The organism is Pseudoalteromonas sp. Angola-30, from assembly GCF_028599215.1.
GTDB lineage: Bacteria > Pseudomonadota > Gammaproteobacteria > Enterobacterales > Alteromonadaceae > Pseudoalteromonas > Pseudoalteromonas atlantica.
Genome location: NZ_JAQREI010000001.1, coordinates 461,372 through 519,042, shown reverse-complemented (window position 1 = coordinate 519,042; position 57,671 = coordinate 461,372). Strand labels below are relative to the sequence as shown.

50 protein-coding genes (2 of these 50 running past the window's edge) are annotated in these 57,671 nt (G+C 38.3%); 25 read left to right on the top strand and 25 right to left on the bottom strand.

All coding sequences use genetic code 11. The features are described 5' to 3' along the window. Window positions 1-430 carry the final stretch of a heavy metal sensor histidine kinase gene (locus PSH54_RS02330; RefSeq protein ID WP_064387016.1) on the top strand. It extends 968 nt beyond the left edge of the window, so 430 of the gene's 1,398 nt are visible here — the last part of the coding sequence; the start codon falls outside the window, past its left edge; the stop codon is at window positions 428-430. Window positions 431-706: 276 nt separating this feature from the next. Here the strand turns inward: PSH54_RS02330 and PSH54_RS02325 are convergent, their stop codons facing one another. Genes PSH54_RS02325 through PSH54_RS02315 form a run of 3 tightly spaced genes read right to left on the bottom strand, consistent with a single transcriptional unit; the run spans window position 707 to window position 4,699 of the window. Then, entirely contained in the window at window positions 707-1,093 is a 387-nt protein-coding gene (locus PSH54_RS02325) for a diacylglycerol kinase (RefSeq protein WP_024032690.1), read from the bottom strand. Beyond that, a complete protein-coding gene (locus PSH54_RS02320; RefSeq protein ID WP_273605391.1) occupies window positions 1,083-2,735 on the bottom strand; it encodes a phosphoethanolamine transferase in 1,653 nt (550 codons plus the stop codon). The genes PSH54_RS02325 and PSH54_RS02320 overlap by 11 nt, the downstream gene beginning before the upstream one ends. A 2-nt stretch (window positions 2,736-2,737) precedes the next feature. Further along, a complete protein-coding gene (locus PSH54_RS02315; protein ID WP_273605390.1) occupies window positions 2,738-4,699 on the bottom strand; it encodes an LTA synthase family protein in 1,962 nt (653 codons plus the stop codon). A gap of 173 nt (window positions 4,700-4,872) precedes the next feature. On the opposite strand from PSH54_RS02315, the gene PSH54_RS02310 reads away from it, so the two are divergent. Both PSH54_RS02310 and PSH54_RS02305 read left to right on the top strand, forming a co-directional pair. After that, entirely contained in the window at window positions 4,873-5,547 is a 675-nt protein-coding gene (locus PSH54_RS02310) for a response regulator transcription factor (RefSeq protein WP_024032693.1), read from the top strand. Beyond that, complete coding sequence (locus tag PSH54_RS02305) at window positions 5,544-6,953, top strand: sensor histidine kinase (RefSeq protein ID WP_273605389.1); 1,410 nt, start codon at window positions 5,544-5,546, stop codon at window positions 6,951-6,953. Before PSH54_RS02310 ends, PSH54_RS02305 begins: the two co-directional genes overlap by 4 nt. Before the next feature lie 242 nt (window positions 6,954-7,195). On the opposite strand, the gene PSH54_RS02300 is transcribed toward PSH54_RS02305, so the two are convergent. Together PSH54_RS02300 and PSH54_RS02295 are read right to left on the bottom strand one after the other, a co-directional pair. Continuing rightward, window positions 7,196-7,786, bottom strand: coding sequence for a hypothetical protein (locus PSH54_RS02300; protein ID WP_273605388.1), 591 nt, complete (start codon window positions 7,784-7,786; stop codon window positions 7,196-7,198). Window positions 7,787-8,212: 426 nt separating this feature from the next. Then, a complete protein-coding gene (locus PSH54_RS02295; protein ID WP_054981787.1) occupies window positions 8,213-8,536 on the bottom strand; it encodes a hypothetical protein in 324 nt (107 codons plus the stop codon). Between the two features lie 685 nt (window positions 8,537-9,221). Between PSH54_RS02295 and PSH54_RS02290 the strand changes: the two genes are divergently transcribed. The 4 genes from PSH54_RS02290 (at window position 9,222) to PSH54_RS02275 (ending at window position 14,132) form a co-directional block, all read left to right on the top strand. Beyond that, window positions 9,222-9,833, top strand: coding sequence for a TnsA endonuclease N-terminal domain-containing protein (locus PSH54_RS02290; RefSeq protein ID WP_055253882.1), 612 nt, complete (start codon window positions 9,222-9,224; stop codon window positions 9,831-9,833). Beyond that, the gene (locus PSH54_RS02285; protein ID WP_250653990.1) at window positions 9,830-11,857 is read left to right on the top strand and encodes a transposase family protein; all 2,028 of its coding nucleotides are present in this window, start codon (window positions 9,830-9,832) and stop codon (window positions 11,855-11,857) included. The genes PSH54_RS02290 and PSH54_RS02285 overlap by 4 nt, the downstream gene beginning before the upstream one ends. Next, complete coding sequence (locus tag PSH54_RS02280) at window positions 11,851-12,801, top strand: TniB family NTP-binding protein (protein WP_337946977.1); 951 nt, start codon at window positions 11,851-11,853, stop codon at window positions 12,799-12,801. The genes PSH54_RS02285 and PSH54_RS02280 overlap by 7 nt, the downstream gene beginning before the upstream one ends. Window positions 12,802-13,241: 440 nt before the next feature. Next, a complete protein-coding gene (locus PSH54_RS02275; protein WP_250653989.1) occupies window positions 13,242-14,132 on the top strand; it encodes a hypothetical protein in 891 nt (296 codons plus the stop codon). A gap of 1,055 nt (window positions 14,133-15,187) precedes the next feature. Here the strand turns inward: PSH54_RS02275 and PSH54_RS02270 are convergent. From PSH54_RS02270 to PSH54_RS02255, 4 genes are all read right to left on the bottom strand, one after another. After that, window positions 15,188-15,814, bottom strand: coding sequence for an AbiV family abortive infection protein (locus PSH54_RS02270; RefSeq protein WP_273605386.1), 627 nt, complete (start codon window positions 15,812-15,814; stop codon window positions 15,188-15,190). Between the two features lie 27 nt (window positions 15,815-15,841). After that, window positions 15,842-16,531 (bottom strand): hypothetical protein, encoded by a 690-nt coding sequence (locus PSH54_RS02265; RefSeq protein ID WP_273605385.1) that lies wholly within the window; start codon window positions 16,529-16,531, stop codon window positions 15,842-15,844. A gap of 135 nt (window positions 16,532-16,666) precedes the next feature. Beyond that, complete coding sequence (locus PSH54_RS02260) at window positions 16,667-17,008, bottom strand: hypothetical protein (RefSeq protein ID WP_273605384.1); 342 nt, start codon at window positions 17,006-17,008, stop codon at window positions 16,667-16,669. Window positions 17,009-17,351: 343 nt separating this feature from the next. Beyond that, window positions 17,352-18,299, bottom strand: a complete 948-nt coding sequence (locus tag PSH54_RS02255; RefSeq protein WP_273605383.1) for a hypothetical protein — start codon at window positions 18,297-18,299, stop codon at window positions 17,352-17,354. A gap of 718 nt (window positions 18,300-19,017) precedes the next feature. Between PSH54_RS02255 and PSH54_RS02250 the strand changes: the two genes are divergently transcribed. The 4 genes from PSH54_RS02250 (at window position 19,018) to PSH54_RS02235 (ending at window position 23,774) form a co-directional block, all read left to right on the top strand. Further along, complete coding sequence (locus PSH54_RS02250; RefSeq protein WP_273605382.1) at window positions 19,018-20,262, top strand: hypothetical protein; 1,245 nt, start codon at window positions 19,018-19,020, stop codon at window positions 20,260-20,262. Window positions 20,263-20,756: 494 nt separating this feature from the next. Beyond that, window positions 20,757-22,487 carry an LA2681 family HEPN domain-containing protein gene (locus PSH54_RS02245; protein ID WP_273605381.1) on the top strand — a complete coding sequence of 577 codons (1,731 nt, stop codon included), beginning with the start codon at window positions 20,757-20,759 and terminating at the stop codon, window positions 22,485-22,487. Window positions 22,488-22,733: 246 nt separating this feature from the next. Further along, on the top strand, window positions 22,734-22,901 hold the full coding sequence (locus PSH54_RS02240; protein ID WP_024032678.1) for a hypothetical protein: 168 nt from the start codon (window positions 22,734-22,736) through the stop codon (window positions 22,899-22,901). Between the two features lie 42 nt (window positions 22,902-22,943). Beyond that, window positions 22,944-23,774, top strand: coding sequence for a hypothetical protein (locus PSH54_RS02235; protein WP_024032679.1), 831 nt, complete (start codon window positions 22,944-22,946; stop codon window positions 23,772-23,774). 342 nt (window positions 23,775-24,116) lie between these two features. Here the strand turns inward: PSH54_RS02235 and PSH54_RS02230 are convergent, their stop codons facing one another. Then, a complete protein-coding gene (locus tag PSH54_RS02230; protein WP_273605380.1) occupies window positions 24,117-24,338 on the bottom strand; it encodes a hypothetical protein in 222 nt (73 codons plus the stop codon). A 376-nt stretch (window positions 24,339-24,714) separates the two neighbouring features. Here PSH54_RS02230 and PSH54_RS02225 point away from each other — a divergent pair, with 376 nt between their 5' ends. Beyond that, the gene (locus PSH54_RS02225) at window positions 24,715-25,008 is read left to right on the top strand and encodes a hypothetical protein (RefSeq protein WP_273605379.1); all 294 of its coding nucleotides are present in this window, start codon (window positions 24,715-24,717) and stop codon (window positions 25,006-25,008) included. Window positions 25,009-25,198: 190 nt separating this feature from the next. On the opposite strand, the gene PSH54_RS02220 is transcribed toward PSH54_RS02225, so the two are convergent. From PSH54_RS02220 to PSH54_RS02200, 5 genes are all read right to left on the bottom strand, one after another. Beyond that, entirely contained in the window at window positions 25,199-25,864 is a 666-nt protein-coding gene (locus PSH54_RS02220) for a hypothetical protein (protein WP_273605378.1), read from the bottom strand. A gap of 232 nt (window positions 25,865-26,096) precedes the next feature. After that, window positions 26,097-26,687, bottom strand: coding sequence for a hypothetical protein (locus PSH54_RS02215; protein WP_273605377.1), 591 nt, complete (start codon window positions 26,685-26,687; stop codon window positions 26,097-26,099). Between the two features lie 77 nt (window positions 26,688-26,764). Then, window positions 26,765-27,259: a DUF6436 domain-containing protein gene (locus PSH54_RS02210; RefSeq protein WP_273605376.1), complete on the bottom strand. Its 495-nt coding sequence runs from the start codon at window positions 27,257-27,259 to the stop codon at window positions 26,765-26,767. A gap of 7 nt (window positions 27,260-27,266) precedes the next feature. Continuing rightward, complete coding sequence (locus PSH54_RS02205) at window positions 27,267-28,733, bottom strand: methyl-accepting chemotaxis protein (protein ID WP_273589410.1); 1,467 nt, start codon at window positions 28,731-28,733, stop codon at window positions 27,267-27,269. A gap of 106 nt (window positions 28,734-28,839) precedes the next feature. Then, complete coding sequence (locus PSH54_RS02200; RefSeq protein ID WP_273605375.1) at window positions 28,840-29,394, bottom strand: hydrolase; 555 nt, start codon at window positions 29,392-29,394, stop codon at window positions 28,840-28,842. A gap of 132 nt (window positions 29,395-29,526) precedes the next feature. Here PSH54_RS02200 and PSH54_RS02195 point away from each other — a divergent pair, with 132 nt between their 5' ends. Then, window positions 29,527-34,062 (top strand): EAL domain-containing protein, encoded by a 4,536-nt coding sequence (locus PSH54_RS02195; protein WP_443197760.1) that lies wholly within the window; start codon window positions 29,527-29,529, stop codon window positions 34,060-34,062. Here PSH54_RS02195 and PSH54_RS02190 read toward each other — a convergent pair. After that, window positions 34,059-34,955: a cation diffusion facilitator family transporter gene (locus PSH54_RS02190; protein WP_029774437.1), complete on the bottom strand. Its 897-nt coding sequence runs from the start codon at window positions 34,953-34,955 to the stop codon at window positions 34,059-34,061. The two genes, PSH54_RS02195 and PSH54_RS02190, sit on opposite strands and share 4 nt — an antisense overlap. A 198-nt stretch (window positions 34,956-35,153) precedes the next feature. Here PSH54_RS02190 and PSH54_RS02185 point away from each other — a divergent pair, with 198 nt between their 5' ends. Continuing rightward, on the top strand, window positions 35,154-36,596 hold the full coding sequence (locus tag PSH54_RS02185) for a sensor domain-containing diguanylate cyclase (RefSeq protein ID WP_273605373.1): 1,443 nt from the start codon (window positions 35,154-35,156) through the stop codon (window positions 36,594-36,596). Between the two features lie 9 nt (window positions 36,597-36,605). Here the strand turns inward: PSH54_RS02185 and PSH54_RS02180 are convergent, their stop codons facing one another. Further along, window positions 36,606-37,478, bottom strand: coding sequence for an SMP-30/gluconolactonase/LRE family protein (locus PSH54_RS02180; protein WP_273605372.1), 873 nt, complete (start codon window positions 37,476-37,478; stop codon window positions 36,606-36,608). 355 nt (window positions 37,479-37,833) lie between these two features. Here PSH54_RS02180 and PSH54_RS02175 point away from each other — a divergent pair, with 355 nt between their 5' ends. After that, complete coding sequence (locus PSH54_RS02175; protein WP_273605371.1) at window positions 37,834-38,670, top strand: patatin-like phospholipase family protein; 837 nt, start codon at window positions 37,834-37,836, stop codon at window positions 38,668-38,670. On the opposite strand, the gene PSH54_RS02170 is transcribed toward PSH54_RS02175, so the two are convergent. Genes PSH54_RS02170 through PSH54_RS02160 form a run of 3 tightly spaced genes read right to left on the bottom strand, consistent with a single transcriptional unit; the run spans window position 38,667 to window position 40,779 of the window. After that, window positions 38,667-38,903 carry a hypothetical protein gene (locus PSH54_RS02170; protein WP_273605370.1) on the bottom strand — a complete coding sequence of 79 codons (237 nt, stop codon included), beginning with the start codon at window positions 38,901-38,903 and terminating at the stop codon, window positions 38,667-38,669. The genes PSH54_RS02175 and PSH54_RS02170 overlap by 4 nt on opposite strands. Further along, on the bottom strand, window positions 38,900-40,495 hold the full coding sequence (locus tag PSH54_RS02165; RefSeq protein ID WP_273605369.1) for a PepSY-associated TM helix domain-containing protein: 1,596 nt from the start codon (window positions 40,493-40,495) through the stop codon (window positions 38,900-38,902). Before PSH54_RS02165 ends, PSH54_RS02170 begins: the two co-directional genes overlap by 4 nt. Then, entirely contained in the window at window positions 40,492-40,779 is a 288-nt protein-coding gene (locus PSH54_RS02160; RefSeq protein ID WP_273605368.1) for a hypothetical protein, read from the bottom strand. Before PSH54_RS02160 ends, PSH54_RS02165 begins: the two co-directional genes overlap by 4 nt. A 448-nt stretch (window positions 40,780-41,227) precedes the next feature. Between PSH54_RS02160 and PSH54_RS02155 the strand changes: the two genes are divergently transcribed. Together PSH54_RS02155 and PSH54_RS02150 are read left to right on the top strand one after the other, a co-directional pair. Further along, window positions 41,228-41,449 carry a hypothetical protein gene (locus PSH54_RS02155; protein ID WP_024032720.1) on the top strand — a complete coding sequence of 74 codons (222 nt, stop codon included), beginning with the start codon at window positions 41,228-41,230 and terminating at the stop codon, window positions 41,447-41,449. Between the two features lie 180 nt (window positions 41,450-41,629). Continuing rightward, complete coding sequence (locus PSH54_RS02150; protein ID WP_273605367.1) at window positions 41,630-43,651, top strand: hybrid sensor histidine kinase/response regulator; 2,022 nt, start codon at window positions 41,630-41,632, stop codon at window positions 43,649-43,651. Window positions 43,652-43,860: 209 nt separating this feature from the next. Here PSH54_RS02150 and ahpF read toward each other — a convergent pair whose 3' ends face one another. Both ahpF and ahpC read right to left on the bottom strand, forming a co-directional pair. Next, window positions 43,861-45,444 carry an alkyl hydroperoxide reductase subunit F gene (gene ahpF / locus PSH54_RS02145; RefSeq protein WP_273605366.1) on the bottom strand — a complete coding sequence of 528 codons (1,584 nt, stop codon included), beginning with the start codon at window positions 45,442-45,444 and terminating at the stop codon, window positions 43,861-43,863. A 156-nt stretch (window positions 45,445-45,600) separates the two neighbouring features. Next, window positions 45,601-46,170 carry an alkyl hydroperoxide reductase subunit C gene (gene ahpC / locus PSH54_RS02140; protein ID WP_004587118.1) on the bottom strand — a complete coding sequence of 190 codons (570 nt, stop codon included), beginning with the start codon at window positions 46,168-46,170 and terminating at the stop codon, window positions 45,601-45,603. A gap of 254 nt (window positions 46,171-46,424) precedes the next feature. On the opposite strand from ahpC, the gene PSH54_RS02135 reads away from it, so the two are divergent. The 3 genes from PSH54_RS02135 (at window position 46,425) to PSH54_RS02125 (ending at window position 48,138) form a co-directional block, all read left to right on the top strand. Further along, the gene (locus PSH54_RS02135) at window positions 46,425-46,844 is read left to right on the top strand and encodes a DUF3429 domain-containing protein (RefSeq protein ID WP_054981772.1); all 420 of its coding nucleotides are present in this window, start codon (window positions 46,425-46,427) and stop codon (window positions 46,842-46,844) included. A 67-nt stretch (window positions 46,845-46,911) separates the two neighbouring features. Further along, entirely contained in the window at window positions 46,912-47,310 is a 399-nt protein-coding gene (locus tag PSH54_RS02130; protein ID WP_096042842.1) for a hypothetical protein, read from the top strand. Between the two features lie 3 nt (window positions 47,311-47,313). Then, window positions 47,314-48,138 (top strand): class I SAM-dependent methyltransferase, encoded by an 825-nt coding sequence (locus tag PSH54_RS02125; protein WP_273605365.1) that lies wholly within the window; start codon window positions 47,314-47,316, stop codon window positions 48,136-48,138. Here PSH54_RS02125 and PSH54_RS02120 read toward each other — a convergent pair. Continuing rightward, entirely contained in the window at window positions 48,133-49,743 is a 1,611-nt protein-coding gene (locus tag PSH54_RS02120; RefSeq protein ID WP_273605364.1) for a GMC family oxidoreductase, read from the bottom strand. The two genes, PSH54_RS02125 and PSH54_RS02120, sit on opposite strands and share 6 nt — an antisense overlap. A gap of 176 nt (window positions 49,744-49,919) precedes the next feature. Here PSH54_RS02120 and PSH54_RS02115 point away from each other — a divergent pair, with 176 nt between their 5' ends. The 4 genes from PSH54_RS02115 to PSH54_RS02100 all read left to right on the top strand — a co-directional run bounded on the left by PSH54_RS02115 (window position 49,920) and on the right by PSH54_RS02100 (window position 54,565). Then, entirely contained in the window at window positions 49,920-50,936 is a 1,017-nt protein-coding gene (locus tag PSH54_RS02115) for an AraC family transcriptional regulator (protein ID WP_273605363.1), read from the top strand. Window positions 50,937-51,224: 288 nt separating this feature from the next. After that, window positions 51,225-52,226, top strand: coding sequence for a Gfo/Idh/MocA family protein (locus PSH54_RS02110; RefSeq protein ID WP_273605362.1), 1,002 nt, complete (start codon window positions 51,225-51,227; stop codon window positions 52,224-52,226). Between the two features lie 512 nt (window positions 52,227-52,738). Next, entirely contained in the window at window positions 52,739-53,488 is a 750-nt protein-coding gene (locus PSH54_RS02105; RefSeq protein ID WP_004587131.1) for a FadR/GntR family transcriptional regulator, read from the top strand. A gap of 219 nt (window positions 53,489-53,707) precedes the next feature. After that, window positions 53,708-54,565 (top strand): EamA family transporter, encoded by an 858-nt coding sequence (locus PSH54_RS02100; RefSeq protein WP_273605361.1) that lies wholly within the window; start codon window positions 53,708-53,710, stop codon window positions 54,563-54,565. A gap of 75 nt (window positions 54,566-54,640) precedes the next feature. On the opposite strand, the gene PSH54_RS02095 is transcribed toward PSH54_RS02100, so the two are convergent. Then, window positions 54,641-55,819, bottom strand: coding sequence for an MFS transporter (locus PSH54_RS02095; RefSeq protein WP_273605360.1), 1,179 nt, complete (start codon window positions 55,817-55,819; stop codon window positions 54,641-54,643). 79 nt (window positions 55,820-55,898) lie between these two features. Then, entirely contained in the window at window positions 55,899-56,993 is a 1,095-nt protein-coding gene (locus tag PSH54_RS02090; RefSeq protein ID WP_273605359.1) for an NADH:flavin oxidoreductase/NADH oxidase, read from the bottom strand. A gap of 415 nt (window positions 56,994-57,408) precedes the next feature. Here PSH54_RS02090 and PSH54_RS02085 point away from each other — a divergent pair, with 415 nt between their 5' ends. After that, on the top strand, window positions 57,409-57,671 hold the start of the coding sequence (locus PSH54_RS02085) for a TonB-dependent receptor (protein WP_273605358.1). The gene runs 2,152 nt beyond the window's last position; 263 of the gene's 2,415 nt are visible here — the first part of the coding sequence; it begins with the start codon at window positions 57,409-57,411; the stop codon falls past the right edge of the window.

Here is a 57,671-nt window from a genome sequence, read left to right as displayed (position 1 = left end):
TGAAGCATTATTTGAGTACTTTGATGCTTTGGCTGAAGACTCATTGATTACATTTAAGAAAAAAGGTCAAAACCTTTGTTTTTATTGTGACAAATTACACTTTCGCCAATTATTATCAAACCTCCTATCCAATGCAATAAGGTATGCCCCAAAAGGCTCATCAATCACAGTAAATAGTGAAATATTTACCGCTGAAAAAATATGTATTTCAGTGATTAATACTGGGGAGAGAATACCTTCTGAGCATTTACCTTATTTATTTGACCGCTTTTATCGACCCGATAAATCGCGCCAACGACACAGCGATGGAGCTGGTTTAGGGCTTGCAATAGTTAAAGCTCTAGCGCAAGCAAACGGTGGAAATATAGAGGCCAGTTCAAATAATCAAACTACCAGCTTTAAAGTTTTTCTAAATTTAGCTAAAAGCTAATTATTAAATTTAATAACCCAATGTTTGCTTGTACCTCTAGACTTCCCAGCTTTCATTAAACACCGGTTTATAAACTTAAAGTACAAAACGGAAGTAAACTTCCGGTTTCTAACCCAATATTGCTATATTTCGGAAGCAAACTTCCGTTTATAGGAATTCAAAGGTAGTTATCGGAAATATACTTCTGTTTTTTGAAAGCGTTAACCTAGATAGCTATATGAGCCATTTTTCGGGGCCTTATTTGAGCGATCAGCGGTCATTGAGATTGGATAAATTTTAAAAATAACCAATATAGTTTATAAATACAGCAACCCAGACGACTGAACATATCAATAGAGCAATTAGTACTGCTGCGGAGCCTAAATCTTTAGCGAGACCAGACAATGGATGAATTTCTAAGCCAACTCTGTCTATTGTTGCTTCTATTGCTGTATTAACAATCTCTGCGAATATCACAAATAAAACTGAGATTAGGAGCATGACCTTTTCGTAAATACCTATCTGCCAAATAGAAATAATAGTTAGCGATAAAGCAAGTAATAAAAGCTCTTGTTTAAAAGCAGCTTCATTTTTGGCAAGCCATTTAAATGCACGCTGTGAATTTTTAAAAGCTAAAAATACTCGATTAATACCTGACGGCTTATTTACATTATCAAACTGCATTGGGAATTCCCTCATTGTAGGCTTCGGCCTTACAGGCGTTAAAAATATCGTATATAGGTTGGTATTGGTTGCTATTTACATGAGTTAATCCAAGCAAAGTGTCAAAAATATTGTCGTGTGAAAATGTTTTTGAGTGTTGCAACTCAACACAGCGATTGAATTCAGAGTCAGTAAGCTTATTACTCCAAAAAATCATTGGGATATGAGTTTGCTCGGTTGGTGCTAATGCATAAGGAAACCCATGAAGGTATAAGCCTTTTTCACCAAGTGACTCACCGTGATCTGACACATACAAGAGTGATTTTTCCATTTCGTTACTTTCTTGTAATACTTTTATTAATTCGCTCAATACCCTGTCTGTGTATGCAATAGTGTTATCATATGTGTTTGTTAGCTCTGTTGTAGTACAGTTCTGAATGTCGCTTCTATCGCAGTCAGGTTTATACAAACTTGCGTGTTCAGGGTAACGACGATAATAAGTTGGCCCATGCGAACCTATCATATGTAGAATAATCAATTTATGCTTAACGTTACTTTTAGCTATTCTGTCTTTGAGTTTCGAGACTAATATTTCATCAAAACAGTAATCACCGTCACAGAGCGAGTGCTTTTTGTTCGGCTCAATGTTTTCTGATTTGACGCGAGCACACACTCCTTTACAGCTGCTATTATTATCAATCCATGTCACTTCAACACCACTGCGCTGGATAATGTCTAGGACATTTTCTTGACTATTAGCAAGGCGAGAATCATATTCTTTGCGATTAAGCCGTGAAAACATACAGGGCACGGAGATAGCCGTTGCCGTTCCACATGATGAAACATCACTAAAATATTTCACGCCTAGCTTAGAGGTATAAGCATTCGTTGCTCTACTATAGCCTTGCAGTGAAAAGTTAGCAGCCCGAGCAGTTTCTCCTACAACCATTACTGTTAGCGAGGCGGTCGTTTTATTTTCTAAAGCTGGTAAATTATCAAGTACCTTAAAAGGTAGGGGGGGGTAAAAGTAATTATCTCTCAAATATTTATAACCCGCTGTATAAAAAGCAAACGGGGTGATATAGCTTGTAAGCTGTCGGTTATTACGCCCTACAGAAGCGTACTCTTTATAAAAGGTTGCTGCTATTAAAGCACAACAAAGCAAAGCAAATAGATTTAGCTTCACAAAGCTCTTTAAACGTACTCTAAAACTACCAATAATTATGAACTTGGAAAATAAGTAAGTAGGTACAATTCCTAATAAAACTACAAATATTACAAGCTGAAAATTCAAATATGAAAATGCTTCACCTGAGTTTGTCTCAACAATATTTTGTAACATGCTTTTGTCAAAAATAACGCCATAATTAAGTGTTGAATAAAACAATAATGAGCAAAGTAAAACGCTAAATAAAAGTACGGGTTTAACAAAAGTAACTAAGGACAGCCAACTCAAAACTAAAATAGTCAATGAGAAAAGCAATAAAGGAATAGACGTGATAAAAAGCCAATTTATATGGCCTGGCTGTGTTGCAGCAATAAAGGTGTTGTATAAAAACAAGCCATTAAATACGATAACGATATACATCGAAACTAAGCAAACAAAATGACTATAACTTACATGCCAAGACGAAATGTTAAAAATTTTAAAAGCATTTTTCATAATTATTCCTTATCGCTATTTTTATCAGCTAAACGATAAAGCTGCTCTGTGTAAGCTAAGTTGCTAAATAACACATGAGCGAGTGCTTTTTCAGCTAACGTTTTATCTGCGTTTTGCGGTTTATTTCTTTTTTGTATTTTGGTTTTTTTGTTATAGCGCCAATAGCTAGTTTGTTGATTTGGCATTAGGATGACAGCGCGATCATTTTCTAGGTATGCAAAATTGTCGTAGTACTGCATCATCGCGCGTTCAACTGGATAATTTTTGGTGAGATCAAAGCCCACCATTGGAGTTGCTTGGTCAACTCCTAAAAGTGACAACAAAGTAACAGGTAGGTCAATTTGACTAACAAGTCTTGAGTCGCGTTTAGCCTTCATATCGCTGTTTAAAATAACCGCAGGTATGTGAAAAGACTTTAAAGGGACGGGCTCAGAGCCAAAAACACGCACATCATGGTCTGCCACAACCAAAAATACGGTGTTTTTCCAGTACGATTGTGTTTTTGCTTTATTTATAAACTTCCCTAGTGCGTAATCGGCGTACTTAATTGCAAGATCACGTTTATAGTTTTCAGGACTATACCCTTCAGGTAGCGATACCTTACCTTGTGGGATGTCAAATGGATCGTGATTGCTCGAAGTAAATACAAGACTAAAAAATGGCACCGCCGCATTACTTAGTTTAGTCAGTTCCTTATCTGCTTGTTGGAATAAGTCCTCATCACTCGCGCCCCAAGAGGAGATAAACTGAGGGTTTTCAATGTGGTTGATGTCAACAATATCGTTAAATCCGTTTCCTAGGAAAAAGCTTTTCATATTGTCAAAATGACTTTCACCGCCGTAGATAAATTGGGTAATATAACCTTGTTGACTCAATACATCCGCTAATGAAAAAAAGTTATGCTGGGATTTAGATAGTTTAACTACCGAGCGAGATGGAGATGGCATAAAGCCAGTGGTAATTGCTTCAATACCTCTCACGGAGCGCGTTCCCGTAGCATAAAGGTTGTCAAACCCCCACCCTTGTTGATATAGCTCATCAAGTTCAGGAGTTATACCTAACCCACCAAGTTGTCCAACAAATCGGGCGCCTAAACTTTCCTCAAGTATAATTACTAAGTTTTTTTTAACTCCAGACACAAAAGGTTTGTTGTGTGCCAAGGTCGGAATATTTCCGGTGACAAACTGCTTACGATAAGAAGCCTTTTTGACTATATCTATAACTTGCTGGTGAGGCATTGTGCCATACAAATTGCTAGCACTTTTTTCGTTACCCATGTTTTTCAGCGCAAACGCAACACTGTAAGTGGAGTTAAGAACAAGTGAATTTACTAGTGAATCTTGAGAAAAATAGACTAATGCAGGGTTAAGCGGCCGGTGGCTCAATGTACCTCTGGCAGCAAGGAAACAAAGCATTAAAACAGCCATAAGAATAGATAAATTAGCTACTTTTTTCAGTGGCTGTACTTGTGGTTTTGTGAATGCTCTATATAAAAGGCGATAGCTGTAAATACTTGTTATTGTCGCCACAAGTAATGTACTTAGCATTGCTAAAAGGTGACCATGAATTAGCATCGAGAATACTTCTTGTGGGTAATCAAGATATTCAATATATAACCGGTTAGGCCTTACATCATATTGAGTGATGAATGCAGCTGTTGATGTTTCTAAAATAACAACAACAGTCGCAATAATGCTACCGTAAAGCGAAAACATGCGCTGGAATAGCTTTGTTTTAGAGCGTGCAATTACATGCAGCATCAATATCAGCACTCCAATAGTTGCTAAGTATCCAATGCTACTTAAGTCTATTTTGATAGCACCTGAAATGACTGGCCAAATATCACCATCATTTAATCTTGAATGTTGCCATATCAATAGCCCAATTCGGGAAGTTATAAAGATTGATAACAATATAAGTGTAAAACGTGACAAGGGTTTTAAAACGGAAGTATTTGCTGACATAGTTGTACTCGTCTTTAAAAATTGCAGCAATACTAAAAATCGAAACTTAAGAAATCCTGATGATAAACTTAATAATGGCTATACTATAAAAACTTAAGGAAGCCTTAAGTAAAACTTAAGTTATATAGCGTAACCTAGTGATTAAGATGCATTTTCAGGCGAACAAATAGAACATGAAGTTATTAATAATTGAAGATTCAGGGTCACTGCGACGTAGTTTACGGGTTGGCTTAACAAATTTGGGCTTTGCGGTGGATGAAACCGGTGATGGCTCACAAGGGTTGAGTATGGCAATGACAGGTGAATATGAGCTTGTAATACTTGATATTATGCTACCTAGTATCGATGGCATCACTGTACTGCAAACCATAAGAACAAAACAGCTTGATACTAAAGTTTTAATTTTATCCGCAAAGCAAGAACCTGAAGACCGCGTTTTAGGGCTTCTAACCGGAGCGGATGATTACCTCACTAAACCTTTTTCATTTGATGAACTTCACGCTCGACTCTTAAATTTAATGCGTCGTGGTGGACTAAAAATGGTCAGTGATATTATAGTTATTGATAATTTAGCCCTGAATTTGCAGTTAAAACTGCTAAAAGTTTCTGACAACGTTATTGATTTAACACCCAACGAGTACAAAATTGTCGAATGTTTATTTAGCAATCAAAATAAAGTGTTTAGTGCGGAAAAGCTAAGTACCTATCTTGCAGGACAGTATGATTTAATATCGAAAAACTCGATTGAAGCCCATTTATCATCTGCTCGTAAAAAAGTAAGAGTTGCAGGAGGAGAGCTACCAATTCAAACCAAACGTGGCTTTGGTTATATTGTGCAAGGGCAATGATGAAATCTATTCGCAGTAAACTAGTAATTACTCTCTCAGTAACTATAACAGGGTTAGTTTTATGCATATTGTTGGCCACTGATATTGCTGTTGATAGCTGGATAGACAATGAGTTTGATCGCAGCCTGCAATCTAAAGCAGGTATGTTAAAGACCTTAGTAAATAAGACCGATAATGGTTATTCCTATAATTTTTCCAGTGAGTTTATGCCTGAGTTCGCAGGAGAAGTTGAGCCCGAATACTTTCAAATATGGAACAAAGAAGGTACCTCCATCCGCTCAAAAAGTTTAGATTTATTTGAGGTTAAAAACCTACCATTTGAAAACTTGGAAATTGGCGAATCAAAAATACGACCTATTCAACTACCTGATGGTCGGGATGGCCGAATTTTTTACAGTCGTTTTATACCACAAGTAAAAGATAAGGCATCAGTTGACACCTCTAAAAAGACAGACGCTGAGTCAATGATTTTAGCTTATACAGCATCCTCTGAGGAAGTTGATTTTGTACTTTGGTTGATTGACGTTATTTTTATAGTCACGACAATTACAGTTATTGTATTTATTCGATTGTTTGTCAGAAAGGCCATAGATACATCACTTGCGCCATTGGTACAATTAAATAAGGATATCAGTCAGTTAAGCATTGTCAGTGAAGGCTCAGAGATATTTATAAAAGAGCCAGTTAAAGAGCTCTTGCCAATTGTCGAAAGTTTAAATGCCTTTATTAAAGAGAACAGGCAACTTTACCTAAGAGAGAAGCGCCTCACATCAGATATTGCCCATGAAATTAAGACGCCCATTGCCGAACTAATTAATATGGCAGAAGTCTCCATACGGTTTCCAAATGAAAAAGAGCTCAATGATGACTTTAAGCCTGAAGCTTTGAAGATAAGCCTGAGACTTAAAAATATAGTCTCAAATTTATTGCTATTACATAAATACGGAGGAGGTAAGCTGAACAAGCGAGATGCCTGTGATTTAAATCAAGTTATTAGCAGAATACTGGAAACCCATGATTTATCACGTGTAAATTTGCAGTTGGATGAAAATGCACCAGCAATTATGAGCAACTTGTTTGCCCTTGAATCAATTTTTAGCAATTTAGTTAACAACGCGAAACAATACAGTCCACTCGATTCAAAAATTTTAGTCTCCACGAGAGTTGTAAGGGATAAAAACTTAATATTATCAGTTACTAATTCCCTTAATGAACCTTTGAATGATAGCGATATAGACCAATTATTTGACCCATTATGGCAAAAAGACACTTCAAGAACATCGATTGATAACTTTGGATTAGGGCTATCAATCGCTAAGACGCTTAGTAAAGCAATTGATGCGCAATTAAGCGCGAAAGTTAGTGACAAAAAAATTACATTTTCTTTAGCCTTAACTACGGATTAGCTTATTCACTAACTACATAGAAATAAAGGCTGGGGTGTACAATTATGTGAAGAGGCTCCTATATACTTAATTTTACTGGCAGCTATAAAACAATCAACACCTTTTCTGCGGCTTAGCTGGGTGTTGTTATCACTGTCCGCTCATGGAATAAATGCGTCTGTTCGATTTGATTGACTTTATTTGTTCAAATCTGACAGTTTTGGTTAGATCTTATTAAATGAATACATTACGCGCTTATCTTGTTAAGCAAAAATGCTAACTAAATCACTGTTAAAAGAAAGTCCGCTTAAGCTATTTTCATTAACCAGAGATTTAAACGCAGCATTACAATAAAGTGCTGTCCCACCTTGCATGCATGATTTAAAAACAAGATTTTTGTCTGATTTAAATGATAAGGATTTGAGGCCATCCTCAATACCATTCAGGTAAGCCTTTTCAGTAAGAGATTCGTCTTCTTCTTCGAAAACGAGTGGATTAAATAAAATTAGCTCTTTATCACACCTAAGTGGTATAAATTCCCCGTAAACTTGCAGATAGTTCCCTAGGGCAATATACGCTTTTTGGTTCAAAACAAGGTAATTCGTAAATAAGTTTACGTCGTAGGCTTGCTTTAAAGCTTCTTTTTCAACTTTGCAGCTAAATCCGTTTTTGACTATATCCGCTATTTTAGTTTTGCCGCTAGGAAAACCAATCTTGGCTAATATTACTGCTTCTTTATAACTGAGGTTATTTTCTTCGGCAATTTGGTCTGCCATCGATACGATATCTAGGTCAATTATATCGTATGTTCTATCTGGTTTGTGCAATTTATAAATATCGAGTTCCTTTCCCATAAGTAATCCTTTGTGAAGTAATATTTGTGCTTATTAAAGATTAATGAAGCCAGAATATCAACTCCTTCGGCAACGCAAGCAGAACCTCATTGGATACTAGCCAAATTTTATTAGGCTGGGTTACTAAAGGAGTGCGCGTTAGTTATACCTATACTCTATTCATTTATTAGCTTTTACTGTATTCATTTATTAGCTTTTACTGTATTCATTTATTAGCTTTTACTGTATTCATTTATTAGCTTTTACTGTATTCATTTATTAGCTTTTACTGTATTCATTTATTAGCTTTTAATGTAAAACTAGCAACATTTACATAATACAGATTCTCATCTTTGCCTACCAAAGCCCCTAAATATCTTCCCTTATGTAGAGCTCACGACCCCCAAAAGTAAAATATAATAGATAGATTACAAGGCGTTAATCGCCTTATTTATCTTCCATAATATCTTTAAGTGCAATGCGCTTTAGCTTAGTACCATCGCGATACCCTTTTACTAACAATTCATCTAATACAGCGCCGGTGTAAAAGGTATAGCCATTTTCTTCATCAACGGGAAGCTCGTATACAGAGCCTGATATTTGAGGCCAAATCCAATAATTCCCACAGGCTGATAAGTGGGGTAGAACCATTGAACCTGAGCTTACTCTCCATTCATCATCATTTTTCCACGAACAAAACAACACATAGCAGGGTTTGCTATCAATAGTTTGAAACGTTAAAACAACCCACCCTTCTGGCTTGTGTTTCATATGTCACTCCATCTTGTTTACAAAAAAATTTAAGCCTCCATTAACCTTAACTTAATAAACAAGAACACCCCCTCTTTTTTCTTAAAAAACACAAAAAATAAAAATGCTTAAATTAACCTAGAATTAATATCGTTGGCATTTTATGAATTTTAAAACCCAAATCAAAGACACTTAAAGAAGATAGCGAGAGGTCTGACCAGTTTAACCTTCTCTATTTCTGTAATATCTGCAATCATAGTGACTGCCTCTTGAAAAGCATCAACTTTGCTGGGTCCAGGTGTGAAATTTTAAATTTAAGCTTTTGGGGGTAGCGCGGAATATTAATTACGCTTTGGGTGTTTTACTTGAACATAACAACGTCATGTTAAACACAAACATAAAACCGGTTTGGATAAGGTAAAAACAACTCGAGAAACCTTCACAGTACTTTAAAGATAAATTTTTTTTGAGAATAAATAATTTGCTCGTAGAAAAAACATTGAACTTAACTTTTGAATTTTAAAGTGAGATTAACCCTTGAAAATAAAACAAAATTTTCAGTGGCTCCAAGGATTGATAAGCCTAATTATGACGAAAGGAATAATGTAAAAATGCTTACCAAGAACAACTATTCTAAAGATAAACCTTTTAATTTATCACCCATTATCTATAGTGTAAAGACATTTATTTTTTGGGAGGTAAAATTATGACCGTTACAAAGACGAACGCTAACGTTCACAGAGGTCGATTTGTTATACGATTTTACTCCCATAAAAATCAGTGCGCACTTAATCCCGAGTCATTTCAGGAGCTGATCCTGGCTTTTAAACTGGAATGTGACCCTAATGTGAAGCTGTTTGCCACCCAGCCTGAGCAAATAGAAGTGACTATAGACAAAAAAGTTTACCGCTATACACCCGACTTCTTAGTCCTATATCATTCTGGCTTCGCTGAATATATTGAAGTTCATCATGAGTCTCAGGTTGATAAAGAGTATCACTCGAAAATTCATCTTTTTAATGAGTACACCCGAAAAAAAGCACAAATAGGTTTACGGTTAATCATCGTCGATAAGCTCAATACTATCTTTATGGCGAACCTGAATCTGATAACAATGTATTACTCGGAGCATTCATTCCCATTAACAATGCTGCCTGATGGAGATTTAACCTTTGGTCAACTCATCGAATGCTTGGAGGGTATAGCTAAAAACCCAGTGTCAGAGGCTTATGGACTAATTGCATCAAATGTATATAAATTCGATATGGAGAAGCCGTTAAACGCCTCTACTACATTGATGCGAGGTCACCTCAAATGATCGGATATGCTACGGGCACTGACTTGACTAATAAGTACGGTAACGTTGAATCTATTGCGTTTGTTGACAGTACATCAATACTCCTTTCCGGTGATGGTATAGAGACTAAGAAGCGCCTATTACCTCGAGACGACTTTGAGAAATCAATTGATGATCAAGGCTTTATATTAAGAAACGCACAGCATCCACATATTGAACTAACAGAATATCAAAAGTTAACGGTTACATCACGATTGATTTATCAATCTATCTTGAAAGAACTGGTTAGTGAAGGATACCCTGCTACAACCAAGAAGACATATGATGAGCTCATCAAACGAGTCGAGAGTCAACATCCTGCAACTATTGCCACAAAACACCCGCAATGGAAAACGGTATGTCGCCATTGGCGCGTATGGGTTCAATCAGATTTTAATGATGAGGCGCTTGCGGGAGTGAAGCGTAATAGGCCTATACGGCTAAATGCGGCCACTGAGGCTTTCATACAGCACTACATCGCTACCGTCTATTCGTGTAATAACTCTGCTTTCAAAGGCGCATATTACAGTAACTATAAACGAGAAGCGCAAGAAGCTAGCTTGAAAAATAATGAGATTCAAATCGCATCACAACGCACCTTTTACCGCCGGTTACAAGAGCTTACTGATGCCGAAAAACTTGCTAATTTTAAAGGCCTTTCACAAGCGGAAATCAATAAGCGACTAACAACGCTACGTAAACGAATAAAAACCTATTACGCAATGCAGCGCGTTGAATGCGACCGTGTTGTGCTAAATATGTGTTTAATTGACGACAAAACAGGTCTTCCGACACCGCCTATTTCTTTGTATGTAGCAATAGACGTATACACACGCGCACCTATCTCTGTGGTGCTTAGCTTTGAACCTGAAAACTCTGCCGGTGGGCTTAACCTTTTACGTCAAATATTTATGGCGGATAGTAATCTTACAATGAATGGACGTAAACCGACAACATTGATTATGGATAATGGCCCAGGGTTTAATAATCGTTTGATAAAAAAGGCTGCGGAGCGACTTGAGTTAAATATTCATTATACACCATCAAATCAACCTGCTAAGAAGCCATTCATTGAGTCATTTTTTAACGTATTAAGAGATCACTTTTTTTCGGGTATGAAGATTGAAACGCAAAGTGGTGAGACGAGTATTGGATTTCAAAGTTATTCAGGAAAACGTACTAACCCGAACTCACTCGACACAATTCCATTAGCTAAACGTGCGGATATAAAGGTATCTGATTTTACAAAGCTACTGAATATATTTTTGACAGAATACATGCACAAACACCATAAACAGGCTGGCCATACGCCTATCAAAAAATGGAATCAGTCCATTATTGATACGCCTATGCCTTCATTCACATATGATCAGCTACAACATTGCTTCCACGTGTCCAGAGCCCAGGCCTCACATAAATTACAGCAACGTGGAACTATCAGATGTTTAGGTCAAGATTATTACAGTGATGAGCTAAAACAACTATACGCGGCTACTAAAACAGACATGGAGCTGGGTGAAAACCCCTCTGTTTATGTGTTTCATGACGACCTAGATGCCAGAAAAGTAACAGTTCAAGCAACACTGCCTGGCGAGAACAATCCTGTGGAAATAGTGGCTGATAATATTGACCATCATGATACTAAACTACCAGTCAGCTTTGCTGAACTAAATGGCAATCAAACTCTGACCCAACTCGGAATATATACAGAAACTTTCTCCCATACTCCTACTGGTCACTATGTCGGTGAAATAACTGAATTCGTAAAGCAAAAGCCCAAACGCAAACAGCACAGAGGCCCGAAGGTAGCGTCTTTCAATAAAAATACGAAAGAGAACTTATCCATTGTAGAGCGAATAAAAAAATCTCATAAAGTGAATGAACTTAAATCACAGATATCGCACTCAGGTGAACAAGATACCTACGCAGATACGATAGTGAGCAAAACCAGAGAAATGGCCTCTACCCGTTATAATGATGATGAAGGAAATGAAAAACAATGGTAACTATGCCCAGTACAATTTTCGCATGTGACATACAAATGAAGATATGGCAGAGGATAGCGGAAATCCACAATATGTATCACGTACCTTCAGAGGATAAACGAGCTCAACTTATTTATGGTGCCTCGGGTGCTGGCAAGACGTATATATTAAAGCAGTATCACGCTCAGTTTTTACCTGTTACTAAGCCAGAAAAAACGACAAAACCAATCTTTTATGTCGCTTTTAAGGAGTTTAAAAAAAGTACTGCAGAGATAACTCGATTTTTAATTTCAGAGCTAGAGGGAACAACACAAAATTCTCGCACTACTGCAGCTGAATTGGATGCCCAACTTATCTCACTTCTCAAAGGCCTAGAAGTGGAGCTAATCATTCTTGATGAAATTCAGAATATTGCCTCAAGTTATGATGGGATAGAGTTTCAACGAATTATTAAATATTTTTGCTATCTGATCGATAGCAACAAGATCCGTTGTTCGATTATTTTCGCCGGTACAAGCAGTGCTAAGCGCCTTATTACATTTGGTAGAACCGCCGGTAAATTTGACGATGACGAGCAGATGTCTCGTCGACAAATGCGCCCCATTGAAATTAAGCCAATCCTTCCTAAAACGAAAAACTGGATTGCCTGTTGTAATTGGTTCATTCAACAAGTTGGGTTGCCAAATTTAACAAAGGATGAGCACAGTGAGCTACTTGATCGTATTTACCTTGCGTACAGTGAGCACACCATGAGTACAATGCGCGATTTATTTTTACGTAATAACACACGAAATGCAAAAAACTATGATCAGCTTATAGAAGCCTTATTTGAAAACTTTGAGAAATATGCAATTGGGGCTGTCAATCCATTTGATTATGAACTTTTAACAAAAAAACAATTAGATGCATATCTAAATGAGCAAGATAAAAACCTTAGAAGTCAGTTCTATTCGGGGTTATGCTAATGCGTTTCCCAATAAAACCCTCTTACTATGAAGCGGAGTCAGGTATTGGTTATGTACTTCGTTTACTTAAAAGAAATGGCATACAATCAGAATCTCGCGTACTCAATAAGGCTATTCTAACCAGTATCATCAAAGGTAGATCAACAAAGAACGGACTCCTTGATCACCTTATTCCTATAACTCGCACTTTATCATCATTAAAGATAAAGTGCTGGACACATGCGAGATTGCTAACGCCACAAGTTTGTCCAGATTGTGTTAACCAATATGGGTATTTTAGGGCCCAGTGGCAAAATCCATTTTTACGACACTGTATTATTCATGAGTGTGCCCTGTTATCCGAATGCCCTCATTGCAATTCACCGCTGCAATTTACCATTAATCTTCTAAATGGCCGCTGCACATCACCTTTGTGCGGCTTACGCTTAACGCATATGCCATTGAATAATCAATTAAAATCACCTGAACAAGTCCACGATGCATACCTCATAGCTAAAGTGATAGTTGACGATAGTAATACACGAACGAGTTTCCCACCAAAGGAGATTACCTCCACATTATTAAATAGAGCGGCTGATATTCTTAATAACCCAGATAGTGCTAGAGTATTCTTAAGTGAAAGGGCTAAACGTGTACCAACAGATCTACCGTTGAACATTGAGTTTCACAAAATTGAAATTATTGTTCAGAATTTGCTATGTGAATGGGGGTCATTATCCACACTATATGAAATGTATAATAGCGAGTATATTCGTTCAAAAGCTCCCATAACTCAGCTTTGGTTTGAAGCTCAAACAGCCTCCTCTATAATTGGGGTAACGTTTAAACAAATCGCTCTTTTAGTCGAAGTTGGATTGATAAGAACTGATTCAAAAAAGGCCTTAAGAACAGATACTCGCGTTGAAATATCAGGTGTTTATACCTTTTTAGCCGAGTTCAGCCACAATAAAGATTACGTCCCCCTTTCTGAGCTACGTCGCTTTATGGCTCTTCATAATATCTGTATAACTGATGTACTGATAGCTGCTAAAAATAAAGAATTATCAATAACATACAAACCTTCATTAGACTTAATGCATTCCATACACGTTTTGCCTGAAGCATTCGATACCTTTTGTAAATTACATACTCAACTTATAAGAGATAAAACGATGTCCGTTGCAAACGTAGCTGAAGTCACCGGTATACCAAAGGTAGAACTAATGAGGTTGATTAATACCGGTAAGCTCAGGCCCGTTTACATTCATGGCAATAATTCAAAACGTATACTTAATTGTGATACTTTGAAGTTGGCGAAAACGCAAAACAAACAGCTATCACTCGACATTTAGTACTTTGTAATTTCAACTTTAATTTTTAGGCCGAGACATGTTCTCGGTCTATGCTTTATTAATAACAATAACAGCAGTTCACTAAAACTAATCGACTGAATATCAATAAGTTTAACTTTCCCTTTTTTAATAAAAGTTTAGTAATTTCATCCATAACTAAACCTAAATCAAACCAAATTTGAATTAACTCAACATTACAAATGAAGCTTCGCATATCTGCATTTTAACTTTCACTTAAATGGCTTCATTTCTCTTTATCCTAAAAATCCATTTTCTAATCGATTTACTACACTTTTACTAAGTAAATATTAGCGTATAGTGTTCGCCACTAATTTACCGAATACAGAATCTACTTAATTATGTGCTCATTAAAATCAAGTCAGAGTTCTTCAGTGGCAGAATGAGAATCTGCAAGGCAGAATGAGAACTTTTTGGCTGGATGAGAATTTGTGTTGGGGCAGTTTTTAGCTATAAATAATTCTCAATTTAAGAGGCGCAGTACCCATAAAGAACACAAGCTAAGTTATTGTTTTGAAATCTTATTACATGGCTGAGATTCTCAAGTTATATGGCGCCGATCAAAATTGATCAGTGCCACTTAAATAGAGAATTCACGGCGCGTTGAGAACTTGTTGATTTATAATGAAATATGGCACTTAAATTGAGATTTATTAACTAAATTACACTCTAAAAATAATTATGTTTTTTATTAGGTAAATTTCTTAAACAACGAGAAATCGCTTGAAAACATCTATTACAGTAAGTGATTTGAAGTGGTAATTTGCCTATCTGTTATACGAAAGCTAATCGGGTTTACTTCGAGGTAGAGTTTATTTAGGCCGATGCTTGCCAGAGGAGCGACAGCGCATCATTACATAAAGAACTTCTATTCTTGGTCAGTTATAGCCGTGGATTGCATCACTCAATAATTACCGGCGGTCTGCTCTGTGCCATTAGCAGACACTGGTGACTCCGCCAGCAGGGGACGAAAAACCAAATAAAAGCGGCTGTGTTCACTAAAACGCAGTAATAGCATTGTCTGTTTAATCGACTTATTATGTTTGTTCGAAAGATTCAATAATGTCGATAAACTCATCTAAGCTTTTAGGATTTTTATCTGGATATTTTGCTTTTAACTCTTGTTTCGATGCACCTTTAAGTCTTTGCAGTTCAACTAAGGCTGGACCCAGCTTAGCAATTCGATATATTGCTAAGCTCAGGTTTCGTTCTGATTGCCTTTCGGTAATGGTGCTAGATGGAAGAGTAAAACCGCCATCTTTCCAATCAGTGTATAAGCAACTATTTTTTCGATCATTCTTAAAATCTATACCTGCAAATAGCATACCCAAAGGCAAGCCACTATCTTTCCATTTTTTTCCAAATAACGATGTAGATATAGCCGAATCATTTACCAGTTTCTGTTTATGATCACGAAATCTACGATTTAGTTTTTTCCAATCGACTCTAACACCTGCAGTCACATCGACCAGTACCCGAAATAACATAAAACACTTTCCGAACTCTTCTCTAGCAAAATGACTTAAAGCAAACGAGCGGGCAAACTTACCATGTTCATGTAGTATCTCGGACTCATCACATAACTCTTGTGCATTTCTCAAACACTTAATTGCACCATCAAAAATTGTATCAAACTTTAAGTTATTGATCTTAGGTTGGTTCAATCTTCCCCCGAAAACGTAAACAGATTTTTAACTGTTATTACCGCTGTGTTTCAAAATTTTATTTTTATGGTGGGCCAACTCTTCTACACCAAGAATAGCTCTCATCTTTTTCGATAACGTAATCAACGATGCATCGTGATCATGTGTCGATTTTTCAAGGACATTAATAAAAGCTGAGTGAATGTCTAACATTACTCGTGCTGCGTCATCTCTATGCTCTTGAACGGTACCTTCACCTTTTGGCATTTTTATATATTTAGAATTAACACCAAGTTTTCTTAACTGTCTTTCGAATCTTTCGAGGTTGCTATCAATTTCTTCTGTTAGCCAGTTCATATACTCTAACCGAAGAAGAGTTAAGTCAGTAGCAATAGTATGAGCCTCATCGTAGTCTGTTTTAGTACTAAGATCATTGAATGCCTTTAAAACAAGTTTTACATATTGGTCTGAAAATTCTGCTTGTTTATCGAATACTGCATTTGCCATATGAGATGAAGACGCCAAAGCTAGATTTTGCTTTTGTAGGTTTAATTCTTTGTTCCGCTCATGAGCTGAGTTATCACGGACAAGTTGATATAAAGCAGCAACCATAGCACCAACTGCAGGAATGGCAGTAACGCCCTTAAAAACCTCATTGATTGGAGCTGCAAAGGTTACACACAGCGAAAAAAATGCTATTGCACCTAAGGAAATATAGAATCTAATTATAACCTCCAAATCTTCCGAAACAGTAACCAGACTGTAGAATAACTACAACAGGAAATTTTAATTAAAATACGAGACCCTGTAATTAACTCAAAGCGTTTTTAAAGCATTAGATAATGCTTTAAAAACCCATAAAACAGACTGTTTTTATTTTTTACTGTCTTCAGGTAGCACCAAAGGAACTGTGAACTTAACTTTAGTTACTGCTGTGACTTGATTGCTTTCTTGGTTATCTTTACCTAGTTTAATAGCTCCAAGAAAAACACCTATGCCTTCTTTTGAACCTTCTGAATTTATAGAAGTTAATCCGACATCAAATTGTACATTTTGTGGCATAGCTTTATTATGGAAATTATTTTTACCATCCTTGAAATATGTAACGGATGAAGGATTGACTATTGCTCCCTGTTCTTTAGCAAATTCTTGAGAATCGGCTACCCCTTCAATTATTTGTTTTAAAGTATTCTGAATAAATTTATTCAATTCCATCTGTAAATTCTCCGAAAAACGTAACAGGTTTATCAGAGGACACTTTCCCTACTTTAGCGTGAAAACGTCCTTATTTTATGTACTTATATTAATATCAAATAGTGTAAGTTATTACCAGCTATAAATATTATGCTTAATGTAGCTTATTTAAACATGTGAAAAAAAAGGGAAATATCCTCCTATTATGACTAAGCTAACGCACCCTGAACGCTCACAGCTGAACTTCGCAAAAGTGCTAGAAGCGGACATTGGTAATGCCGCATTAATTGGACAAAAATTGCGGGTTAAAATGTGTAGCGAAGCGAAAGCTAACCCACTGTTTTTATTTCGTTTAAATACCTTGTTATTTTTCTTCTGTAATTACCGTCTTTGAGACTTTTCTGTTTTCGAGGCTTTTAACTACTACGGGCATAGCTATTTGAAAAGATCCTTCACCATTAACCTCGTCTATGGCGTTTTTAACAAACGAAGTCATTTCGCTTTTTAATGATAAACCTTTTTTAATTGTGTCTTTGGCAGTGTTTTGTGCCAATTCATTGAATCTATCACTCATTCCTATTACAGCGACTTCGTCTTCCTGAATTTGCTGACTTTCAACAAAAACTTCAAACATGCCTTCGGTGTTCATACGCTGATTCATTTTATATTTAACTAAAAGATCTGAGCCTGTTGAAGGACAATTCACACCAAGAATAAACTCTGTATACATTTCCCTTAATGATTTTTTATCTAATTTGTATTTTTGAGCTGAACTTAATGCCTTATTTATCGAATGCTCAACAACCTCGGCAATGTATTCAGAAGTCAAAAGGCCGTGATAGTGCTTTTCAGGAATAAACATATCATCGCCATACACTGAGCTATGACCATCCTGTATTAGGTTATTAGGATCGCACCTTTTTTTTACAACATACTTACCATCGTTTTGAAAGTTTCCACTTTGAAAATCTATTCTTAATGTTGCCAAATGATTAGATATTAAATCAATCACATGCTGCGCTGTTAGAGTGCTACCAGCGAAAGCAACGAAACATTCAAAGTCCAAAAATACACTATTGTATGACTTGAAATTTTCCCCAATAAAATAGGGTTGCCACAATTTAACAGGGATCTCTTTAATTTTTTTAAACCCTGATAACAAAGGAGAATGCCCATTCGAACTATGGCTTGTAATAATACTGTCAGCAACTGCGAATAGCCCTTCAGCCCTTACCCCTGTAATTTCTTTAATATTATCTATTTCTCGAAATGGGTTTTCTTCAAAATTATATCCAGCAACAACTAATGTCATCTACACCTCTTAGAAACATAACAACTTATCAGAGGACACTTTCCCTATCTTAGCGCGTAAACGTTCTTATTTTATGAACTTACATTATTAGCAAATAGTATAAGTGATTGCCAGCTATAAATATTATGTTTTCTGTAACTCATATAAACATGTAAAAAAGAGGAGATTTTCCTCTTATTCTTACTAAGTTAATGATTACTTAACTGTATGACTGCTTCTCGCTCTTTGACGAAGTTCGGCTCTGTGCCAGCGGACCTTCAATCGTAGCTCGTTTTTGCCCCAAAACGTGTTTAGGCGAATGTCTCAAAAGAGCAAATAGCAGACATCGCGTTTTTAAATGTTCAACTAGCTACATTGTCTATTACTTTGACAACTGTTTTAATATACAGACGTAAATTAAATGGCGCATTTTTTACTCAACTCTTGCTAAGTCTGGTTAACCACAAGCTCGACTAAGTAAAATATAATCTTAATCGTTTGATTGTAGGCCAGTTTAAATATTACTTAACGAGTCTCACTTTCTCGTCTAAATCTAAGCTCGGTTTTTTAGTTTTAAAAAAAGGTTTGTTTCTGTACCTAGTTGCTGATAACGTATTGTTAATTATTAAAAAATTTTACAAAAACATTGAGTTTAAGTAGCGTTGATATTCGAACTTACATGAAATGCTCAGTAAAACGCTGTTTCATTTATCATGCAAAACGTTAGATAGGTTTTAATATGGAAGTTTTGTTTAAGCGCTTAGATAACTTAGATATAAGTAAAAGTGAATGTTGTATGTCTGGAAGGTTTACAAGAGCTTTCCTTGAAAGATCACTTTTCATCACTGATGAATTACTGCCAAGTATAGAGTCCTCCTTTGATTGTAGCTCGTTTAGAGCAAAGGTTATGAAGTTGTATACAAGTAAATATGAGTCGGAAAAACAGTACTATCAAGATAAAGTTCAAGATCTAGGGGGGACGTTAGATGCAATTAAATTTTATAAACCTGTGATTGATAGAGCTGAAGATAGACTAAAAATAACGGACTTTTATGAACTTATAAAATCTATTGAAAATGAATACATTGAATACACAGGATTTGAGGAAATTTATAACAACACATATAAAAATATTCATGGAGAGGAAGATAAAAGCTACATTTCTGATAATTATAAATTTTTAGTGATAGGAGGGCTTTTGTATGATCATTATAAATCAATAAAAGGTCGCTGTGATATGTTAAATATGGTGTATTCATCATATGTACATAAAGAATATCAGGAAATAGGTATAGACATAAATGAAACAGATAATCAATTTTTAAAATATAATCTTCTAAGTCTCAATGAACATATCGAAATACTTAATGATAAAGATAGCCGAACGATTCGTGATAAAAGAATTAACAAGTACTTTTGGATTCCTGTAACCAAAAAATTACTTTCGTCATTTGAAAATTTCGTTACGTTAAACTTCGTGTCAGATATCTCTTTTAGGATAGATTATATATCTGAAGCAGTTCCAGCGATGGAAGAAATGGAGCACGGCTCCGCTCTGAAAATTGATGTGTCAGATTTGCCGGAAGTCTCTAAATTTTACTCGATCGATAACTATGAGGATAGTTTGTGGATTCGTCATGATCAGGAGAAAAAAAGTTTAACATTCGAAGAAACGTTAGATGATTTTGAGGCTATGAATGATGATGTCGTTACCCAAGTGATTCATTTAGAGTATATCAATCTAGCAGGTGAATATTTAATAACACACTTAGATCATGAATATATTGTTTATACTTTAGACGATTATAGTGAGCGTTTGTGTAACCCTGCTAAGAAAGGGTATAAAAAAATAAAGTCATTCAAAATTGACAACGCAAGAATACCATTCATGTTCAAGAAAGATGGCGAGTATTTTCTATATCAAGTTTTGGATTCTTATCTTGTAAATAAGGAATTAATTTCGGAGTATTTTTCTAAAATATAATAAACAATTTAAGAGTGATTCAGCGCTTGGCATTTTGGTTTTTTGGTTTTAATTAGGTTGAGTGATTATAGTGTTCAATATAAGTATTGTAGCTGCGTGCTTCACACCTTAGTTAAGCGTGAAAATCCGTTATCGTCGAAATGCACGTATCAGTTCAGAATCGATTTTGTCCATTATAATCCGGTTCGTTGGCTTCCTTTTTCCATCTTTGATTATGGGGCGGTGGCTAAGAAGAAACTGCCCCAAAGTGAGTTGCGATCGATTAAGAACTAGCTTAGCCAAATCGTCACTTGACTTACATTTCGTAATGTCAGTAAGGATTCAACGGGGTTGGAATAGCATAATACCGCGCAACCCTTAAGCTAATGACATAGTTAGAATCACAGTTTAAGCTAGTTTAGACCATTGGCATATATGACTTATGGATATAAAGTGAATACAAATTCTCAATGCGTTAGTATGATGTGAAATTAATTTAACGGCGCTCTACATGTATGTCAGAAAATGTCTTGAATTCAACTGCTCTTGAAGAGCTGTCAATGAAGGCTGATGAGTTTTTGATAGCTAATGATCATGAAAAGATTAAAACGTTCTTAGAATCGTTGTTAGGCGTTGATTATAAGTTTGAAAATCTCGTTGATGAAGCTCGTTTTTACTATATATTGGGTAATTGTTCAGCAGCGATTTTTAGCTACCATAAACTAGATTGGTTTTCTGATGAACTAAGTAAATCCGTTATATTTTTCAGAAAAGCTCTATACGTCATACGACAAATCAACTTTCCAACTGATGAAGAACTTTTTCTACAAAGCTGCATTGAAACCAATTTAGGCAATAAGCTAAGTTCTCAAGGTCGTGCTTTCTGCTGTATTCCATTATGGGATAATGCCCTTAATTGCATACAAAACCCTGTGTCTATAATATCTAAAGCAAACAACGAGCTTTTTCTTGCGAGTAATGTTTACGATCCTAGTCATAAGCACTACCACTACTTTACTGCATACTTACTCATAAATTTAGGTATTGAAAGCCTTGAACAGCTTCATCCTGAGCAAAGAATTGCTTATTCAGACAACAGCAATTTTATGAATTTTAAAGCATGGTTTGAAGATACTTTTAAACCAGAAGATTTTGACTATTTTGAGTCATTTGAAGAGGAAATTGAGACAAGAAAGCAAGGAGAATATTTAAAGTGGTGTGGAGATAACAAGCTTTTTATCAATGATTTAAATGACGTTTGCGTATCTGAAATTGTCTATCAAGACATTATGACTCTCCCCTCTTTTTCTCAACAAATAAACTTCGCTTTATCGATGCATGAAGAGCTTATGTATCATGGAAACTTCGATGAATTAAAGAACGATTTTTGCTATGCGCGTTATTTAATTTTTTCGGCTAGAAACATACCTAGTGACCATACGCATTTCTTCAATAAAACATATCCTCACATTGATGATATGTCACACTCCATTACCAATCTAAAAGCTAGTCATTATAAAAGCGCGTTCAGAACGCTTTATTCAATATTTGATAAAATTGCTTACTTTATTAATCGCTTTTTTGATCTGAATGATATCAAGTATGATCATAAAATCAGCTTTGATAGTATCTTTAGTGAACTTAACAGCAGTAAAAACTGGAAACCGCACAATAAGCTTAAAGGTAGTCAGAATTGCTTTATCCACGCCTTATTCTACATCCTGAAAGACATTCGAGATGTGAAAGACTCGACTTCTGTTAGTCAGTGGCTTGATCCTGATGCAAAGGCATTTTCTGATATTAGAAATGCTATAGAACATCGTTCTTTAAAGATTGTTGATGATTTTGGTTATACCCTAACTCAATCAGATAAAGCTTTTAAGCAATCACAGCTTGAAAAGCTTAATGATGGTATAGATGACTTTGAAGAACAACTTCAAGAGCTGTATGGTAAAATTGCTTCGGCGAAAAAGGCTCATAATATAATTCTTAAAGCCGAACTAGAGACCAAAAAAAAATTACTTGATGAAGGTTTGCGTCAAACACGGTCAAAAATTTATGAGCACCAAAAGCTTTCAAGTCATTCTGTGCTGATAAAAGAGAGTGAATTTGAATCAAGGCTCATGACGTTGATGAAGCTCGCTCGAAATTCGATTATGTACCTTTCACTTGCAATTCATGTAGAAGAAAAAAATAAGCCAGATAATAGTGCAGTGATGATGCCTATCGAAGTACCTTTGAAGTAGATCATTGTATCCTATAAATATTCTTTTAGGAAAGTTTGGCTGAATCATTTCTTGAATAGTGAATGGGTTTTAATGATTACTAGGAAAAGTCAAGACTATCACTGCATTGTCCAACTGTTATTATTGAAAATGGTTGATTTGTGGATTATATTACTAATATCAATTTAAGTAGTTGTGACTGTCGCACAGGAGATTGTGACGATTGGTTGGGTTAAGGGATCACTTCCCTTTTAATGGAGGTGTAATATGTTTAGATTTATTAAGAAATTTTTTACGTATAAAGAAAATACAGACGAAATTAAAGTAAAGGTTTCTGGTGGAAAGTATTTTATTGCTGATTTAGATTCCCTCTCAAAGAGTGATGTCGTTAAAGACCAGGTAAGACATGCTAGAGCTTATGTAAGACAAAGTTAGTAAAAGAAAGCGCCGCTAAGGCGCTTTTTTTATAGGGAAATTATGATAAAACCTACCGTTATATTCATACTGGTTATCACGATAGCTGGGCATATTTACAGAAAAACAAACTATAAGCTTTACCCTAAGTATGATGCTTCAAAGGGCTACCATACCTTTTTGCTAGCAGCTTCGACAGGATTATTGCTTTTTATATGTTCTTATATATTTACTACTGCAATAGCGCAGTTTAGCATTGCCCAATCAATTGGGTTATGGTTTCGGAATCAATTAAATATTTTATCGCCATCGGTTGGACAGGACTTTGAAGCGGTAAACTTAATATCTGTGCTTTTTTTTACATTTTTCTTTAGCTGGTTTATTCCTAGGCTAAAATATAAAGTCGCTAAAAAAAGACAAGAGAACCCAACATTCAACAGTTGGAAGAAGGCTGCTAGAAAAGACTTAACACCAGAGTTTACCCACCTTGCATTTAACTCTTGGGAATACGGTTTACCTATCGCATTTACTTTATCAAATGATAAGGTGTATATAGGCTATATATCTGAAATAGGTATTGATAGTAATGATATTCACCTTTTGCCTATTTTGAGTGGTTACAGATGTAATGAAAAGAAAGACCTTATTTATTTGATTGATTATAAGCCTGTTATAGAACATATCTTAAACGAAGAGTTCGACGCTATTGATGAGGGTGTTGAAAAGAAAAGTAAACTGGGAGTCTACAAAAAATTTGCTATTGCCATACCTCACCGAGAAGTGGTTCATGCAAACCTCCATGACACTAGCTATAAAAAACACTTTGATAGACACCGTTATGATCGCAAAGAAACCAAGCCTTCTGGCGTCAAATTTACACTGAGTGATTTGTAGAATAGCGAAAACGGCCTAAGCTCCATCAAGGGGCTTATTATTTAGTACAACTTTTGCGAAAAGATTAAAAACCTGTAAGCGCCTGTAAGTGATTATAAACGCCTTACTTTATTTTGTGGTATGTTTTTCGCTCAAAACCGTTTAAACACGCTCAGTTAAATTTAAAAAGGGTTTAAATTGGATTTAAAGTTATGGTTTAGTGTTTTGGTGGTTAAGCTACGTTTTATGAAATAGTTGTTTGCTAGGTTTGAATTCCAGGTCTAAATCGTTCGGCATAATTAGATTGTAATTATGCGTGAGTTGTATGTACTCAGACTCAGTAATAATATGAGTGTAATAAGCCTAGTTTACATTAGCAAAAAACTCTGTACTTGGGTTTCCCTTTAATTTATTGCTGGGCGCTACATACAATTGAGGCATTGCTTCTTCGGAGTTTGGTGATAGGTATTTATCTGGGTTATTTATGTGTAGGTAAATTGCTATACCCATGCCGTATAAAAGTAACCCCGTTATTTCGGTGATTAATAGTTTGTTGAATGTTTTGAATTGAGGTTGATTGAGCATAACCATTTTAGGTTTATTTAAAAATAATAGGAAGCTATTTGATAGCAATGTAGTAGGTAATTTGTTAAAACTATATCAAGTAGAAAAGTAGAGTAACACGAGCAGATATATACGCGATCAACTCATTAGGCTTACAGGAAAGTAAATGCGCGATATCTTCGGTCAGCACAAGCAAGACTTTAATGAAATTAGGCGCTTGTGTTTAATCTGTCATGGATTAGATTTAACAACCAGTAGTCTTTCATCAGAAAATTCTAGATTAGTTATGTCTAAAAATGTTTAAGATACTTTACATAATTTAGTGTCTAGCAACCTTCTTAGTCTAGTAATTGCAATTAGAGTAAATCTCTACCAAAGTACAATTAATCAACCGAATTTGGAATTACCAAATTCATCATGGTTATATTTCGATGATAAGTTAATAGAGAAACCTGCAACTCTTAAGCAGGTCTGCGATAAAATTATTCATGCAGATTCTTTTTCCAAAACAGTTCCACTTAGCGAACTTATTGATCCTAAATATAAGATTGCGGTTCAATTTAAAGGCGTTGAATATAAAAAATCTTGGACATTAAATGTGGTCCTAGAGTGCTTTGTTGAAGACGTACTTTCCTTGCTCGATAGTATTGAGAAAAGTATGCCTAATAAGTCAATTAACAAGGGCACGTAACAATTGGCTAGGTTTCACTACACAATTTTAGGCAACTCATTACTTGGCTGGTTACAAAGTCGTTAAATGTCCGGTTATGGCACCGAACCGCCCTTCAGCTTAACTCATTACTGTCCAAAAGTGTTTTAGAGCGACCGTCCGCTTCTCGCTCTAAGTGACCTTTCGATTTCCCACTCTCAAGTTTTCCAATCTAGTAGCTTATAAATTGGTCAGCTAGACACTTGCCTATGGACATATCTATATCCAAATTTAGATAATCATGTAAAACACATATACATTCACCGTAGCCTGAATTTGCTTTCAAAGCCAACCGCTCAGCTACATCCAAGTCAGGAACTTCTGGAATATATCTATAAATCATTCCATCTAATGCCTTACCTCGTTCATGAGGGTTTGAGCAAGCTTTTAAAATATTATCTGATCGGCTGTTTGCACTTTCAGCTGTATTTTTTAATTCATTCTGCTTTATCAGATAATCCCGTACATATTCGGCTGTAGCAGCATAGCTAAGCGGTTCTATATCTACAGTACCTGGAAGCTTATTTTTTACTGATGCAATACATTGTTGATAATAGGGGCATGCTTTTGACCAAGGTCCCATATTCCCTTCTGCACACTTATCAAAAAAACCATCTGCATCCATAGAGTAATTTATGGTATAAGTTTGACCATTAGAGTTTCTTTGCTCGTCCGAAGCCTCTTTATATTGCATATCACAATCAGATACACTCTCTACGTTGGCCCAACTAACACTTTCATTCTCAGTTTCAGTTTCAGTTTCAGTTTCAGTTTCATCATATGACATCAAAAGAATGAGAAATAAGATCCCAATTACAATAGCTAGTCTTGCATACATTTATATTTGTCCTCATATTTTCTTAAAAGCTACTAATATAGATTTTTAATCTAACGGAGTAGCTTTGGTTGTTAAAGTAACTGGGGTGCGAAGTAATATAATTTTTGCCTAGTAAATCAGAGTTCTTTTACAAACTAATTACTTACAACTTTTAGCTCTAAACCAGCATTGATACAAAATTATAAAATTAACTTTGGAGTCTGCTGCCTCCCCTTAACCTTTAATTTACAGGCTAAACTGTTTCGACTTCGTTAAAGTACAGCCCTTTTATCCCGTGTTCTTGAACGATGCTATATAAGCTATTTGTAGCATCTGTAGTAAAGTATCGAAGTCCAGCTTCTCGCACCCTAAATAGTTCAGGACTTTCAATCGCACTCTTGTCGAATACCATCTTTTTGAACTTTCTAATTCTACTCGGTTTGCCATTTTTAACATTTCGGATGGAGTGTTCTTCACTAAGGGCTTTGTCAAAGCCTACAACATTAAATGCAAGCCACTTCTCACCTTCTAAATTGCATTCAAGCAGTTCAACATTTTTGCTAAAACCGTTTAAGAATAACGGTGAATACTTAGGGGATACTACAATTGTTGAAGCACCCAAACCGGCTATATCAGGTTTTTTTAAGTTTTGGTGAGCAGTACTAGGCTCTATCAACCAATCAACGGCCAACTCTCTCCAATTGTCTCTCATGCTCATACCGTCGAACATTAACAACTGGCCCTCGGTCAATTGAATTGTTTGTTCGAACCCCGTTTCATTAAATAAGAGAAACTCATCAGGCTCGACACTCACACTGTATACTTTATTAAATTTGTTTGTCATTAAGCATTACCTTGAGTCAATAATGAAATACGTTTTTGAAATTGAAAATCTAGGAAGCGATTCATTATTCACTAATATTAAGCAGTGCAGTAACAACCACTGGTTTTATTAAGTAACAGTTCGGTGTTAAATCCAGCTACAAGATTATTTATAACCGTTTCAACAAAACCACTGCCCTGCGCGCAGCCAAGCCCTTGAGAAAGCGGGCCGGCATAAACAAAGTCACCTTTATCGTTAATCACCACGGCAGCTGGTGTAGCAGGGAGCAGTATTTGTAAAGAGGCTGTTTGCTCAATATTGATAAGCGTAATATTTTGCGCTTTAGAAAACGCAGCCAACTGTTTTAAATGAGGCTGGGCTTGCTTGGTGCAGCCACAGTCAGGGTCAGTAACGATAATCAACGAATTATGCTTTGCAGCTGTAAATCCTATGTGTTGTTTAAATTTAGTAAACCACCCTGGTTGTTCAAGCACGCCATAACTGTCAAAAACGCGCAACTGATTGTATTGATAATAAACTAAACCAGAGACCGTCAACACTAACCACAGAGCAATCACTGCACTCATTTTCATGGATGAATTACTTAAATTTAGCAATGCTTTGCTCTAATACCGCAATACTTACGTCGATCATTTGTACTTTAGCGGTTAGTTTTTCTACCACTTTGGTATCTTGATATTGGCTTTGCTGCATTTGTTCTGTGCTTGAGGCTATTTGTTTTGTGTTTACAGCTTGCTCAGCAACAACTTGCGCTACAGAGTGAGTACTTTGGCTGACGGCTTTTATTTGCTCACTCATGGCGCTTATGTTTTCTTTCATGGTGGTGCTGATATGCGTTAAATCAACAACAAAATCGACACACTGGCTCATAGATTGGGTTGACGTTTTACTGTTTGTAACTAAATCTTTTAATGTTAAAGCAATTTTATCTGTCGTGGCTTTACTGCTTGTAGCAAGCGTTCTGACTTCATCGGCTACAACAGCAAACCCGCGGCCATGTTCACCCGCTCTTGCGGCTTCAATGGCTGCGTTAAGCGCAAGTAAGTTAGTTTGCTCTGCAATGCCTGATATTTCATTTAACAACCCTGATATTACATCACCAGCGGCCACTAAATGATTTATTTGCTCTTCTGTATGATTAAGTAAATTAAGTAGCTCCGTGCTTTTAGTGTCTGTTTGCATAACGTCATTTAAGGCGCTATTTGCTGCTTGAGTAATGTTATCTACCTGCTGCTTTAATACTTCGCTTTCATGCTCAACTAAGCTAAAACCCTGTGCAACTTGAGCACCAGAGTCAGCTATATCATTAGTTTGTTGCTTTCTTTGCTCTGCCCCGCTTGCTAGCTCATCGTGTACGTTTATTAATTGCTGCGAATTTTGCTGCAGTGAAAGAGACTGCGTTTGCACTTGTCTAATTACATCTGATAAATAACCCAATAAAGTATTAAAGCCCGCTACTGCATTGCTATTTTTATCATCGGCCCTAAGCGAAAGCTGTATATGCTCAGGGTCTTGCATAATGGCTTCGGTCGCTTTGGTTAAAGACACGCCAGCTCTGCGCTCTTGTTGTAGTGTTTTAGCAATATAGCCTGCTACAAACACTTCTACTATTGCATAGCCGGCATGTATAAGCACCGTAGTAAACGCCAGTCTGTCAGGGTCAAATACATAAAAACCGGTGTTTTGTGTTTGTAAAAAGTAAAAGCTTAAATGATGAACGGCCACAAAAATAATGGCCGTAATAAACACCTGCCACTGTACAAACATAATCAACATGGCCATTAAGATGAATATTTCGAAGTGTACTTCTATTAACCCAAAGGCTTGTTGTATGTGCAAAAAAGAAAACATCATAATTGCCGCAGCAACAACATGACCTGTGATTGGGTTATTTTTCTGAGTTTTAAGTAACCATATAGGCATTAAGCTTAAAGGTAGGCCGACTATAAATGCTTGTGTAAGTGTCCCAAAGTACAAGCCTAGGGCGATAGACTCTACAAACAAAAAAATGAATATTATGGTGAATAAACGACTTACACTATTCATAAATACCTTTAATTATTAAAATTTTTTTAAACAAAATCAGGGGTTGTACGTATTAGCTAATAATTACGACCACATTTAATTATCAATATAGCCTAGCTTGCCAACTTTACTTAATAATTGATAAAACCGCTTTAAACTCAGGTAATGCTGCGTTTTTTGTCCACTGAAAAATGATACTTTCTACGCTTGTAATTATTGCCCCTGCCTGTTGTAACTGCTCTAGAGCTAGCGATTTATGCATCGTATTACGTGAGCCCACAGCATCTGCCGCTACATGCACCTCAAATCCTTGGGCTATTAAATCTAAGCAGGTTTGTAACACACATACATGCGCCTCTGTGCCTATTACTATAATTTGTGAACGCGTAAGCTTTGTAAACACAGCATTAAATGCAGGCTCATTACACGCACTAAAATGTGTTTTTTCAACAGTCTGTGCGTTTACAAGGGTGTTTTTTAAAAGCCTGTTTGTACCACCAAGCCCTTGAGGATATTGTTCAGTCACTATGCTAGGAATTTTAAAAAGGGCGCTTACTTTGGCAATTTTTATTGCCCACTCTAGTAAATCAGAAAATTCGCTAATAGCGGGAGAAAGCTTATCTTGAATATCTATCACTAATAACACGCTGTTATCTGCAGATAAATTTTTGTGACTAACCATAACACCCCGTTTTAAGTAATTATAATTAGTAAGCGTAGCTTAAATGGTTATAAATAACTAAATTAGTGCTTTAATTTAGTTGTTATAAGTTGTAATCCACATTTTAAAAAATGTGCTATATTTAACTTTTATATGTATATCCCCTGCCCTAGAGCGAGTTTATTAGTGCGATTGAGTATTTTGTTTTTTCTCTTCACCACTGTATGTTTTCTTTGTATTACTAGCGTATCTGCCTCCACAAATTATGCTCAACAACTGCAACGAATATCTACCGATGAAGGTTTATCCCAAAATTACGTAACTAAAATTTTGCAAGATGATTTAGGTTATATTTGGATAGCCACAGCGCAAGGGCTTAATCGATTTGACGGCTATACGGTAACCCCTTTTGATGGCGGATTTACCCTTAACGAAAACTTCATCACTACACTATTTAAAACGCATGCAGGCAATATAATTGTTTCTACTGAGCTTGCCGGTGCCTATTTAGTTAACCCAAAAACGTTAACTACTCGTAATATATTTTCGGGCAATCTTGCAGGTAATACAGCTAGTTTCGCTTCTATTGAAGCGATAGCTCAGCACCAAGATACCTTTTACCTTGCCATTTTAAACAACGTGTATTCACTTAACTCTAAAACAAATTCACTTACTTTAGAGTTTACTATAGGCAATGAAAACAGCGTGGTGCGCGCGTTAAAATATTACAAAAATACGCTATTTATAGGCACACAAACGGGTTTATTTAGCTACGACCTAAAAACAGAGTCATTAACCCCTCTTAATTTACATACTCCCGATAAACAAACAGTCGATAACAGTAATGTTAAATTTTTATCTGTAGACCCCGCGCTAGGATTATTAGTAGGCACCGTTGAGGGCATGTACGCGTTAAGTTTAAATAGCTCAGCAGGAGCAGCTGCAGATAAAAGCACTAAAAGCGTGATTGCTGATTACAATATTTGGGATTACAGCAATACACCCTATGGCGAATTTATTGCCACAGAGCATGGCTTGTTCGAATTTAACCGAGAAAAGGGCACCACTGAGTTAATTCTTAGCTTTGATCAAAGTAAATTTAATATTACCGAAAATACTATTAACGATTTAATGGTCGACTCAAGTGGCGTGTTTTGGCTGGCGTCGCGCACTCAAGGCGTGCTTACTTGGTCAATAAACACACGGCGCTTTAACAAAATCACCCTACCCGAAAACAACTATATAAACAGTATTTACCAAGACGATGATTTATCTATGTGGTACGGCACCGATAATGGCCTTGCTCATGTAAATGCTAAAAACAAAACAACCTACTACCTAACCTCGCAAGACCCTAAAGCGGTTTATGGTGAATACGCTATTTTTGCAATTAATAAAGCACATTTAGATTCCACTTCGCGGTATTTATGGCTAACGGGGTACTACAGTTTAATTTTATTTGACAAAGAAACAGGCACAGCCGTTGCTAAAAAAGATTTAAATAACGCACTGTCTGAAGGTGCGGTTATTTATGGTTTGTCTGAGGTAGCCCCCGACACATTCGCTTTTTATAATGATCACAGTTTTTATGTGTACAATGGCAAAACAGGCTTAACGCGCGAAATTAACGGGTTAAAACAACATGTAAACCCTTTAGAGGCCTATACCTTTCATCGACCTTTTGATGATTACCCAAATGAATTTGTATTAAGTACAACTACCCACTTTTACCGGTTTAACGAACAAACAAACACCCTTACCGCTATTTATAAAACCAGTAAAAAAGACAGCCAAAATTACCACACAGTCGAAAACTGGTTAGCTGACAAAAACAATATTTTATGGTTAGCAACAACCAGCGAAGGCCTAGTGGGTATTGATGCGCAGAGCTTTGAAAAAAAGCACCACTTTAACGTAAGTAACGCCTTAAAAACGCAGTCTATTTATTCACTTATTAGCGATGAGTATGGTTATTTATGGTTTAGCAGTAAAAATGGGTTGTATCGCTTAAATACCGATACGTTAAGGCTGCGAGTTTTTACAGTAAAAGATGGTTTATCGGTTAATTTATTTAGCACTTTAGGGGCAATTACGCTTAAAAATAACACTGTAATGTTTGGCAGCAGTTATGGTGCAATTTCGTTTAACCCCGCTGAGTTTTTACAGCAAAGCACGCAAACAACAACCTCAATAACCGATATTACTTTAATGTCGCGCGATTTAGACTATCAGCCAAATCAGTTTGCCACCTCTGCATTGCAATTAACACATGAAGATATGGGTTTGGAGGTCAGCTTTTCTAACTTTGATTTTCAAAATAGCGCGGAAACACGTTACAAAATTACGCTTCAAGGACCTACTTCGCTAGAGTATGATGATTTAAAAGCAAACAAAATATTTTTTACAAAGCTCCCACCAGGTAATTATCAATTAAAGGCCAGCGCGTATAACTTTAATAGTGCGACCGAGTCAAAGCCAGCGCTGTTAAATTTTAATGTGGCATACGCGCCGTGGAAGTCTCCTTATGCGTATGCGGCTTATATTTTAATTATTATAACTGTGCTGTGTTTACTGTTTTGGCAATACAGAAGCAGACAGCTAGCCATAGCTAATGCGCAAAAAGCGACAATACACTCGCAAAAACAAACCGAGCTTGCGCTCAGTAACAATAAAAGTGGCATTTGGGATTACCATTACAGCGACGATTCGGTAAATACAAACCGGGGGAGTGAGCTTGGGTATACTAATTTGCCAAACCGTATTCCATTAAAACATTATTTAGCTTTAATTCACCCTGAAGACAAACCGCGGGTTATTTCGCACTGGTTAAATTTTACCAAACAAAAAAAGCATGAGCATTGGCAAGCAACTTACCGGTTAAAGCATAAGCTTGGCCATTGGTTGTGGTATCAAGATTTAGGGCAAATTATTTATGACGAACACACAAATAAACCGGTATCTGTATCTGGCATATATACCAACATAACAGAGCAACGTGCCAATGAGCAGCAAGCCAACATTTTAGGTGAGGCGTTTGGGCAAATAAACGACTGGCTGCTTATTTTAGATAATAATTTGGTGCCGGTTTCTGCAAATAACAGTTTTATAAGAACCTTTTCGCAAACTCATAAACATCCGCTTAGCTTAAAAGTGTTTATTAACGCGATAGGTAAAGTGCAATGTAAAAGCTATGCCAACACATTAAAAAGCTTAACAGCAAAACAAAATTGGCGAACTGATGCCGTTATTAAAACTGCAACTAACCCGCACCACCCCATACATATAAGTGCCACTGCAATCGCTAAAGATACACATAGCATAAGTTACTATGTGATTGTTATTTCGGATTTAACAGAGCAAAAAAAGGCAGAAGATGAGCTGCGTTATTTAGCCAACTTCGATCCCCTAACACAATTGCCTAACCGCAGTTTAATGCATCAAAAAATTGGTAAATCGATTAAAAAAGCTCACCAACAGCTCACTCAAAGCGCTTTACTATTTATAGATTTAGACAAATTTAAACCGGTAAACGATACATTTGGCCACGCAGTGGGAGATCAACTGCTGTGTAATATTACCCAAAGAGTAAGCGCTATGTTGCCAAGTAATGCCACGCTTGGCCGCCAAAGCGGTGACGAATTTTTAGTGCTTATTGATAACGTAGAAGACATAGCCGCACTTAATAACATAGTCAAAAGTATTAGCTCAGAACTTGCCAATAAGGTCATTATCGAAGATTTTTCTATTAATATATCAGCCAGTATTGGCGTGGCTTTATACCCATTTGATGCCAGCTCGACCGATTTACTGATCAGAAACGCCGATGTAGCCATGATGCATGCAAAGCAAGCTGGCCGAAACGGGTTTAAGTTTTTTAACGACTCGATGAACGAGCAAATAAAACAAAAGCTCATCCTCGAAAACGATTTAAAAGACGCCGCGAAAGATAATCTATTATTTAATCACTACCAACCCATAATAGACACGCACGCACAAACAATAAATGGGGTTGAATTACTTATGCGCTGGGAAAATAACGGCCAATTTGTCTCGCCGGCTTTATTTATCCCTATTGCTGAAGAAACAGGCCTGATAGAAGCATTAACTGAGCAAGCTTTAGAGCGCGCGCTAACTGAGCTAGCCCCTACATTGGCCAGCAACCCATTGTTTTATATTTCACTTAACTTGTCGCCAAAGCACATCTTAAGGACGAATATAGCAACCAAGCTGACCAATATATTAAAACAGCATCAAATGAGCCCAGTGCAACTGCGCCTAGAAATAACAGAAAACATACTGCTAGAAGACAAGCAAAAAGCCGCAAAGCAACTACAAAAGTTAAAGTCGGCTGGTTTTAAGCTGTTACTCGATGATTTTGGCACCGGCTACTCATCTCTTACTTATTTGAGCCAGTTCCCTATTGATGTCATTAAAATTGATCAAAGCTTTGTTAACAGCATTGGGATTGATAAAAGTGATGAGTCGATCATCAAAACCATTTACACTTTGGCTCAAAACTTAGAGCTTTATTGCATAGCCGAAGGCGTTGAAACTAAGCAACAAAAAGCCTTTTTAGAAGGGTTAGGTTGTCATGTTTTACAAGGTTATTATTTTGCAAAACCAATGCGTGCAGAGCAATTACAAAACCCCGAAACACATGAGCATATTCACACTTTAATAAAAAGTTAGCTATGAATATGCTGGCATTCGTGGCTTTCTATTTGCAGTACGCTGCTTTTAACATTAAAACGCGCAGCGAGGAGTTTTTCTATTTTTAAGCGGCAGGCTTCATCGTGCTTTTCAATTGTACAATGCTCTTTTAACACCACGTGAGCGCCGACAATAATATCGCTGTCTTTGCGCGACACCGTCACATTATGTACGTTATGCACATGCTCTAAATCGGTAATTGACTGCTCAATATCCTTCACTTTAGGCAACTTCGCGTTATTAAAGAACAGCCCTTTAATACAGCTCGTGATCACTTTACCGCCGGTAAATAACACAAACGAGGCAATTAGCATGCTCGATAAAATATCAATAATGCTCCAGCCCGTAAAATAAATAAGTACGCCAGCTATAAACGTAGAAATGGTCGATATAATGTCAAAAAACGAATGTAAAAATACAGCGTACACATTAATGCTTGCTTTGCGGCCTTTATAAAGTACCCACGCTGCAGCACCATGAAATAAAAACCCCACAGAGGCAATACTCGACATTAAAAAGCTGTTTATTGCTAAATCATGACCATCGTTATGATGGGAAATTCTCTCTACACCTTCATATAAAATAACGGAGCTTATCGCCAAATACAGTAAACCATTAATTAAACCACCAATGAGCTCAGCGCGTTGATAGCCATCGTTATAGGTTTTAGCAAAATGAATTGCTAAGCTTGAGGCAATAAGGGCAATAAATAGCGAGCTATTATGCACAAATAAGTGCCCTGCATCGGCAAGTACAGCAAGCGAATTAGCGTAATAAGCGCCAATTACCTGAATTACCATAAATGAACATGTTATCGCTAAAGCGATAAGTAACCGACGACGAGACGCCTGGTGTGTAGTGATTTCTGTCATGAAATGCTTGAAAAACCTATACTTAAAATGCAAATAAGCCGTCAGGTGGCTTAGAGTAGAAAAGGGTAATGATATACAGTAGCAATTGTAATACGAAGCCCTCTTAAACGCACTAAAAACTTAGCAAAATAGCTAAAGTTGTACTAAATAACATAGTAGGAACAATTAAATTATATGTAAAATCAACTGGAGCAATGAGTGGGCTTAAAACCAATCGAAGATATGTGGAGTACTATAAAGCTTATTCCGTTTGCCGTTGTACTTTATGATGCTAAAACACAAGCCTATAAAGCAAACACTCAAGCGCAGAGTATATTTGATTTACCCTCACAGCCAACTTTAAAAGATGCAGACTTTAAGCACCTCACGCTAAGTAGTCCAGAAAGTAAAAAACAATTTACTGTTTCGCAATTGTTTGAAAAATACTTAGTTATAAATACTAACTGCCACGTATTTTTACAAAAACAAACGCAAGGCCTATTACTAAACGCCAAACTTGCCTCGCTAAATAGTCACTTATACATTGCTACGTTTGAGATAATTGAACACAACGAAGATGCGCAATATAACTTTGATAAAATTATTTCAAAAATTTCTACCGACTTAATAGATATTCAAATTGACGATATTGATACTCATATAGAGTTTGCGCTTAAAGCCATTGGCACTGTATGCCATGCCGATAGAAGCTACTTATTTAAATTTTCTGACGATGGTAAGTCAATGCGTAACACCCATGAGTGGGTTAACCAAGGGATTCAGCCATTTAAAGATCAACTACAGCACATACCAAAAAACTCACTCCCCTACTTTGCTAATTTAATGGGCACCACACACTTATTTAAAGTAAATGATGTTGCCAGCCTCCCAGCAAAAGCGGCTAAAGAAAAACAAGAACTTGAGCGTGAAGGTATTCAATCGGTACTGTGTATTGGCCTTCGCTACGATAAGGAGCTAGTAGGCTTTATTGGTTGTGATTGTGTAAAGCAAAAACGTGAGTGGACAGACTTAGACTTAATTAGGTTAAAACTAGTAGGTGAAATAATCGCTAATGCGTTTAAAAACTTAAACTACAAGCAAGAGCTTCAGCATATTCAACAACAGCTGATTACCGCAAATCAAAAGCTTAACCACCTTGTTAATACCGACAGCCTAACCACAATTGCAAATAGACGTTGTTTTGACAAAGCACTAGAGAGCGAAATTAAACGCTGCGCACGTGCAAAGCAACCGGTTAGCTTAATTATGTGCGATATAGATTTTTTTAAAAATTACAACGACAGCTACGGCCATCAACAAGGCGATGAAGCCTTAGTTAAGGTGGCAGCTGCGCTTAAGTCGCAATGCCGACGCGAAGGCGATTTAGCCGCGCGCTATGGCGGTGAAGAATTTGCCGTCATTTTACCGGCAACTAATGAGCAAGACTGCCAGCAATTTACCCGCTTAATTCAACAAGCAATTAACGCGGCAGGCATAAAACACAATAATTCTACCGTAAGTGAGTACTTAACATTAAGTATCGGTTTTTATTCAGCCACGCCTGATAAAAATAGCACGCCACAGTGCTTTATAAGCAAAGCCGATCAAGCACTCTATACCGCAAAAGAAACAGGCCGTAATAAGGTGTGCCAATTTACATAACTAAATCTATTATAAAGTAACGGGCGGCTCTAGCTGCCCGTTTTTTATACCTGATATTTTAAATACATTACCTTGTAATGACTGGTTAGTTTTTACATTACTGTCATCTGCAGAAGTTACAAATAGCCACTGTGCGTTGTTGCCACCAAACGCAACGCTTGTAGGTTTTGTTGCAGCAAGCGACAGTGTGTTTAAAACCTCCCCATCTGGCGATAAACACATAACGCAGCCCATATCCCATACCGCAAGCCATAAGTTGCCAAGGGCATCAATCACACAGCCATCTGGGTCTACTTGGGTATTTTTAAATTGATAAAAAACTTGGGCGGGTAATATAGGCTCACCGCTATCTGGGTTTACATTTAAAGTAAAAATACAGCTGGCTTTTGAGTCGCAGTAATAAGCACGTGAGCGCGCTTTATCAAAACATAACCCGTTGGGAATGGTTAAACCTTGCACCACGCAATTAAGCGAATTTTGATAAAAACGGTAAATCTTACCTTCGCCTGAGCGGGCGTTTGTATCCATAGTGCTTAGCCAAAAACCACCCCAAGGGTCTGCCCGACCATCATTAGAGCGCCGTGTGGACTGGGTATTTTCTAAAAATGTGAGCGTTTGGCGCACCCCAGAAGCTATATGGTATTTATATATACCCGTACTGGTGCCAATAATAAGATGTGCTTTATCAAGCCACGCTAAAGCCGAAACCGTATCTTGCATTTCAACTTGTGTTAGTGAGTCAGGCTTTGTTAAACACTTACTTAGCAGCAGGTTTTTTTCTATATCTACCCAAAATAGCGTTTCAAGCAAAGGGTGCCAAAGCGGGCTTTCACCTAACTTATTTTGCACGTTACTAAATACGGTCACACTTGAGTCAGTCATAAATAACGATTCTTTAATATTAACAAAGCCTTGTATTAATAAATACTTTATCAGAAATCCCCAACACTTACGATTAAACAAAACACATTAGCAGCTAAACGCTTTTTGCTAAGCCAAACAGTGCACTAATACCAAATAGCTTAATTAAGTGATTTAGTTTTAAATACTAAACCATATTGATTACAGAATAAAAGCTTCGTTATTGGTCTGGTTATATCAAAATTTTTAGCGCCGTTAGCGCCAAGTTTAATCCCTTGAGTGAATTAAGTAATGTGGCAAATGGGTATAATTATTTCAGCATTTTATCGCGCTTTACTTGGTTAGTTGGTAATATCATCAAAAGGGAGGTAATAGTATGATTAATAATAACAATAAACATTCTTTAGTGGTTGAGGGAGGTGCAATGCGCGGTATTTTTGCCGCCGGCGTGCTGGATGAGTTTTTAGCGCAGCGCTATCAACCTTTTACTAATTACTTTGGGGTTTCTGCTGGCGCTACCAATATAGCCGCTTATTTATGCCAACAACCTAAACGTAACTACCATGTTATTACCGATTTTTCGTGTCGGCCTGAATTTATTAACTTAGCGCGCTTTATCAAAGGCGGCCACTTATTTGATTTAGATTGGCTGTGGCAAGCAACCATTAAAGAGATCCCCCTCAATACAGAAGCCTTTGCAAAGGCGGCTCACGAATTTTATATCGTCTCTACAGCTATCACCACAGGGCAGCCCCATTACCTTAAAGCAAGTAGTGATGCGATGGTAGAGCAACTTAAGGCATCGTGCGCGATTCCAATTGCGTATCGTAACTACCCTATAATTAATGATATTCCGATGACCGATGGCGGCGTAGCAGACTCTATTCCCGTAATAAAAGCATACGAAATGGGCGCTCAAGAAATAACCGTGGTGCTTTCTCAGCCACTAGGCTATAGAAAAAAGCCAAGTAAATCTCAGTGGTTAACCAAAAAACTTTATAAAAACTACCCTGCTTTAATAAATAGCTCGATTAACAGAGCGCATGTTTATAACAGCAGCATAGATTTTATTAATAACCCGCCTGAAGATTGCAAAATCAATATTATTGCTCCACCGCCTCAATTTAGAGTGGGCCGTACTACAAAAAATGTTAAACGCCTTAACGATGGGTACAAAATGGGAATTGATACAGCCAAAGCCTTTTTAAGCTAAGTGTGTTGTTTCCCTTTAGATAGCGCAACCAGTATGCCCATTACAGTAAACGCTGCAATGGTGCATACAATGCCCGCTAGCACAGCGTAAACATGTATAAAAAACGCTAAGGCAATAGCTATTAAAGCCCAACAATACAGCCACTTATAGGCTACTTTGTAGTGCTTACTTCTCATTAATAATAAAGCGGCCAGTAAACACGCTAGCGCAATAACTATCATAACAGTGTTCATGCTGCTTTTACCTCTGCAAGTGCTATGGCATCAGGTTTTGTTTTTAAGTATCCCCATAAAAACGCCAGCCCAACAATTAAAAAGCTAATATCTGTAAATGCCACTAGGGTACTGTTTGCGTTAATAACATTATTAACGCCTAATACACTATTAAGTGGTAAAACACTTATTAAGAATAAGGCGCAAAGCAACAAAGTTGCTCTAAAGTAGTTTTTATAGTTTTGCCAAAATGCTGCAATTACTAGCCATACTAACCACGCGTAAAAAAATACCGGCCCAAAGTAAGCATTGTGCTCAACACCAGCCACGGCATAGTTTAAAAGTACTTGCACAGGGAATAACACACAACAAGCAAGCACTAAACCACCGCAACTGCCTATAATAAAGCGGTTCCACCTTGCATACGCGTCAGCGCTAAGCGTTGGTGTGCTGCCTCTGGTACGCTTTGCTAACCACATCATCATGCCAGAAAGTGGCATTAAGGCACATGCTAAGCCAAGCATTACCCAAAGTAACTTCACAAATAAGCCAGCAAAATTACCAAAATGGAGTGGGAAGAGTATTTCAATAATTTTAATTGATACCCCTGCTATATCGCCAAAACTACTCATTGAAGTGATGTACTCCCCTTGCCCATTGTAATGCAATAACTGAGAAGCCACGGCTTCGCCTCCTAAAAGGCGTAAATACACTTGTGCGTTAGCATCGTTATGCGCCATTACCGTGGCATCTAAAATAACAGCGTGTGGGTAGCGTTGCTGCGCATCACTTAAAATAGCGGTTATGTTAGTCGGCTGATTTACATGACTAATTATTGGCTCAGGAATGGCTGTAAAAGTTTCTATCAACTTATCTTGGTCGCCTCCAAAGCTAACAAAAGCTGCTGCCGGTAGTAAAATTACGGTTGCGAGCCCTAAAAATGCGCCGCTAAAGCCAATTACAATATTAAAAATACTGCCCCAAATGCCCATTACTTTGTGGCCGTCACTCATGGTTACATCAAAGCCTTTAAGCCACCTAAAGGTGAACAGCTCTTTAATTAATTTACGATGTATAAATAAGCCAGTTACCGTACTTACTAATAATGTTAAACCTAAAAACCCAGTTAAAATAAGCCCTATAGGTCGCCCTAAATGTAAGTCAGCGTGAAACTCACCAATGTAGCTGGCTGCATCTGTTTTTCTATTGGCATAATATTGCTTACTGGGGCCATAGTAGGTATTTACCAACGCTAAGCTTGCTGGGTCAAATTCAAATGCCCGAAGTACTTCTTGCTGGTAATTTTCATCACCATGGTGCGATTCAAATACTAAAGCCAGTAAGTGAAAATTATGCCCTGTTGGCATAAACACATGAATGTTTTCACCAAACTCTTTGGGCACTTGAGCGTGGTATGTATTAACTAATGTGCTTATTTCGCTATTAGGAATATGTTGAGTTTGCTGCAGTGATTGGTTGGCCCAAATTTTTAGCTCAGGCCTTGCAAGTACTGCTAACGCGCCGGTAAATGCCACAACAAACAATAAAACGGCGGTTACTACGCCCACCCAACTATGTAATAAAAATAGCTTTTTTAAAGTAATTGATTTCATCCTTGCCCCTGCATTAATGCAAAATAACTTAAAATTCCATGCACTAAACACAAAGTGATCATGAGTAAAAATGGCTGCCATGCTTTTTCGCTAATGTAGGCATATATAAAAAGCCCAACCCAAATAATTGGAAACAGTAAAATAGGCAGTAAAATTTGTTCACTCATTTGTAAGGGAAAATAGGTAGTCATCCCGGTGATCATCACCGTAGCGGTTACCAATGCCAATACGCACGCCATTAAATGGCGACGCTTTGTAGCGCTAAAGGTTTTTTTATTATTCATTTTTAGCTCATTTAATAAATAGCAGGCGCTCACATCTGCACATGCAAATAACAACTATTTGCATTATATTGCGCATTTGTAAATTTATGCAACATATTATCGTTACTTAATAAGCTAACAAGCTCCTTTTTATTCGCACAATCAATGCCTGTTTATTTATAAAATTACATTTTTTGAGCATACTTGGTATTTAGGTAGGAAAATATGATGAGCTAAAAATGTTTTTAAATAATCCCAAAAACAACTGCGTTATCATACTGATCAGTGCTTAACTGCTTAGCCCATTAAAATAACGACTAAACAGGCAAATTTTTAACTTTAACAGTCAACAAACTCTATAATTATTGTTATTTTGTTAAGGCATATGCAAAAAGCTAATTGTCCCTAGGCAGGCTCTTTTAGCAGCTGTTAAACAAATCACTATACATTGATAAAATGAGAGAAATTTATGAGCGATAAAATCAATCCAGACGCGTTACACGCACTAAAAATTGCATTTACTTACATGCCGCAAGCAATTGAAGTAACAAAGTACGAATATGGCGAGCGCTATCAAACGGTGCTTGATCATATTGAAGCCGTGCGCGAAGTGTTACTTATAAACGATGTAGACCCAGAAGAAGTAGGCGGCGACATAAACCCAGAATACACGCCTAATTCTACCTATTAATGGGAAAAGTTTGCTAATTGAGCAAAACAATTAAGTTCGCGTGTTGATAGCCTAACACCCATTACTCAATATATTGCTCAATGGTTTACGCCTGTTGGTATAAACTGTTAAAAACATATAAATAAATGTGCCTATCTGCCGATACGCATAACGATATAAAATACAATTAAGGTAATTGCGGTGAACTTTTTAAGGCGTTTTCACGATATAGTCTCAGACCAAACTCTGGATTTTAATTCTAAAATTAAAAACCTACTCGCGTTTGGCCTAGAAGTGTTCAGCCTTGATGTAGCAATAATTAGTAAAATTGATGCTAATACGTACACAGTATTACATGCTCTAACACCCGATAACGCCTTATTACCCGGTACACAATTCGAGCTAGATGGCACCTATTGCGTCCATACGTTATCTGCGGGCTCGGCGCTATCGTTTCATAAAGCCTCACAAAGTACGATTGCAACTCACCCTTGTTACATAAATTTTCAACTTGAGTCCTACATTGGCGCACCTATAAAAGTAGCCGATAAAACTTTTGGCACGGTTAACTTTTCATCGCCTAACGAGTCAACTGCATTTAGCGACGAAGCCTACGATTACATTGAGCTATTTGCCCAATGGTTAGGATCTGAATTTGCAAAAATAGACACGAAAGAGCAACTTTTAAAAAATAGCTACACCCTTTCAAAGCTCGAAAACATCGCTAATATCGGCACTTGGGAGGTCGATTTAATCGAGAACAAAGTTTATTGGAGTAAGCAAACTAAACGCATTCATCAGGTAGCCGATGACTACCAGCCAATAGTTGATAACGCAATTGAGTTTTACAAAGAGGGCCCCAGCAGAGAAGCCATAAATAAAGCGGTAGAAAACGCCATAAACAAAGGTGAAAAATGGGATTTAGAGCTTGAGGTTATCACTGCACAAAACCAAGAAATTTGGATTTCGACTTTTGGAGAAGCCGAGTTTCACGAAGGTAATTGCATAAGGCTATTTGGTACATTTCAAGACATTACCGAATCAATCTTACTTAGAGAAGCGCTAAAAAAGAAAAAAGCCGAAGCAGAGCATATGTTAGAAGATAGAAGTATGCTATTTGCTAAAATTAGCCACGAGTTACGCACCCCCCTAAATGGCATAACCGGCATGCTCACCACCCTAATAGATGAAAAAGACACTGAAAAACGAGACGAAAAAATAAAAATAGCGCTACGCAGCGCTGATATTTTACTTAATATTATCAACGAAGTACTCGATTTTTCTAAAATTAATCATGGTGAATTAAAACTAGAGCCAACCGATGTACTGCTTAAAACCATATTTAGTGATTTAGCCTCTTTATATACCCCGTTATTTAAAGAAACCCATGTTGAATTAATCATAGAAAATACAATTGATGATAGCTGCTGGGCCTTTTGCGACAGTACACGCCTGAGCCAAATTACCTCTAACTTATTAAGTAACGCGTTAAAATTTACCGAGCAAGGCCATGTAAGACTTAAAACACAGCTCATAAATAATAACGATGCGCTATCTCTTGGTATCACTGTTTCTGACACTGGTCGCGGAATGACCCCTGCCTTTTTAGAGTCTTTATTTTCGCCGTTTACACAAGAGGTTGACGCTAAAAATAATAAAGGGGGCACAGGGCTTGGCCTAGCAATTATAAAAGAGCTTGTAGAATACATGGGCGGCACAATAAAGGTGACAAGTGAGCTACAAAAAGGCTCAACGTTTAGCATTAATATTCCGCTAGAGCTTGGTAAAGAGCAAGTAATAGACGATATTAAATCAAAAATTGAGTTAAACAGCCATACGCTCAGTGTACTTATTGTTGATGACAACGATATAAACCGCCGTGTGCTTGATGCCTCTCTTGATAAGTTAAACGTAAAAGCCGACTGCGCCATTGATGGCCAAGACGCTATTTTTAAGTGTAAGCAAAAGCATTACGACCTTATTTTTATGGATTGCATTATGCCAATCCTGGATGGTTTTGAAGCCACTAAAACGCTGAGAGCGCAACGTATTTGCCCTAGCGAAAGCACCTACATTGTAGCGCTAACTGCTAATACATCGTCGCAAGATAAACTAGCTTGCCAGCAAGCAGGCATGGATATGTTTGTCTCTAAGCCATTTAAGCTTCCGCACATAGAAAAAGCGCTTTCTAACGCGCTCGAACATACCGCAAAGCTTGCATAGCACGCTAAATAACAAGAAGTTCAGTGCATTCTCTCTCAGAGCGCAGTAACACTGATTCAGTGCAGTTGGGGAGAATAATACCAATGCCAATGCATAATTAAGCGCATTGCTATAAGCATTAAAAAAGCCGCCTTTGGAGAGGGCGGCTTGGGTTAACAAACAGCTTTTGGGTGTACCTATTGCTGTTACATCAAGAGAAGGTTTGCCTATTAAGCTACATTTTGGTCTTGGTTGCTTTGCTCGCTATGGCGAATTAAGTAATCAAACGCCCCTAAGCTTGCTGTTGCACCACTACCCATTGCAATAATGATTTGCTTAAATGGCGTATTTGTCGCGTCACCCGCACCGTAAACGCCCGGTAATGAGGTTGCGCCTTTAGCGTCAATTTCTATCTCGCCAAACTTGCTTAGTGTAAGGTCGCTCTCTTTTAACCATTCGGTATTAGGGATCAAACCTATTTGTACAAAAATACCTGCAAGTGCTAATGATTTTTCCTCACCTGTTACACGGTCAGTGTAATTAAGTCCGGTTACTTTTTTACCATCGCCTACTACTTCAGTGGTTTGCGCATTTTTAATAATAGTGATGTTGCTTAAGCTATTCGCTTTACGAATAAGGACTTCGTCAGCGCGCAGCGTATCAGCAAACTCAAGTACCGTTACATGCTCTACAATGTTAGCTAAGTCGATAGCCGCCTCTATACCCGAGTTACCACCACCAATAACAGCAACAGGCTTACCCTTAAATAGCGGACCATCACAGTGTGGGCAGTAAGCTACGCCATGGCCGCGATATTCTTGCTCACCAGGTACGTTCATTTCACGCCAGCGTGCACCGGTTGCTAAAACAAGCGATTTAGCTTTTAAAGTAGCCCCGTTTTCAAGGGTAATTTCATAACCATTACTACCGCGACCAAGCCCTGCTGCGCGTTGGTTATGCATTACATCTACATCGTATTCTTTAACATGCTCTTCAAGCTGAGCAACAAGCTTTGGACCTTCAGTGGCTTTAATCGAAATAAAGTTTTCGATAGCCAACGTATCGGCAACTTGGCCACCAAATCTATCGGCAACTATACCGGTGTTTAACCCTTTACGAGCAGAGTAAATAGCGGCTGAGGCACCCGCAGGTCCGCCACCGACTACTAATACATCAAACTCGTCTTTTTCGCTTAGTGCTGCAGCTTGCTTAGCAGCGCCTTTAGAGTCTACTTTATTTAAAATGTCGGTCAGGCTTAATGCACCTTGGCTAAATGGTTCGCCATTTAAGTACACAGCTGGTACTGCTAAAATATTGCGCTCTTCTACTTCGTCTTGAAAGAGTGCGCCGTCAATCATTGTTGCTTTAATTTTGCTGTTTGTTGCTGCCATTGTATTTAGCGCCTGCACTACTTGAGGGCATGTTTGGCAACTTAAGCTTATGTATACTTCAAAATTAAGTTCTTGATTGAGTGATTCTATTTGTTCAATGTCTTCGCTTTTTGCTTTGCTTGCGTGTCCGCCAGTGTGTAAAAGCGCTAACACTAAACTTGTAAATTCGTGACCCATAGGTACGCCAGCAAACGTAATGTGGGTGTTTTTTTCAGGTGAATGCACAACCATAGATGGGCGACGTGCGCTCGAATCAGGGTTGCTCACTACCGTAAACTTATCGCTTAGCGAGGCTAAATCGTTTGCTAAGCTTTCTACTTCTGCTGATTTTTTGCTGTCATCCAAGGCAATAAGCAGCTCAACAGGTTGAGTAAGCGATTCAAAATGGCTTTTTAATTGATTTTTAATGTTGTTATCTAACATGGCTTAACCCTTTTTAGGAAAATTTAAACAGCAAGCCTCCCATGCCAACTAATGCATGTGCTAATGAGTCCGAGTTGAGATAGGAGGCACCAACAAACGAAATGATGTTGGTTTAAGGGCAGTTACCTGCCCTCATAAAAGTGGGTAAACCTGTATTTAGATTTTACCAACTAGGTCTAGTGAAGGAGCAAGTGTGTCTTCACCTGGCTGCCAAGATGCAGGGCAAACTTCACCGTCGTGAGTTGCAATGTATTGTGCAGCTTGTACTTTACGTACTAACTCTTTAGCGCTACGGCCAATACCTAGGTCATGCGTTTCGATTACTTTGATTTCGCCCTCAGGGTTCATTACAAAAGTACCACGAAGTGCAAGGCCGTCATCTTCAATCATAACGCCAAAGCTGCGAGTAATACGGCCAGTTGGGTCGCCAATCATTGGAAATTTAATTTTACCAATAGTGTCTGACGTGTCATGCCATGCTTTATGCGTGAAGTGAGTATCAGTTGATACTGAGTAAACTTCTACACCCATTTCTTGTAGCTGCTCGTAGTAATCAGCAACATCGCCAAGCTCAGTAGGACATACAAACGTGAAATCTGCAGGGTAAAAGAAGAAGATTGACCACTTACCTAGTACGTCTTTTTCAGACACTTCTACAAAGTCACCATTGTGGTATGCAGTTGCGTTAAAAGGTTGAATTTTTGTGTTGATCAATGAAGTGCTCATAGTATTCCTCATTTATATTTAAAGTGTTTTAAAGTTACTCAACGCAGCCAAAATGTGTGGCCTTTCGCGTTGGCTTGATTAATACAATAAGCCCATTGGTAAACTAAATAAAATTGATTGTTTAGATTAAAACAATCGATTTTTAAGATTGAACTATCTAGCTCTTCTATTCGTAAACGATTTATTACCTGTAAGTGCTAAGAATACTGCTACAATAGCCGCGCTAAAAAACACACAACATAAGGCATGCTGTAATGGAAAAATTTGTTAATCATATTCAACTTGGCTATTTGGGGTTACTACCCTTTTTAGGCTGCGTAGCGTGGCCGCTTATGTTTGGCAGTAATAGCGTTAACTTGGAGTTTTTTACTTTTTATAGCATTGCTATACTGGCATTTATGGCGGGCAATTTATGGCGCGCTGGGATGCAAAGCTACAGCGATGCAATTAAAGCGGTTGTGCCTGTTATACCCGTACCATTTTTATCGTTTATCCCGCTGGAGTGGGCGCTTGCCTGGTTAGGGGCTAGTTTTTGGTTAGTTCTTATCTTTGAAAAAGCCACACCACAATGGCAAACCTACCATCGCGATTATCAAAAAATGCGCTTTATTCTTACCTCAGTGGTATTTGTGTGTCACATACTCACCATTGGTATGAGCCTTTACCCAAAATAACCTTGCGCTGCTTAACCTACTAGGCGTAATAGTGTAACATCCGCGCACTGCTATTTAAGGACGCACCATGATTGATACATTACGCCAGCAGCTTAACGAGCTTGGCGAAAACTACGTAGAAAAAAACGCCGCTTTTAAAATTAAAGTTATTCCGTTTTTTTGCGCTATTAGCATTAAAAAAGATCACAAAAATGAAGGCCGGCTCAGCTTTTACTCAAACCAATTAATAGAAATACTGTTAGTGGTGTTATTTATGTTGTTTGGGCTTACGCTTTATAACCCAGAGGCGGGTTTTACACATGGCCCTATTCATATTGTGTTTGCTATTTTAATTACCTTTAATTTAATTTTAAAACAAATAGCCATTGAAGGGCTTAAAACACGCCTTGCGTTTCATCGTTTGCATGGTGCTAGTACAGCGCAAAATACTCAAAGTGCAGATAAAAACACTCACAAATCTAATTAAGTTATGTATTTAAATCCTAATTGGCGAATTCTCACCGTAGGCGATGGCGATCTATCGTTCTCTAATGCGGTGGTTAATCATATAAAACCGGCAAAGTTAGTCGCATCTACTTATGATAGCGCCAAAACCATAGAGCAAAAATACCAGCACAATGCGCTAAGTAGTTTAAAAAAGTGTCATGTTGAGGTTATTAATTGCTTTGATGTAACGGACACTTTATGTTGGCAAAAATTAGCTGCGCACCAGCACAGCTTTGATGTGGTTATTTTTCAGTTTCCGCTTATTCCAGCCTTTGTAGGGCGCGAAGCATTTGAAAGCAACACTCAAAAAACCAGCATGAACGTGCTTAATCGCGCGTTACTACATCAATTTATTAAATACGCTAACAAATACGCACTCGACAAAAGCGGCCCTATGCTTTGCTACATAACCTCAAAAGATGTAAAACCCTATCGCGAGTGGAATATTGAAGGCAGCTTAAGTAATGGCCTTGAGGCTAAATACGCGGGCCAAATGCCTTTTGATATTAACCAGTTTGATGGTTACAAAATAAGAAACGTAGACCGTGACAAACACGTAAAAGACACCAGTGGCATCACTTATGTGTTTACGCCTAAAGCAATCTTGGCGCAATCTGACGAACTAAGCACTCACCTTACAAAGCCTGCGTATTTAGATGAAAATCATTGCTCGCTTTGTCGGGTAGGCCCTTTTATTGCCACCGAAGATGAAAACAAACACCTTAACGCTAAAAAGCACCAACAAATGCTTAAACTAGAAGATGACTGGCAGGCGTGGCTTACTGACTTTTACAACCGCACCTTATAACCCTGTTTTATAGCTCAATTTAATTAAATCAGCGGCCTTTTCAGCAATGGCAATAACAGGTGCGTTTGTGTTACCTGTTACTATGGTAGGCATAATTGAGGCATCAATAACCCTTAAGCTGCGTATCCCGTGTACTTGTAGTTTGCTATTAACCACCGCCATATTGTCGGTGCCCATTTTACAGGTGCCCACAGGGTGATATTCGGTATCGGCAGTTTGGCGAATAAACTCAATAAGCTGGTCGTCGTTACTTACATCAAGCGGGTAAACAAAGTTACCACGAATTTTATCAAAGGCGGGGCTTTGCATAATACGCAGCGCTTTTTTAAGCCCTGCAAGCATAAGCGATAAATCATCAGGGTGGCTTAAATAATTAGGGTCGATAAGCGGCGCACTGCGTGGATCGCTATTGGCAAGCCTTATTGTCCCTCGGCTTTTGGGACGCATAATACTACTGTGAATACTATAGCCATGGCCAAGGTGAACTTTGCGACTATGATCGTCCACCAACCCAATTACAAACTCAAGTTGAATATCCGGCGCAGGCGAATTATCCAACACATTAATAAACGCATGTGACTCAGCAAAATTACTGGTTAATATTCCGCTGCGTTTACTAAGCCACTGCGCACACCCTTTAATAATACTTGCAGCGCCTTTTACACTTACCCCAAAGGTGCCTTTTGCAGTATTTGCTTTACACAAAGGCACCACGGTTAAGTGATCTTGTAAATTACCCCCTACTCCTTCCAGTGCATGTTCCAGTGGTATGTTATGCGCTGCTAAATGCGCTTTAGGGCCAATTCCTGAAAGCATTAACACGTGCGGAGAGTTAATTGCTCCGGCGCTTAAAAGCACCTCCTTTTTGGCCATTAATGTAATAATTTTACCGCCGCGCTCAAGCTCTACGCCGTGGGCGACCTTATTTTTGATTATAATTTTATTAACGTGGCTGTGGGTAAACACACTAAGGTTAGGCCTATTTAAGTGCGGTGTTAAATACGCTTTTGCAGCACTACAGCGCTCACCATTATGTTGCGTAACCTGCGAAAGCCGTGCTCCATGTTGCTCAGCGCCATTTATATCGTCATTTAACTGTATTCCTTGCTCAACACACGCTTTTAAAAAGCAAGAGTTTACCGCACTTGGCTTAGTCAGCTCTTGCACATGCAACGGCCCTTTTGTGCCATGTAACGCGTTATTAAACGTTTTATTGTTTTCGGCTTTTATAAAATAGGGCAATAAACTGTTGTAGTCCCACCCAAGGTTGCCATTTTGTGCCCAGTTATCGTAATCGTATTTATTACCGCGTATATACACCATGGCATTAGTAGAGCTTGACCCACCAAGCACTTTGCCCCGCGGTACAAAGCCACATCGGTTATTAAGCGCCTTTTGCGGTACCGTATTGTAGTGCCAACTATTTATGCCATATGGCACACTGGCCGCAATACCCGCAGGCATTTGTATTAAAGTGCTCTTATCGCTACCGCCCGACTCTATTAAGCACACTCTTATATGCTGCTCTTCTGATAAACGCGCTGCCAGCACACAACCTGCACTGCCTGCGCCAATAATAATATAATCAAACGTGTGGTTACTCATAGGTGCCTTTGCATCATCACTATTTAGTTCTTATTGGTAGCTGCTTTTGCTTTGTGCATCCATGCAGTTGTAAATAAGCAGTTTTATTGCAGCGTGCTATTCGCTCTATAGTGCATAGATTAAATCCTAAAAACTTGATATTTTTAGACACCCTCTTTAATTTACAGCGCCAGTGTATGAGCAGCCCAATACGTGCCACCTCTTTATATTCAATAGACTCGTTAATTAAAGAACTTGGCGCAGACCCAGCAAGCGTAATGAAAACCTGTAAGGTCACTGTCGACTTTAATAACCTTGAAAACCAATATTTACCCTACTTGAGCTATGCAAATTTATTAGAGTACTGCAGCCACACGCTTAACTGCCCAAGCTTTGGGCTTAAATTAGCAAATAAACAAAACTTTGATATTTTAGGCCACATAGCAATAGCCGCTAAAAGTGGGACTAATTTAGAAGAAGCGCTTAGCTGGGTGGTTAAATATTTACACTTACACAGCCCCGCATTGTGCTTAACAACGCACTCATTAGATAATGACGAGAGCTTATTTTTATCGTTTGAATTTAACCTAAAGCCCCTGCCACAAATAAACCAAGCCATAGAGCTCACGCTTGGCTTAGCCATGAGCATAATAAAAAAATTAAGTAATAATCAGTGCAAGCCTCGCACTGTGTTTTTACCGCAAAAGCTGGCAACTAATACACTCGCATACAAAACCTATTTTGGCTGTAAAGTAATAGAGCACCGCAACAGTGCGGGCATTGTAATAAACAAAGCCGACTTATCGATAAAGCTTAACCACAATAACCTTAATAAAACCAACGCGGCCTTTAATTTTTTAGCTAAACGCAACGAACACAGTCACTCATTACCTGCCCAAGTAAGCGCACTAATAAGGCCAATGCTGCCTATTTATCAGTGTTCAAACCAAACTATTGCCGAGGCACTTAATATGCACCCGCGTACCTTGCACCGTGAATTGGCTAAACATAACACCAGCTTTGTAAAACTTAAAGACACCACACGTCGGGCGCTAGCGGCGCATTACTTGCTTCAAAAACAATACTCTATCAGCACTATTTCAATGCTTTTAGGCTATCACGAACAGGCAACCTTATGCGCAAGTGTTAAACGCTGGTTTGGGTATTCTCCTAGGGCGTGTCGAACTTTGTGGATTGAAATTTATTCAATCTAGGGGCGATTTAATCGCGGCGCGAGGTTTGTAACCTAGTGGGCTAAGTAAAAATCGAGCAACAAAGAGTCAATCGTCCCTAGAAAGAACCCATAGGGCAGCGCATGTTTGGTCTTTATGCTGCGTTATCGCCTATTTATGGGGAATAACCACACTACATAGGCTCTGCCTTGCCTAAAAACCAAACATACTGCTGTAAATTCAACCACCAAAGGTCAACACGCCCTAAAGCATACAGGGCAAAAAAAATGTTAAAGTAACGGCTCTTATTATTTAAGCTAAGGAGCAGGCATGAACTTTGTCATTGTCGGTACAAATTTTATTAGTGATACCCTATTAAGCGCAGCAAATACGTTACCTGCATTTAATTTATACGGTGTGTGCTCACGCAAGCAATCAAGCGGCGAAGCCTTTTTATCTAATCACCCCAATACCGATGTAAAAATTTTCACCTCAATTGAGCAGGTATGCCAAGACCCCGATGTTGATGCGGTGTATATTGCAGCGCCAAATAGCCTACACAAGCAATATGCAGTAATGTGCCTTGAAGCAGACAAACATGTACTAGGCGAAAAACCTTCAGCCGCTAATAGCCAAGAGCTAAACGCTATTTTAACTGCGGCTAACGCCAATAAACGCCTTTACATGGAAGCAATGATGACCACGCATTTGCCAAACTTTGCGCGACTTAAAAATGCGCTGAGTAAAATTGGTAAACCCCGTAAGTTTATTGGCCAATACAGTCAGTACTCATCACGCTACGATAAATACAAAAACGGCGAACGCCCAAATACCTTTTTACCGGAATTTGCCAATGGCGCTTTGCTCGATTTAGGTGTGTATCCGCTTTACCTACTTATAGCACTTTGGGGCGCTCCACAGCGCGTGAGTGCCAGTGGGGTACTATTAGATACAGGCGTAGATGGTGCAGGCGACGTATTATTAAATTACGATGATAAACAAGCCGTTATTAGCTACTCTAAAATTTCTCAAGGCGATAACATCACCGAAATACAAGGTGAGCGCGGACGCTTACGAATACATGCCGTGTCGCAGTTAAAACACATAGAGTTTGTTGCCAATAACGGGGAGGTTGAGGTTATTTCTGATAAATTTGATGAGCACTTTATGAAATACGAAGTTGCGCACTTTATGCAAACCATAAACGCGCAAAAACTAGAGTCAGATGTTAATACACATCAGCTTGCCCGCGACGTAATGAACGTACTTGATACCGCAAGAAAGCAGCTTGGGGTAGTTTACCCTAATGATAAAAACGCAGCAGCGGACTAAAGTTGACCCCCATCCGTGGGCAATCAAGGCAAGAGCCTAGTTGTAATTATGCGCTTACTTATTTTTTATTAGGTACAGCTAAATTACACAGGCTCTTTATTAAAGCGTGTAGATTTTTAATGGTTTAATTTGCATAAATCTATTCACCATTCAACCAAGGCTGCGCCAGTTATTAGGCGAACTAGGTTACTCACCTCGCACCACCATTAACCCGCGCCTAGATTGCACACATTTCAAACCATTAAAGTTAGCTTGCTCTAAGCACGCTTATATAAATGAGCAAAGTTAACTTAGCACACAAAAACATGACCAATCAAGCTAGCCAATTATTAAAATTTATACTAAATTGGTAACATAAATAGGTTAACACCCATTTATAATATTATATGACCGTTACATCACTTTAGAATTTTGACATAATAGTGAATTTTGGGGTAACCTCTGCTAATAACAGTAGGTTTAGGCTATTTGAGCCTATTAGCCGCTATTCCTTAAGGTAATAAAGGTAGAATATGGGAAACCGTCGCTTATTTTGGCGCATTGTTGATAAAGTTGAAGCTTTGATAAACCAAGGAGAGTTTTCTGCTGGGAGTCGTTTACCACCAGAGCGAGAACTTGCCGACATGTTTGACGTAAGCCGCCCAACAATTCGTGAAGCTATTATTGCATTAGAAGTACGAGGCCGCGTAGAGGTCAAAACCGGCTCAGGCGTTTATGTAATAGAACAACAAGAAACATCTGTAAAAACAAAAGAGATCAGCGCTTTTGAGCTAACACAAGCTCGCGCACTTATTGAAGGTGAAATAGCCGCACTTGCCGCTCAATCAATCACCGATGAAGAACTAGCTCAATTAAAGCAAACGCTAATAGCCATGGAAAAAGGCTTATATGTAGAGCAAGCAGACCGCGAGTTTCACGAAATTATAGCGCGTGCTACACGTAACAAAGCCCTTGAGTATGCAGTGGCAAATTTGTGGGATTTACGTTTAAACAATTCACAAATTGTGGCTGATTATGGCAGTGTGTGTAAAAACAATAACGATTGCGTAATGGATGAGCACACCGCTATTTATAATGCGCTGCAAACACACGACGCAAGCGCCGCACGTACCGCAATGCATAAACACTTTAACCGTTTAATTAATGCATTATTTGACGCTGTAGAAGCGCGTGCGCTTGAAGAAATCAAACGTAAAAATGATGAAAAACGTGGCCTTTATTCTTTAGATGGCCTAGTTAAAAGTGCTAGCAAAACACACTAAAACGACCTAAACGTTTATAAGCCAACGATCTATTCGCTGGCTTTTTTATTTTAAGGCACTCAGCGTTTGCCTTTAGTTATGCATAATCAGCTACGCTAATTCATCGCACATATTAGTCACTCCCTCCCAAATTTAATGTGTATGCCATACAAGCTATTACTTAGCCAATAAAAAACAGATACACTGCGCAAAACTAGACGATTGTTACCAAGGAAAACAATGCAATCATCCACTAAAGACTTTTTGCTCGCGCTTGTGTGCGTTATTTTAGCAATGATCACAATTCAATCTGGCGCCTCATTTGCTAAGCAGTTATTTCCTGTTATTGGCCCCGAAGGCACTACTGCACTTAGGCTTGGCTTTTCTGCACTTATTTTGTGTTTAATATTTAAACCGTGGAAACACCTACCAGCTAAGGGGAATCGGTTATCAATTGTGGTATACGGTTTAAGCCTAGGCGGAATGAACATTTTATTTTATTACGCCATTGAACGTATCCCTTTAGGGATTGGTGTTGCGCTTGAATTTACCGGCCCATTAGCGGTGGCGTTATTTAGCTCACGCGCTAAGCGCGACTTATTTTGGGTGGCGTGTGCAATTGCGGGTATTTTACTGTTACTGCCCGATATGAGCAGCCAAGAAAGCCTAGACCCAATTGGCGTAATACTCGCGCTAGGTGCCGGTGCTTGCTGGGCAGCCTATATTTTATTTGGCAAAAAAACCGGCACGCAAAGCTCGGGCGGCGCAACGGTCGCACTGGGTATGACCGTAGCAGCCATTGTACTTGTACCTTATGGCGGCATATTACAAAGCAGTGCGTTTACATGGAGTGTTATACCGCTGGGCATTGGCATTGCTATTTTATCAAGCGCACTGCCCTATACACTTGAAATGGTTGCACTGCGTAATATGCCCGCTCAAGGGTTTAGCATTATGCTAAGTTTAGAGCCTGCATTTGCCGCCCTTGCTGGGTTTATTATACTTGGCGAGTTATTAACCTTGTGGCAATGGTTGGCTATTTTATTGGTGATTATAGCCTCGGTGGGTAGCTCATTTTCGAGTGTTAAAAAACAATAATCGCCTCTATAAAAAGGCCAGCACATAACTGCGCTGGCCTTTTAAATAACAAAATTTTATATAACTTGTATCGCGCTACTTTTTACTTGTCATTAAATAGCCGACTAGTGATATAACTGGCATACCCGCTGCCACTAACGCCACACTTTCCCAGCCACCAGCTTCGTATAGCGGGCTTGCCATTAACGAGCCAAGCGCTCCGCCAACAAAAATACTGGTCATGTATATGGCGTTTAAGCGAGCTCGGCTTTGCGGCTCTAATGAATATACCACCCGCTGACCCAGCACCATATTTGCCTGCACAGCAAAATCAATAAACATGCCCGTTAGCGCTAAAATAATAATACCGTGTGGAAGCTCAAATATACTGGGTAAAAAGCACGCCGCAGCAATCACTTTGGCAAGTAACGATAACTGATGCGTGTAACCTTTGTCGGCTAAACGCCCAACAATAGGGGCTGCAATAGCACCTGCTGCGCCTACTAAAGCAAATAAGGCGATTTGCGATTGCGATAAGCCATATTCTCTGGCTAATACAACCGGTACGCTGGTCCAAAATAAGCTAAAAGAGGCAAACATAAGCGCCTGATACAATGCCCGCTGACGCAGCACTGGCTGCTGCATTATTAGCTGCTTAAGCGATTTTAATAACTTAAAGTATGTTGTATTGTGTGTCGGTTGTCTGCTCGGTATTGCAAAATATATAACACTGGCTATAAATGCCATACAGCCTGCGGCAAAGTAAAATACGGCTCGCCAACCAAAGTGATCGGCTATTAAGCTTGCAACTGGCCTGGCTAATAAAATACCCAGTAACAACCCCGCCATTATATTGCCCAGTACTTGCCCACGTTTTTCATCTGACGATAAATGCGCAGCAAGCGGTATTAATACTTGCACCGATACAGAGCTCGCCCCCACCAATAAGCATAATAGCAACATTACACTTGGGCTTTGCGCTAAGCCTGCGCCTATTAAACTTAAAAATGTTATGGCTAAGGTAATGAGTATTAAGCGTTTGTTTTCGACTAAATCAGCCAATGGCACTAAAAAAAACAGTCCCATTGCATAGCCAATTTGTGTAAGCGACACAATAAAACTGGCGCTGTGCGCACTTAAACCAACATCGGGCGCTAATAACTCAATAATAGGCTGGGCATAATAAATATTTGCCACAATAAGGCCACAGCACAGAGCAATAATGCTCACTAAGGTATTACTTATTTGCACTGGCTGTGCACGTGATTGGTTCATAAATAACTCTAATTTATAAATAATAAAACCCACTGCATATAAATGCAGTGGGTAGCCATGGTAAATGTAAAAATGTGGGTTACTTAATAGGTGAAGGCTGCCCATGTGGGCTAGATCGCAAGTACTGTTTAGGCGCATTAACGGTTGCGCCAAGTTGCGCTGCAGCATGCCAAGGCCAATGCGGGTTATACAAAATACCTCGCGCAAGTGCTACGCCATCGGCTTGCTGCTCGCTAATAATATCTTCGGCTTGTTGTGGCTCAGTGATTAAACCTACGGCTATTACCGGCATACTTACGACCTCTTTAATAGCAGTTGCAAATGGTACCTGAAAGTTAGGTTTAACCGGTATTTGTTGCTCTGGGCTTAGCCCTGCTGTACTTACGTGAATAAAATCGCAGCCAAGCTTGTCTAATGCTTTAGCAAGCTCAATAGATTGTGCTAAATCCCAACCCCCTTCTACCCAATCAGTAGCAGAGATACGAATGCCCACCGGTTTATGGCTTGCAAATTCAGCTCTTAGTGCTTTAAACACCTCAAGCACAAGGCGCATACGGTTTTGCAAACTGCCCCCGTATTCATCATCACGCTTGTTTGAAAGAGGCGATAAAAACTGGTGTAACAAATAACCATGCGCACCATGTAGCTCAATTAAATCAAGCCCTAGCTCATCAGCGCGTTTTGCTGCACTGACGAAATCGTTTATTAGCTGGGTTATATCCGATTTTGTCATAGCCTTTGGTTGGTAGGCGCTGTCATCGTAGGCTATGGCAGAAGGCGCAAGTGTTTGCCAGCCGTTTTCATCGCTAGGTGCAATTGCACCACCGCCATCCCACGGTTTTTCAGTAGATGCTTTTCGCCCTGCATGCGCAAGCTGAACGCCAATAGGCATAGGACTGTATTGCCTAAGCGCTTTTAAGCTTTTGCCCAGTGCTTGCTGGGTTTCGTTATTCCAAAGCCCTAAATCGGCGTAACTAATGCGCCCCTCAGGGCTTACCGCGGTGGCCTCTAAAATTAATAGCCCTGCACCACTTAAGCTCAATTGCCCTAAATGAATAGTGTGCCAATCACTGGCAGACCCCTGATTTGCTGAGTACTGGCACATAGGCGCAATAATAATGCGGTTGTCTAAAGTGAGTTCACCGAGCTTTAAAGGTGAGAATAATTGGCTCATAAATATTCCTTAAATACGCGTACTTTAGTACGAAATGCTATAGCTTACGGTATGAAGGGTTAATGGGGATCAAACTTCACTTTTATAGTGTCAAAACGAGAATAAATACCGTTGAGCAAAACATTCAACAGGCACTTATAGGTTTTTTAACCGTATTAATACATTAGGGTAATTAACCAATATGAATGGCTATTTACATTTGCTCAACGAGTATAATATGCTTCTTTGTACCTTAATTAGCCAATTGCTTGGATGTTATACATATTTATATAATTTTTTGTTGTGCAACCAGCTATATTTATTCCAAAAAAGTGAATTAAAATTCAATTTTAATATTCCCACCACTTTAACTCCCTGATAAACTGGTTAACTTATATTAACTGGTGTTAAATTTTGAATCTGGGGATCACTTTTTATGTTTAAACCAAGCTTGCTAACCTTGGCTATTTCGAGCGCTGTATCTGGCGCATTTTTATTTTCTAACTCGGCTGTGGCACAACAAGAAACCACCGCTAAAAACAAATCACTCGAAGTAATCGAAGTTACAGCAACAAGACGCAGCGGATCTGTACAAAATGCACCGCTAAACATTACCGCACTTGATGCCGATGTAATGAAAGATCAAAACATTGGCGAACTAGCCGATGTAGCGCGTTGGGTACCTGGTTTAACAATTAC

What these genes read in the sequence shown, in the direction of transcription:
- PSH54_RS02325 (WP_024032690.1), bottom strand. Translation starts at nt 1,093, where the DNA reads ATGCAGTTTGATAATGTAAATAAGCCGTCAGGTATTAATCGAGTATTT.
- PSH54_RS02320 (WP_273605391.1), bottom strand. Translation starts at nt 2,735, where the DNA reads ATGAAAAATGCTTTTAAAATTTTTAACATTTCGTCTTGGCATGTAAGT.
- PSH54_RS02315 (WP_273605390.1), bottom strand. Translation starts at nt 4,699, where the DNA reads ATGTCAGCAAATACTTCCGTTTTAAAACCCTTGTCACGTTTTACACTT.
- PSH54_RS02310 (WP_024032693.1), top strand. Translation starts at nt 4,873, where the DNA reads ATGAAGTTATTAATAATTGAAGATTCAGGGTCACTGCGACGTAGTTTA.
- PSH54_RS02305 (WP_273605389.1), top strand. Translation starts at nt 5,544, where the DNA reads ATGATGAAATCTATTCGCAGTAAACTAGTAATTACTCTCTCAGTAACT.
- PSH54_RS02300 (WP_273605388.1), bottom strand. Translation starts at nt 7,786, where the DNA reads ATGGGAAAGGAACTCGATATTTATAAATTGCACAAACCAGATAGAACA.
- PSH54_RS02295 (WP_054981787.1), bottom strand. Translation starts at nt 8,536, where the DNA reads ATGAAACACAAGCCAGAAGGGTGGGTTGTTTTAACGTTTCAAACTATT.
- PSH54_RS02290 (WP_055253882.1), top strand. Translation starts at nt 9,222, where the DNA reads ATGACCGTTACAAAGACGAACGCTAACGTTCACAGAGGTCGATTTGTT.
- PSH54_RS02285 (WP_250653990.1), top strand. Translation starts at nt 9,830, where the DNA reads ATGATCGGATATGCTACGGGCACTGACTTGACTAATAAGTACGGTAAC.
- PSH54_RS02280 (WP_337946977.1), top strand. Translation starts at nt 11,851, where the DNA reads ATGGTAACTATGCCCAGTACAATTTTCGCATGTGACATACAAATGAAG.
- PSH54_RS02260 (WP_273605384.1), bottom strand. Translation starts at nt 17,008, where the DNA reads ATGGAATTGAATAAATTTATTCAGAATACTTTAAAACAAATAATTGAA.
- PSH54_RS02255 (WP_273605383.1), bottom strand. Translation starts at nt 18,299, where the DNA reads ATGACATTAGTTGTTGCTGGATATAATTTTGAAGAAAACCCATTTCGA.
- PSH54_RS02250 (WP_273605382.1), top strand. Translation starts at nt 19,018, where the DNA reads ATGGAAGTTTTGTTTAAGCGCTTAGATAACTTAGATATAAGTAAAAGT.
- PSH54_RS02245 (WP_273605381.1), top strand. Translation starts at nt 20,757, where the DNA reads ATGTCAGAAAATGTCTTGAATTCAACTGCTCTTGAAGAGCTGTCAATG.
- PSH54_RS02240 (WP_024032678.1), top strand. Translation starts at nt 22,734, where the DNA reads ATGTTTAGATTTATTAAGAAATTTTTTACGTATAAAGAAAATACAGAC.
- PSH54_RS02235 (WP_024032679.1), top strand. Translation starts at nt 22,944, where the DNA reads ATGATAAAACCTACCGTTATATTCATACTGGTTATCACGATAGCTGGG.
- PSH54_RS02230 (WP_273605380.1), bottom strand. Translation starts at nt 24,338, where the DNA reads ATGCTCAATCAACCTCAATTCAAAACATTCAACAAACTATTAATCACC.
- PSH54_RS02220 (WP_273605378.1), bottom strand. Translation starts at nt 25,864, where the DNA reads ATGTATGCAAGACTAGCTATTGTAATTGGGATCTTATTTCTCATTCTT.
- PSH54_RS02215 (WP_273605377.1), bottom strand. Translation starts at nt 26,687, where the DNA reads ATGACAAACAAATTTAATAAAGTATACAGTGTGAGTGTCGAGCCTGAT.
- PSH54_RS02210 (WP_273605376.1), bottom strand. Translation starts at nt 27,259, where the DNA reads ATGAAAATGAGTGCAGTGATTGCTCTGTGGTTAGTGTTGACGGTCTCT.
- PSH54_RS02205 (WP_273589410.1), bottom strand. Translation starts at nt 28,733, where the DNA reads ATGAATAGTGTAAGTCGTTTATTCACCATAATATTCATTTTTTTGTTT.
- PSH54_RS02200 (WP_273605375.1), bottom strand. Translation starts at nt 29,394, where the DNA reads ATGGTTAGTCACAAAAATTTATCTGCAGATAACAGCGTGTTATTAGTG.
- PSH54_RS02195 (WP_443197760.1), top strand. Translation starts at nt 29,527, where the DNA reads ATGTATATCCCCTGCCCTAGAGCGAGTTTATTAGTGCGATTGAGTATT.
- PSH54_RS02190 (WP_029774437.1), bottom strand. Translation starts at nt 34,955, where the DNA reads ATGACAGAAATCACTACACACCAGGCGTCTCGTCGTCGGTTACTTATC.
- PSH54_RS02180 (WP_273605372.1), bottom strand. Translation starts at nt 37,478, where the DNA reads ATGACTGACTCAAGTGTGACCGTATTTAGTAACGTGCAAAATAAGTTA.
- PSH54_RS02175 (WP_273605371.1), top strand. Translation starts at nt 37,834, where the DNA reads ATGATTAATAATAACAATAAACATTCTTTAGTGGTTGAGGGAGGTGCA.
- PSH54_RS02170 (WP_273605370.1), bottom strand. Translation starts at nt 38,903, where the DNA reads ATGAACACTGTTATGATAGTTATTGCGCTAGCGTGTTTACTGGCCGCT.
- PSH54_RS02165 (WP_273605369.1), bottom strand. Translation starts at nt 40,495, where the DNA reads ATGAAATCAATTACTTTAAAAAAGCTATTTTTATTACATAGTTGGGTG.
- PSH54_RS02160 (WP_273605368.1), bottom strand. Translation starts at nt 40,779, where the DNA reads ATGAATAATAAAAAAACCTTTAGCGCTACAAAGCGTCGCCATTTAATG.
- PSH54_RS02155 (WP_024032720.1), top strand. Translation starts at nt 41,228, where the DNA reads ATGAGCGATAAAATCAATCCAGACGCGTTACACGCACTAAAAATTGCA.
- ahpF (WP_273605366.1), bottom strand. Translation starts at nt 45,444, where the DNA reads ATGTTAGATAACAACATTAAAAATCAATTAAAAAGCCATTTTGAATCG.
- ahpC (WP_004587118.1), bottom strand. Translation starts at nt 46,170, where the DNA reads ATGAGCACTTCATTGATCAACACAAAAATTCAACCTTTTAACGCAACT.
- PSH54_RS02135 (WP_054981772.1), top strand. Translation starts at nt 46,425, where the DNA reads ATGGAAAAATTTGTTAATCATATTCAACTTGGCTATTTGGGGTTACTA.
- PSH54_RS02130 (WP_096042842.1), top strand. Translation starts at nt 46,912, where the DNA reads ATGATTGATACATTACGCCAGCAGCTTAACGAGCTTGGCGAAAACTAC.
- PSH54_RS02125 (WP_273605365.1), top strand. Translation starts at nt 47,314, where the DNA reads ATGTATTTAAATCCTAATTGGCGAATTCTCACCGTAGGCGATGGCGAT.
- PSH54_RS02120 (WP_273605364.1), bottom strand. Translation starts at nt 49,743, where the DNA reads ATGAGTAACCACACGTTTGATTATATTATTATTGGCGCAGGCAGTGCA.
- PSH54_RS02115 (WP_273605363.1), top strand. Translation starts at nt 49,920, where the DNA reads ATGAGCAGCCCAATACGTGCCACCTCTTTATATTCAATAGACTCGTTA.
- PSH54_RS02110 (WP_273605362.1), top strand. Translation starts at nt 51,225, where the DNA reads ATGAACTTTGTCATTGTCGGTACAAATTTTATTAGTGATACCCTATTA.
- PSH54_RS02105 (WP_004587131.1), top strand. Translation starts at nt 52,739, where the DNA reads ATGGGAAACCGTCGCTTATTTTGGCGCATTGTTGATAAAGTTGAAGCT.
- PSH54_RS02100 (WP_273605361.1), top strand. Translation starts at nt 53,708, where the DNA reads ATGCAATCATCCACTAAAGACTTTTTGCTCGCGCTTGTGTGCGTTATT.
- PSH54_RS02095 (WP_273605360.1), bottom strand. Translation starts at nt 55,819, where the DNA reads ATGAACCAATCACGTGCACAGCCAGTGCAAATAAGTAATACCTTAGTG.
- PSH54_RS02090 (WP_273605359.1), bottom strand. Translation starts at nt 56,993, where the DNA reads ATGAGCCAATTATTCTCACCTTTAAAGCTCGGTGAACTCACTTTAGAC.